This is a genomic window from Streptomyces sp. NPDC087420 (assembly GCF_044744165.1).
GTDB lineage: Bacteria > Actinomycetota > Actinomycetes > Streptomycetales > Streptomycetaceae > Streptomyces.
This window is the reverse complement of sequence record NZ_JBIUXU010000001.1, coordinates 396,030-453,700: the sequence shown is the minus strand read 5'-3', so window position 1 is coordinate 453,700 and position 57,671 is coordinate 396,030. Positions and strand designations below refer to the sequence as shown.

Below are 57,671 nucleotides of genomic sequence, written 5' to 3'. Positions count from 1 at the left end.
CGCCTACCTCGTCGCCGCCGAGAACGCCACCATCGACCTCACCGAACTGCGCCGCGAGATCTCCGGCGCCCTGCCGGACTACATGGTCCCGTCCGCCTTCATGGTCCTGGACGAGATCCCCCTCACCACCAACGGCAAGATCGACCGCCGCGCCCTGCCCGCCCCCGAGCAGCAGGGCGACACCGACGGGCGCGCGCCCCGCACCCCCGCCGAGGAAGTCCTCTGCGGTCACTTCGCGGCCGTCCTCGGACTGCCGTCCGTCACCATCGACGACCACTTCTTCCACCTGGGCGGCCACTCACTCCTCGCCACCCGCCTCATCAGCCGCATCCGGGAGACCTTCGGGGTCCAGATCACCGTCAAGGACCTCTTCCAGGGCCCGACGGTCGCCGGGCTCGCCGCGTTGGTCGAGGCGGGCGGCGACGCGGTGCGGCGCCCCGCGCTGCGGGAGTCGGTCCGGCCGCAGCGGGTCCCGCTCTCCTCCGCCCAGCAACGCCTCTGGTTCCTCCACCACTTGGAGGGCCCGTCGGCGACGTACAACATCCCGCTCGCCCTGCGCCTCAAGGGCGCGCTCGACCGGCAGGCGCTGCAACTCGCCCTGACGGACGTGGTGGTACGGCACGAGAGTCTGCGCACGCTGTTCGGGACGGCCGACGACACCGCCTACCAGTGGCAGCTGCCGGCGGCCGAGATCCGGGTGGAGCTGCCGGTCACCGCGGTGACCGAGGAGACCCTGGACGCGGCCCTCGGCGCGCAGGCCGCCAGGAGCTTCGACCTCGCGTCCGAACTGCCCTTCCGCGCCTGCCTGTTCGACCTGGGCGGCGAGGACGCGGCGCTGCTGATCGTGATGCACCACATCGCCTCGGACGGCTGGTCCACCAGCCCGCTCGTGCGTGACCTGGCCGCCGCCTACACGGCCCGTACGGAGGGGCGGGCGCCCGACTGGGAGCCGCTGCCGGTGCAGTACGCCGACTACACGCTCTGGCAGCGGGAGGTGCTCGCGGCGGACGGCGGACGCCAGGCGGAGTTCTGGCGCCACGCGCTGGACGGACTGCCGGACGAGGCCACCCTGCCGACCGACCGCCCCCGCCCGGCGGTCGCCAGCTACCGGGGCACGACCCACGGGGTCCGTGTCCCGGCGGAGCTGCACCGGGCGCTGACCCGGCTGGCCAGGGAGACCGGCAGCACCCTGTTCATGGTGGCCCAGGCCGCCGTCGCCACCGCCCTGTCCCGCTCCGGCGCGGGCGAGGACATCCCCCTCGGCGCCCCGATCGCGGGCCGTTCGGAGCAGTCCCTCGACGACCTGGTCGGCTTCTTCGTCAACACCCTGGTGCTGCGTACGGACCTGTCGGGCGATCCGAGCTTCCGGGAGCTGCTGTCCCGTGTCCGGGACACCGACCTGGCCGCCTGGGCCCATCAGGACCTCCCCTTCGACCAGTTGGTCGAAGCCCTCAACCCCGAGCGCACCACCGCCAGGCACCCGCTCTTCCAGGTGGTCCTCACCCTCCAGGAGGCGGTCACCCCGACGCCCGGGCTGCCGGGTCTCACCGCCGAGTCGGGCTTCGCGCCGCTGGATATCTCCAAGTTCGACCTGACGTTCTCCTTCCACGAGCACCGCACGGCGGACGGCCGCCCCGGCGGACTGGACATCAGGGTCGAGTACGCCACCGACCTGTACGACGCCGGAACCGTCGAGGCGGTCACCGACCGGCTGGTCCGGCTGCTCGGCGCCGCCGTGGAGAACCCCGAACTGCCCGTCGGCGAGCTGGCGTTCATGAGCCCCGGCGATCGCCACCTGCTCCTGGAGGAGTGGCACGGCACGGTCACCGGCGACGCCGGGTCGAACCTCGCCGAGCTGTTCGCCGCGCAGGCCGCCCGTACCCCGGACGCGATCGCCCTCACCGACGGCGACCAGGACCTGACGTACGCGGAGCTGGACGCGGCCACCAACCGGCTGGCCCATCACCTCATCAGCCTCGGGGTCCGCCAGGAGAGCGTCGTCGCCGTCCTGATGGAGCGCTCGGGCGACCTGCTCACCGCACTTCTCTCCGTGGTCAAGGCCGGCGGGGTCTACGCCCCGCTCAACCACGCCGACCCCGACGGGCGGCTCGACCAGATCGTCGCGGAGACCAGGGCGCCGGTCCTGATCACCGACACAGCCCTGTCCGACCACCCGATCGTGGCCAGGACCACCGCCCACGTCGTCGTGCTCGACGGGACCGCCGCGTTCGACCACCTGCCGGCGACCCCGCCGGCGTACCCGGCCCATCCCGACCAGTGGTTGTACGTCATGTACACCTCGGGCTCGACCGGGGTGCCCAAGGGCGTCGCCGTGACCCACCGCAACGTCGCCGACCTCGCCGCCCAGCGGGTGTTCGCCAACGAGAATCACCGGCGGGTGCTGTTCCACTCGCCCCACACCTTCGACGCGTCGACGTACGAGATGTGGGTGCCGTGGCTGAACGGCGGCACCATCGTGGTCGCACCCCCGGGCCACCTGGATCCGGCGACGCTCGGCGCGCTGCTCAAGGACGCCCGTCTGACCGGACTGTGGCTGACGGTGGGCCTGTTCCGGGTCGTGGCCGACGAGGCACCCGAGGCGTTCGCGGGGCTGCGGGAGGTCTGGACCGGCGGGGAGGTCGTCCCGCCGGAAGCCGTACGCCGGGTCATGGACCGCTGCCCGGGCACCACCGTCTTCAACGTGTACGGACCCACCGAGACCACCACCTTCGCCACCACCCACCCCGTCCGCCGTCCCCTCGGTCCCGGCGCGCTCCCCATCGGCGGCCCCTTCGACAACCACCGCCTCTACGTCCTCGACCCCGGGCTGCGCCTCGTCCCGCCGGGCACCCCCGGTGAGCTGTACATCGCGGGCACCGGCGTCGCGCGCGGCTATCTCGGCCGGCCCGCCCTGACGGCGGAGCGCTTCACGGCCGACCCGTACGGTCCCGCGGGCACCCGCATGTACCGCACGGGCGACCTGGTCCGCTGGAACCGGCACGGGGAAATCGAATATCTCGGCCGCGCCGACCAGCAGGTCAAACTGCGCGGCTTCCGCATCGAACTCGGCGAGATCGAGAGTGCCCTGATCAGCCATCGGACGGTCGGCCAGGCCAACGTCAGCGTTCGGGAGGACCGCCCCGGCGACAAGCGCCTCGTCGCCTACCTGGTCCCCGCCGAGAACGCCACCGTCGATCTCACCGCACTGCGCCGCGAGATCGCGGAGGCCGTGCCCGAGTACATGGTCCCGTCCGCCTTCGTGGTCCTGGACGAGATCCCCCTCACCACCAACGGCAAGGTGGACCGGCGCGCCCTGCCCGCCCCCCAGGTCTCCCACATCACCCAGGGAAGAGCGCCCCGTTCTCCGCAGGAAGAGGTGCTGTGCGGCCTGTTCGCGGCCGTCCTCGGCCTGCCGTCCGTCACCATCGACGACCACTTCTTCCGCAGCGGCGGCCACTCCCTGCTGGGCACCCGGCTCATCAGCCGCATCCGGCAGGCCTTCGGAGTCCAGCTCGGCGTCAAGGACCTCTTCCAGCACCCCACGGTGTCCGCCCTCTCGGAGCAAGTCACGGCGGGCAACGGCGAACTGCCGCGGCCGGCGCTGACCGCCGAAGAGCGCCCGGAGCTGATCCCGCTCTCCTCCGCCCAGCAGCGCCTCTGGTTCCTCGACCAGATGGACGGCCCCTCCCCCACCTACAACATCCCGCTGGCCCTGCGCCTCACGGGCCCGCTCGACCACGAGGCCCTGCGGCTCGCCCTCACCGACCTCACCACCCGCCACGAATCCCTGCGCACGGTCTTCCCCACCCATGAGGGCCGCACCCACCAGCACATCCTTCCGCCGGCTCCGGTCGCCCTGCCTCTGACCGCCACCACGGAGGAGGCGTTGCCCGCGCTCCTCGCCGAGCTGTCCGCCCTGACCTTCGACCTCGCGACCGAACCCCCCGTCCGCTCCCACCTCCTCTCCCTCGGCGAGCGGGAACACGTCCTGCTCGTCGTCATCCACCACATCGCGTCCGACGGCTGGTCCAACGGGCCGCTCTTCCAGGACCTCGCCACCTCCTACACAGCCCGCGCCGACGGCCTGGCACCGGAGTGGGAACCACTGCCGGTCCAGTACGCCGACTACAGCCTCTGGCAGCAGCGGTTGCTGGAGAGCGACGAGGAGCGCCAACTCGACCACTGGCGGCAGACGTTGGCCGACCTTCCGGAAGAGGTGACTCTTCCCACCGACCACGCCCGGCCGGCCACCGCGTCCAACCGCGGCACCACGCACACCGTGCACTGCCCGCCCGGACTGCACGACTCGCTCGTCTCCCTGGCGCAGGACACGGGAAGTACCCTGTTCATGGTGGCCCAGGCCGCCGTCGCCACCCTGCTCTCCCGGTCCGGCGCCGGACACGACATCCCCCTCGGCTCCCCCGTCGCCGGCCGCACCGACCAGAAGCTCGACAGTCTCATCGGGTTCTTCGTCAACACCCTCGTCCTGCGTACGGATCTGACGGGCGATCCGAGCTTCCGCGACCTGCTGTCCCGCGTCCGGGAGACCGACCTCGCGGCCTGGGCGCACCAGGACCTCCCCTTCGACCGGCTGGTCGAAGCCCTCAACCCCGAGCGGACCACCGCACGGCACCCCCTGTTCCAGGTCATGCTCACCGTCGGCGACACCACCACCGAGGCGCCCGCGCTCCCCGGACTGGACACGGCGTACGAGTACTCGGCGGTGCAGATCGCCAAGTTCGACCTGACGTTCGGCTTCGAGGAGCACCGTACGGACGACGGCCGGCCCGCCGGGCTGGACATCACCGTCGAGTACGCCACCGACCTCTACGACCCCCGTACCGTCGAAGCCACCGCGGACCGCCTGGTCCGGCTGCTCACCGGAGCCGTGACCTCTCCCGATCTGCCCGTCGGCGAGCTGGAGTTGCTCTCGGCGGGTGAGCGCGGGCTCCTCCTGGAGGAGTGGAACGGCCTCACCACCGGCACCCCCGACAAGAACCTCGCGGAGCTGTTCGCCGCGCAGACCCACCGCACGCCCGACGCGATCGCCGTCGTCGCTGACGACCGTGAACTGACCTACCGGGAACTCGACGCTCTCGCCAACCGGACCGCCCACCACCTCATCGCGGAGGGCGTCCGCCCCGGCAGCCGGGTCGCGCTCCTGCAAGAGCGTTCGCTGACCGCCGTGGTCACCACTCTCGCCGTCGTCAAGGCAGGCGCCACCTACATCCCGCTCGACACCCGCTACCCCGCCGACCGCATCCAGCTCATCACCGAACAGTCCGCCCTCACCCACCTCCTCACCGACCGCGACCCCGGCCACCTCACCCTCCCCCCGGGCGTCACCACCCTCACCACCGGAACCCACAGCACCGACAGCGCCCACGCCACCGATCCCGCCGTGCCGATTCACCCCGACCAGCTGGTCTACGCCATGTTCACCTCGGGCTCGACCGGGGTGCCGAAGGGCGTGGCGGCGACCCACCGCAACGTCGCGGACCTCGCCGCCCAGACCATGTACGCCAGCGGCAACCACCAACGCGTCCTCTTCCACTCCCCCATGGCCTTCGACGCGTCGACGCACGAGATGTGGGTCCCCTGGCTCAACGGAGGCACCCTCATCGTCGCCCCGCCGGGCCACCTCGACACCGCCGCCTACCAACGCCTCGTCACAGAGCACTCCCTCACCGGCCTCTGGCTCACCGTGGGGCTCTTCCGCCTCATCGCCGAAGAGGCACCGGAAATCCTGGCGGGCGTACGGGAGGTGTGGACCGGCGGGGACGTCGTCCCACCGGAAGCCGTACGCCGGGTCATGGACCGCTGCCCCGGCACCACTGTCTTCAACGTGTACGGACCCACCGAGACCACCACCTTCGCCACCACCCACCCCCTCCCCCGCCCCCTCCCCGCCGGCGCCCTCCCCATCGGCGGGCCCCTCGACAACCACCGCCTCTACGTCCTGGACGACAGCCTCCGCCTCGTCCCGCCGGGCGCGCCGGGCGAGCTGTACATCGCGGGCGCCGGGCTCGCCCAGGGCTACCTCGACCGGCCCGCGATCACCGCCGACCGCTTCGTCGCCGACCCGTACGGCCCGGCCGGCACCCGGATGTACCGCACGGGCGACCTCACCCGCTGGAACCACGACGGAGCCCTCGAATACCTCGGCCGCGCCGACCAGCAGGTCAAACTGCGCGGCTTCCGCATCGAACTCGGCGAGATCGAGACCGTGCTCACCGCCCGGCCCGGGGTCGCGCAGTCCGTCGTGGCCGTCCGGGAGGACCGGCCCGGCGACAAGCGCCTGGTCGCCTACCTCACGGCGGAGGACGGCGGGCGCGTCGACACCGAGGACGTACGGCGGCGGATGTCCGGGCTGCTGCCCGAGTACATGATCCCGTCCGCCTTCATGGTCCTGGACGAGATCCCCCTCACCACCAACGGCAAGGTGGACCGGCGCGCCCTGCCCGTACCGGAGATCGCCCCCACCACCGGGCGCGCCCCGCGCACGGTCAAGGAAGAAGTCCTGTGCGGCCTCTTCGCGGAGATCCTGGGGCTGCCGTCGGTCACCATCGACGACCACTTCTTCCACCTGGGCGGCCACTCACTCCTCGCCACCCGCCTCGTCGGCCGGATCCGCTCCGTACTCGGAGTCGGGCTCTCCGTGGCGACGCTCTTCGAAAACCCGATCGTGGCAACGCTCGTCGAGAAGCTCGACAGCGCCGAGGCCGCAAGGCCCACACTGCGGCCGATGCGCCGGATGGGAGCGACCAAGTGATTCCGTTGTCCTTCGCCCAGCAGCGGCTGTGGTTCATCGCCCAGATGGAAGGGCCCTCGACCACCTACAACATCCCCCTGACCGTGCGCCTCAACGGCGAACTCGACCGCGAGGCAATCCGGTTGGCACTCCTGGACGTGGTCGGCAGGCACGAGAGCCTGCGGACGCTCTTCCCCGACCAGGACGGCACGCCGTACCAGCACATCCTCGCCGAGGAGGAGGTGGACCTCGCGCTGCCGGTGGTCCCCGCCGACGAGCTGAGTCTGGCGGCCGTGCTCGCCGAGGAGTCCGCGCAGGTCTTCCACCTGGCGGTGGACCTGCCGATCCGGGCGCGGCTGATCGCGCTCGGTGAGCGGGAGCACGTCCTGCTCGTCGTGATGCACCACATCGTGTCGGACGGCGGCTCGACCGGGCCGCTGCTCAGGGACCTGGCCGCCGCGTACGGCGCCCGCGCCCAGGGGCGGGTGCCGGACGGGGAGCCGCTGCCGGTGCAGTACGCCGACTACACCCTGTGGCAGCAGGAGTTGCTCGGTGAGGGCGACGACCCGGCGAGCACCGGCTCCCGGCAACTGGAGTTCTGGCGCGAGACGTTGGCGGACCTGCCGGAGGAGGCCACACTGCCGGCCGACCGGCCGCGCCCGGCCGCCGCCTCGTACGTGGGCGCCACCTGCGACGCCCACCTGTCCGCCGATCTCCACACCGGACTGACGCACCTCGCGCGGGAGTCGGGGGCCACGGTGTTCATGGCGGCCCAGGCCGCCGTCGCGACGGCCCTGTCCCGCTCCGGCGCGGGTCTCGACATCCCGGTCGGCTCCCCGGTCTCCGGGCGCATCGACGAGGCCCTGGACGATCTGGTCGGCTTCTTCGTCAACACCCTGGTCCTGCGGACGGACCTGTCGGGCGACCCGAGCTTCCGTGAGCTGCTCAAGCGGGTCCGCAAGACGGACCTGGCCGCCTGGGACAACCAGGACCTTCCCTTCGACCGGCTGGTCGAGGTGCTCAACCCGGAGCGCTCCGCCTCCCGGCACCCGCTGTTCCAGGTGATGCTGACGATGGGCGAGGCCGTTTCCGACGCGGTCGGGTTCCCCGGGCTCGACGCCAGGACCGAGTACAGCGCCCTCCAGATCGCCAAGTTCGACCTGACCTTCGGCTTCGCCGAGCACCGGACGCGCGACGGCCGGCCCAACGGCCTGGACATCACCATCGAATACGCCACCGACCTGTACGACGCCCGGACCATCGACGCGCTCATGGCGCGGCTGTGCCGGCTCCTGGAGGCGGTGCTCACCTCGCCCGACACCCCGCTGTCCGTGCTGGACCTGCTGGGCGAGCACGAGCGGCGGCTGCTCCTGGAGGAGCGGATCGGCGCGGTCACCGGTACGGCCGACCTGAGCGTCGCGGAGCTGTTCGCCGCGCAGGCCGCCCGTACCCCGGACTCGATCGCGCTGGTGGACGAGGACCACGACCTGACGTACGCCGAACTCGACGCGAACACCAACCAGTTGGCCCACCACCTCATCAACCTCGGCGTCCGGCGGCACGACGTGGTCGCCGTCCTGATGGAGCGCTCCACCGACCTGCTCACCGCGCTGCTCGCCGTGGTCAAGGCGGGCGCTGTGTACGCCCCGCTGAACACCACCGACCCGGACAGCCGGCTGATCCAGATCCTCGCCGACACGCGGGCGCCCGTCCTGCTCACCGACCAGGCCCTCGCCGACCACCCGGTGGTCCTGGAGACCGGCGCGCGGGTGGTGGTCCTGGACGGCGCGACCGGCCTCGGCCACCTGCCCGCCACGGCTCCGGCGCACACCGTCCACCCCGACCAGCCGCTGTACGCGATGTTCACCTCGGGCTCGACCGGGGTGCCCAAGGGGGTGGCGGTCACCCACCGCAACGTCGCCGACCTCGCCGCCCAGACCATGTACGCCAACGGCAGTCACCGGCGGGTGCTGTTCCACTCGCCGGCCGCCTTCGACGCGTCCACGTACGAGATCTGGGTGCCGTGGCTGAACGGCGGCACGATCGTCGTCGCGCCGCCGGGCCACCTCGATCCGCCCACCTACCGGCGGCTGCTCACCGAACACCGCGTGACCGGGGTGTGGTTGACGGCCGGCCTGTTCCGGCTGATGGCCGAGGAAGCCCCCGAGGCCTTCGCGGGGGTACGGGAGGTGTGGGCCGGCGGCGACGTCGTACCGCCGGAAGCGGTACGCCGGATCCACGAACACTGCCCGGACACCACCGTCGTCAACGGCTACGGGCCGACGGAGACCACCACCTTCGCCACCACCCACCGCATCCACCGGCCCCTCGACTACGCCGGGGCCGTCCCGATCGGCGAACCCCTCGACAACCACCGCCTGTACGTCCTGGACCACGCGCTCCAGCTCGTCGCGCCGGGCGCGCCCGGGGAGTTGTACATCGCGGGCACGGGTCTCGCGCAGGGTTATCTCAACCGGCCCTCGCTGACGGCGGAACGCTTCACCGCCGACCCGTACGGTCCCGCGGGCTCCCGGATGTACCGCACGGGCGACCTCGCGCGCTGGAACCACCACGGCTCGCTGGAGTACCTCGGCCGGGCCGACCAGCAGGTCAAGCTGCGCGGCTTCCGGATCGAACCGGGCGAGATCGAGAGCGCTCTGACGGCCCTTCAGGCAGTCGGGCAGGCCACCGTCAGCGTCCGCGAGGACCGCCCCGGCGACAAGCGCCTCGTCGCCTACCTCGTCGCGGCCGACGGCGTCACGATCGACACCGAGGCGGTGCACCGGGAGATCTCCGGCTCGCTCCCGGACTACATGGTCCCGTCCGCCTTCATGGTCCTGGACGAGATCCCCCTCACCGCCAACGGCAAGATCGACCGCCGCGCCCTGCCCGCGCCCCGGCACAGCGGCGACACCGACGGCCGTACGCCCAGGACACCCGCCGAGGAAGTGCTGTGCGGACTCTTCGCGGCCACCCTCGGGCTGCCGTCCGTCACCATCGACGACCACTTCTTCCGGCGCGGCGGCCACTCCCTGCTCGCCACCCGCCTCATCAGCCGCATCCGGGCGGTGTGGGACACCGGCATCACCATCCGGGACCTGTTCCAGTACGCGACGGTCGCGCAGCTCGCCGAGCGGATCGCGGCCGAGGGCAGCGGGGAGCGCCGTCCGGCGCTGACGCCCGGGGAGCGCCCGGGGCTGATCCCGCTCTCCTCCGCCCAGCAACGCCTCTGGTTCCTGGACCAGATGGAGGGCCCCTCCGCGACGTACAACATCCCGCTGGCCCTGCGTCTCACCGGCCCGCTCGACCACGAGGCCCTGCGACTCGCCCTCACCGACCTCACCGCACGCCACGAAACCCTCCGTACCGTCTTCCCCACCCGCGAGGGCAACGCGCACCAGCACATCCTGCCCCCGGCCGCCGCCGACCTCCCACTGGTCCCTGCCACCGAGGAGTCGCTGCCCGCGCTCCTGGCCGCGGAGGCCGGCCGTACCTTCGACCTGGCCGCCGAACTGCCCTACCGGGCCTCGCTCGTGAAGCTCGGCGCCGAGGAACACGTCCTGCTGCTGGTGGTCCACCACATCGCTTCGGACGGCTGGTCCAACGGACCGCTCTTCGAGGATCTGGCCACCTCCTACGCGGCCCGTACCGAAGGCCTGGCACCGGAGTGGGAACCCCTCCCGGTCCAGTACGCCGACTACACCCTCTGGCAGCAGCGCCTCCTGGAGAACGACGAGGAGCGCCAACTCGACCACTGGCGCGAGACGTTGGCCGACCTCCCCGAGGAGGCCACCCTCCCCACCGACCACGCCCGCCCCGCGACCCCGTCCAACCAGGGCCGTACCCACGTCGTCCACTGCCCCGCCGAGCTGCACTCCGGCCTGATGTCTCTGGCGCAGGACACCAGCAGCACGCTGTTCATGGTGGCCCAGGCCGCCGTCGCCACGCTCCTCTCCCGGTCGGGCGCCGGACACGACATCCCGCTCGGCTCCCCCGTCGCCGGCCGCACCGACCAGAAGCTCGACCACCTGATCGGCTTCTTCGTCAACACCCTGGTGCTGCGGACGGATGTGGCCGGCAACCCCACCTTCCGCGACCTCCTGTCCCGCGTCCGGGACACCGACCTCGCCGCCTGGGCGCACCAGGACCTCCCCTTCGACCGGCTGGTCGAAGCCCTCAACCCCGAGCGCACCGCCGCCAGGCACCCCCTGTTCCAGGTCATGCTCACCGTCGGCGACACCAGCGGCGAGACCCCCCGACTGGCGGGCCTGGAGAGCGAGTTCGCGTTCCCGCCGGTGTCCGTCGCGAAGTTCGACCTCACGTTCGCCTTCGCCGAGCGCCGCACGGCGGACGGCGCCCCCGACGGTCTCGACATCCTGATCGAATTCGCCACCGACCTCTACGACCCCCGTACCGTCGAAGCCACCGCGGACCGCCTGGTCCGGCTGCTCACCGGAGCCGTGGCCACCCCCGATCTGCCCGTCGGAGAGCTGGAGTTGCTCTCCGGGGAGGAGCGGGCCCGGGTCCTGGAGTGGAGCGGACCGCCGTCCCCCGCCCCCGGCCTGGGCCTCGACGGACTCTTCGCGGGCCAGGTCGCCCGCACTCCGCACGCGGTGGCCCTGGTCCACGAGGACCAGCGGGTGACGTACCAGGAGCTGGACACCTGGTCCAACCGCCTGGCCCGGCACCTGACCGCGCGCGGCGTCACCCCCGGCAGCATCGTCGCCATCCACCTGGAGCGCTCGCCCCAGCTGATCGCGACGCTGCTCGCGGCCCTCAAGGCCGGGGCCGGGTACACCCTGCTGGACCCGCAGTTCCCCGCCGACCGGCTCACCACCGTGCTCGGGCAGACCCATCCCGCCGCACTGGTCACCCAGAGCCACCTGGTGGCCCTGGCGACCCCGGCCGCCCTGGTCGACCTGACCGTCGACACCCCGGCGATCAGCGCGCTGCCGGGAACGCCGGTGGAGACCGGCGGGCACCCGGAGTCGGTCGCCTGCGTGATGTTCACCTCCGGATCGACCGGCGTCCCCAAGGGCGTCGCGGCCTCGCACCGGGCGCTGGCCGCCACCTTCATCGGCCCCGACTACCTGAACTTCGGCCCCGAGCAGACGTACCTGCAAAGCTCCCCCGTGTCCTGGGACGCGTTCGCCCTGGAGGTCTTCGGACCGTTGCTGCACGGCGGGGTCTGTGTCCTCCAGCCCGGCCAGCACACCGATCCGCACCAGATCGCGGAGCTGGTGGAACGTCACCGGATCACCACCCTCCAGATGTCGGCGAGCCTGTTCAACCACATGCTCGACGAGCACCCGGCGGTGTTCTCCCGGCTCCGGGAGGCGATGACCGCCGGGGAGACCGCCTCGCCGGCCCACACCGCCAAGGCGCTGGCCGACCACCCCCACCTGCACCTGGTCAACGGCTACGGCCCCGCCGAGAGCATGGGCTTCACCACCGCCCACCTCATCGGCGGACCCGCCGCCGCCATCCCGATCGGGCGGCCGATCGCGGGCAAACACGCCTATGTCCTGGACGAGAACCTGCGGCTGCTGCCGCCGGGTGTGCCCGGTGAGCTGTACGTCGCCGGGCACGGCCTCGCCCACGGCTACATCGGGCAGCCGTGGCTGAGCGCGCAACGGTTCGTCGCCGACCCGCACGGCGCGCCGGGCGCGCGGATGTACCGGACCGGCGACCTGGCCCGCTGGAGCCAGGACGGGGCGCTGGAGTATTTCGGCCGGGCGGACCAGCAGATCAAGCTGCGGGGTTTCCGTATCGAGCCGGGTGAGATCGAGTCGGCGCTGCTGCGGCACGCCTCGGTCGCCCAGGCGGCGGTGCTGATCCGCGAGGACCGGCCGGGCGACAAACGCCTGGTGGCGTACGTGGTGGCCGCCGACGGCGCCACACCCGACCTGCCCGGGCTGCGCCGGCACGCGGGGGCGGCGCTGCCCGAGTACATGGTGCCGGCCGCGATCGTGCCGCTGGACGCGCTGCCGCTGACGGTGAACGGCAAGCTGGACCGCCGTGCGCTGCCCGCGCCGCCGGTGGCCGACACCGCCGGGGGCCGGGCGCCGCGCACCCCGGCCGAGGAAGTCCTGTGCGGGCTGTTCGCGGCCACCCTGGGGGTGCCGTCGGTCACCATCGACGACCACTTCTTCCAGCTGGGCGGCCACTCGCTGCTCGCGACCCGGCTGATCGGCCGGATCCGGGCGATCTGGGACACCCCGGTCACCATCAGGGACCTGTTCCAGTACCCGACACCGGTGCTGCTCGCCGAGCACATCGGCACCAACGCGGCCGGCAACCCGCTGGAGACGCTGCTGCCGATCCGGGCCGCGTCGGGGTCCGGATCCGGCTCGGGCTCGGGCTCGGGCTCGGGCTCGGGCTCGGAGGCGCCGCTGTTCTGCGTGCACCCGATCTCCGGGATGAGCTGGTCGTACGCCGGACTCCTCCGGCACCTCGGCGACGGGCGTCCGCTGATCGGCCTCCAGGCCCGGGAGCTGACGGAGCCGTCGGCCCGGCCGGCGGGTGTGGAGGAGATGGCCGACGGGTACGTGGCCGAGATCCGCGCGGTCCAGCCGCACGGCCCGTACCACCTGCTCGGCTGGTCGTTCGGCGGCCTGGTGGCGCACGCGATCGCGGCCCGTCTTGAGGAGCTGGGCGAGGAGGTGGCGCTGCTCGCGCTGCTGGACTCGTACCCGCTGCCCGACGGCTTCCTGCCGCCCGCGATCACCGGGCGGGAGGTGCTGACCGCGCTGCTCGGCGGGCGCGGCGCCGAACTGGACGTGCGGTGCGCCGACACCGTACCGGACGCGGCGGAGCTGGCCGCCGTGCTGCGCGCGGAGGACCCGATCCTGGGCGCGCTGGAGCCGGCCCAGGCCGCCGCGGTGGTCGGGGCGACGGCCGGGAACCTGGAGATGCGCTACCGGTACGTTCCCCGGCGGCGGTTCGGCGGCGACCTGGTGTTCTTCAACGCCGCCCGCACACCGGCCGCGGCGAGCGGCGCCCTGTCCTGGGCCCCCCATGTCCTCGGCCACGTCGAGGAGTACGACGTGGACTGCGCGCACTGGGACATGACCGCGGCCGAACCGCTGCGCGAGATAGGAAAGGTGCTGGCCGAGGAGTTGCGGGGGGCGCGTCACTGACCTCGTACGCACCCTCCTCCCCCCAGGTGCCCGGGACCGCCGACCACGGCGGTCCCGGGCACCTTCGCGTGCGCCCGTGCACCCGTGCGCCCGGCGCCCCCGCGCGTCCGACGCGCCCCGCGTCTCCGGTGCGCCCAATTGCCCGCCGCCTGCCGCTCCTTGTGCCGGGCGGCGGGTTCCGGCCTGCATAGCGTGAAGCCATCCGCAGGTCACGGCTTCACCGGCAACAGAAAGTCAAGGAAATGGTGGATCATTCCGACTGGCGTGTCGGGGTAGCTTCGGCCCCCGTCCATCATGGCGAGATCCTGCAGGGTGTGTTCACCGGTGACGGTGGACTCACCCGCGGTCTGGTCACTCTGCCCTGCACCATCCACGCGACCCGCGCGACCTTCATCCCCGCCCCCGGCGCCGAGGTCACCGTCTCGCCGGACTGGAAGGGCAAGGCGCGGCGCGCGGCGGAACTCGCCGTGCGGGCCGTCACGCCGGCGGACGCCGGGCCCGTGGGCGGTCATCTGGAACTGACCGGGGACGTGCCGCTGTGCCGGGGGTTCGGCTCGTCGACGAGCGACGTCCTCGCGGCCATCTGGGCCGTCAAGGACGCGTTCACCAGCCCGCTGCCGCCGCAGGACGTGGCCCGGATAGCGGTACGCGCGGAGACCGCGTCCGACTCCCTGATGTTCGAGGAGTCGACCGTGCTCTTCGCCCAGCGCGAGGGCACGGTGATCGAGGACTTCGGCTACCGGATGCCGCCGATGCGGGTCCTCGGCTTCGGTGCCCGCCCCGAGAACGACGGGCAGGGCGTGGACACGCTGGCCTTCGCGCCGGCCCGCTACGACCAGGAGGAGATCGGCCTCTTCACCCGGCTCCAGGCGATGCTCCGGGAGGCCATCCAGATGAAGGACGTCGCCCTGCTCGGGTCGGTGGCGACGGCCAGCACGGAGATCAACCAGCGTCATCTGCCCATCCCCAAGCTCGACCTGATCCGGAACGTCGCGCGGGCCTCCGGAGCGCTCGGGGTGCAGGCGGCGCACAGCGGAGACATCGCGGGTCTCCTCTTCGACCGGGACGACCCCGAGGTCGAGGAACGGACCGGCCTGGCACAGCGCCTCCTGCAAGAGCTCGGAATTCACGAGCAGTGGAACTACACAACGGGTGACTGACATGACGACGACCACGCTCACGACGACGACCCCCACCACGCCGACGGCGGCCACTCCCGCCCCCCTGACGAGGGCTCACTCCTCGATCGTGGAGGCCACCGAGCTGCCCCGCATCATCAAGGTGACCGACAACCTCTACGCGGCGGCCTTCACCCTGATGAAGCTGCTCCCCGCCCGCTACATCCTCGACCGCGCCGAGGCGGCGGGGCTCATCTCCCCGGGCACCCCGGTCATCGAGACGTCCTCGGGCACGTTCGCGCTGGGCCTGGCCATGGTCTGCCGGCTGCGCGGCTATCCGCTGACCATCGTCGGCGACTCGGCGATCGACCGGGACCTGCGGACCCGGCTCGAAATGCTCGGTACGACGGTGGAGATCGTCGAGCACACCGGTCAGCCCGGCGGCATCCAGGGCGCGCGGCTCGCCCGCGTGGAGGAGCTGCGCCGCCAGCACCCGGACGCCTTTGTCCCCGGTCAGTACGACAACCCCGACAACCCGGGCGCGTACAGCGTGGTCGCCGACCTGATCGGTGACACCGTCGGCTCCGTGGACTGCCTGGTGGGCCCGGTGGGTTCGGGCGGCTCCACCGGCGGACTCGCCGCCGCGCTGCGTCCCGCCGACCCCGCGCTGCACCTGGTCGGCGTGGACACCCACGGCAGCATCATCTTCGGCAACCCGGACGGCCCGCGCACCCTGCGCGGTCTCGGCAGCAGCATCCACCCGGGGAACGTCACCCACCGCGCGTACGACGAGGTGCACTGGGTGACGGCCCCCGAGGCATTCCACGCGACCCACGAGCTGTACCGCGCGCACGGCCTGTTCATGGGCCCGACCAGCGGCGCGTCCTTCCAGGTGGCGTCGTGGTGGGCGGAGCGCAACCCGCGGAGCACGGTGGTGATGGTGCTGCCGGACGAGGGCTACCGCTACCAGTCCACGGTCTATAACAACACCTGGCTGCGCGAGCAGGGCATCGTCCCGGCCCCCGCGCCCGGCGGCCCGCTCACCGTCGAGCACCCGCTGGACGCCACCACCGCCTGGTCACGGCTGCTGTGGGCCCGCCGGGGCTTCGACGACGTGGTGATGCCGGCGGTCGGCTCATGAGCGAGCGCCTGCTGCTCCTGGTGGAGAGCAACACGACCGGTACGGGACGGCTGTTCGCGCGGCGCGCGGCCGACCTCGGGGTGGTGCCCGTGCTGCTGTGCGCGGACCCGGGCCGCTACCCGTACGCCGCCGAGGACGGGGTGCGTACGGTCACCGTGGACACCTCGGACGAGGCGGCGCTGTGGGCGGCCGTCGGCGCGCTGACCGGTGGGGCCACGGTGGCCGGTGTCCTGACCAGTTCCGAGTACTACGTGCCCACCGCCGCCGCGCTGGCGCGCCGGCTCGGGCTGCCGGGACCTGACGCGGAGGCCGTACGGGCCTGCCGCGACAAGGCGGAGCAGCGCCGGGTGCTGGCCGCCGCCGGGGTGGGGATGCCGGGCTTCGCCGTGGTCTCCGGGGCCGCGGGCGCGGTCGGCGCGGCCCGGGAGATCGGGCTGCCCGTGGTGGTCAAGCCGGTGCGGGGTTCGGGGAGTCTGGGCGTACGGCTCTGCGCGGACCTCGACGAGGTCGCCGAGCACGCCGGGACGCTCCTGGCGGCCACCGTGAACGAGCGGGGGGTCGCGGTCCCGGGCCGGATCCTGGTGGAGGAGTACCTGACGGGGCCGGAGTTCTCCGTCGAGGTGTTCGGTACGGAGGCGGTCGTGACGGTCGCCAAGCACGTGGGCCCGCTGCCGGTGTTCGTGGAGGTCGGCCACGATGTGCCGGCCCCGCTGCCGGGCGATCGTGACCGCGCGTTGCGCGAGACGGCGGTGGCAGCCGTACGGGCCCTGGGCCTCGGCTGGGGGGCGGCCCATGTGGAGCTGCGGCTGACCGGGACCGACTCCCGGGCCGTCAGCGTCATCGAGGTCAACCCCCGGCTGGCCGGCGGAATGATCCCCGAACTGGTGCGCGGGGCCTGCGGGATCGATCTGGTGCTCGCCCAGGTGCAGGCCGCGCTCGGCGGCGTACCGGAGCTGGGCCGCGGCGCGTTCGCCCGTGCCTCGATCCGGTTCCTGACGTCCGGCCGGGAGGGTGTCCTCGCCCCCGCCGCCGTACTGGCGGACGCCGTGGACCGGGCCCGCGCGGTGCAGGACACGGTGGAGGCGGTGCTCTACCGCACCGAGGGTGAACGGGTGGGCCCCGCCGAGGACTTCCGGGGGCGGGTCGGCCATGTCATCGCCGTCGCCGACCACGCGGGGCGGGCCGCCCGGTCCGCCGACCGGGCCGTGGCCCTGCTGGGCGACGCGGTCTCGTACACCGATCCGCACGGCGGAGGCACGCACATGACCACCGGAACGGAAGCGGGGACGGGTACGGCGCGGGGCGTCGACACCGGCCGGCTCAAGGCCGCGCTGGACGCCGAGGCGCACCGCATCGTCTACGACCAGTACCTCCCGGACACGGCGGGCGACGGTCTCGGCGAGGAGCTGCGCTGCATCAGCGAGGTCGACCGGGCCCATCTGATCATGCTCACCGAGTGCGGGATCGTGGACGCCGGCCGGGCGGCGGCCCTGCTGCGCGCCATCGAGGAGCTGCGCGGCCAGGACTTCGCGCCGGTACGGGCGACGCCCATGCCGCGCGGTGTGTACCTGGCCTACGAGGGCCGCCTCATCGAGCAGTTGGGTGACAGCACGGGCGGCATCCTGCACACGGGCCGTTCGCGCAACGACCTCAACGCCACCACGACCCGGCTGAAGACCCGCGGGCCGTACCTGGCGCTGCTGGACGCGGTCGACCGGCTGGCCGGCGTACTCCTGACGAAGGCCGCGGAGTACCAGGACGTCATCATGCCCGCGTACACGCACGGGCAGCCGGCCGTACCGATCAGCTACGGGCACTATCTGGCGGGTGTCGCCGGGGCGGTGCTGCGCGCGTACGAGGCACTGCTCGACGCGGGCCGTCAGCTCGACGTCAACCCGCTGGGCGCGGGCGCGATCGGCGGGACCTCCGTCCCGATCGACCCCCGGCGCACGGCCGAACTCCTCGGCTTCACGTCGGCCGCGCCCAACTCGGTGGACGCGGTGGCCTCCCGGGACTTCGTCCTCGACCTGCTGTCGGCGTCCGCCGTGCTCGGTGTGACGCTGGCCAGGGCCGGGCGGGACCTGAGCACGTGGACGTCGGAGGAGTTCGGGCTGCTGCGGGTGGCCGACACCCTGGTGGGGTCCAGCTCGATGATGCCGCAGAAGCGCAATCCGTTCCTCCTCGAACACATCCAGGGCCGGTCCACCGCGAGCCTCGGCGCCTTCGTGTCCGCGGCGTCCGCGATGACCACCGGCGGCTACACCAACGCCATCGCGGTGGGCACGGAGGCCGTACGCCACCTGTGGCCGGGCCTGAGCGGCGCCACCGACGCGGTGACCCTGCTGAGTCTGGTGGTGGCGGGTACGGAACCGGAGCGCGAGCGCATGACGGACCGGGCCGTCGACGGGTTCACCTCGGCGACGTACCTGGCGGAGCGGCTCGTCCTGGACGGGATGCCGTTCCGGGCCGCGCACCACCTGGTCGGCGAGACGGTCCTCGGCGCCCTGGACTCCGGGCGGTCCCTGGTGGACGCGGCGGAGTTCACCGCCGTCGGGGACGGCGGGCTGGCGCCCGACCGGGTCGCCGAGGCGTGTGTGCACGGCGGCGGACCGGGCTCCACGGCGGAGGGAATCCGCCAGATCGACAGACAACTCGCCACCCTGCGGGCGGAGTTGACGGCACGGCGCACTCGCTGGTCGCACGCCGGGACCCTGCTCTCGCAGGCCGTGCTCAAGGCGGTGACGTCATGACCGCCCAACTGGAGGAACGCCTCCCCGGCGGGGAGCGCGGGCGCCCCCGGCGCGGCGGGCTGCTGGGCCACCGTGACTTCCGGCTGCTGTGGTTCGGCGAGACGACCAACCGTATCGGCATCAACATCACCGCGGTCGCCATGCCCCTGGTGGCGGTGGTGACACTCGACGCGAGCACGTTCGCGGTGAGTGTGCTGGCCGCCGCGCCCTGGCTGCCCTGGCTGCTGATCGGCCTGCCGGCCGGTGCCTGGGTGGACCGGATGCGGCGACGGCCGATCATGCTCCTGTGCAACCTGACCCCGCTGCTGCTCCTGGCGAGTGTCCCGGTGGCCGCGTGGCTCGGCGTCCTGACGATGGTCCACCTGCTGGTGGTGGCGCTGCTCAACGGGTTCGCGGCGGTGTTCTTCGGGATCTCGTACAAGGTGTACGTGCCGTCCATCGTCGACCGCGAGGATCTCCAGGAGGCCAACGCCAAGCTCCAGGGCAGCGAGTCGGTCGCCCAGGTCGCGGGGCTCGGCGGCGGTGGTCTGCTGGCGCAGGCGTTCGGCGCGGCCTCCGGGCTGCTCGTCAACGCGGGGACGTTCCTGGTCTCGGCGCTGTGCCTGCTCGCCATCCGCGGCAGGGAACCGGTCCCGGAGAAACCGAAGGGACGCCCGGCCCTGCGGCAGGACATCAAGGAAGGGCTCCAGTACGCGCTCAACGACCCGTACCTGCGTGTCCTCACCGCGTACGGCACCGCCACCAACCTGCTCCTGACGGCCCAGTCGGCGATCCTGCCGATCTTCATCATCCGTGAACTCGGGGTGCCCGAGGGCGCGACCGGCTGGCTCCTCGCGTCGAGCAGTGTCGGCGGGATCCTCGGGGCCACCACCGCCAAACACCTGACCGCCCGGCTCGGCACGGCCCGCGGCCTGCTGGTGGCCACCGCCGCCAGCGCCCCGTTCGCCCTGCTCATCCCGCTGGCCGGGCGGGACTGGACGCTGTCCGCGCTGGTCGCGGGGAGCGCGATCCTGGCGCTGGGCGTGGTGCTCGCCAATGTGATCCAGGGGGCGTTCCGCCAGCGGTACTGTCCGCCGCAGCTGCTCGGCCGCATCTCGGCCAGCATCTCGGTCGCCAACTTCGGCGCCATTCCCTTCGGTTCCCTGCTCGGCGGGATCCTCGGCACCGCCCTCGGCCTGCGGCCCACCCTGTGGCTGCTGGGCGCCGGGCTCGCCCTGACCCCGCTGCTGCTCCTGATCGGCCCCATGCGCGGACGGCGGGACCTGCCGGCCGCGCCGGAGCCGGCATGAGACCCGACCCGCCCGCCCCCTCCGTACGAACAGGAGAGACCCCGTGGAACACACCCTGCCGTGGGTCGTTCGTGAGCTGCCACCCCCTGGCTCGCCGGCCCTCTGGCTGCTGAGGGTCTCGGATGTCCCCACCGGCATCCTGGACGAACAGGTGCTCGACGCGACCGAGCGTCAGCGCGCCGCCAGCCTCATGCGCGCCGAGGACCGTACCCGGTTCACGGCCGCGCACGTCGCCCTCCGCCGGCTGCTCGGCTCCTACCTGAGCCTGCGCCCGGAGGACATCCACTTCGGCCGGGACACCTGCCCCTGCTGCGGTGGACCGCACGGCCGCCCGACCGTTCTCGACACGGACCACGAGCTGTTCTTCTCCCTGTCCCACCGGGGCGACCTGGCCCTCGTCGGTACGGCGGCGGCTCCCATAGGAGTCGATGTCGAACTGGTGTCGGACCAGGACAGCACCGCCGAGCTGGCCGCGATGCTGCACGTGGACGAGCAGGCCGAACTGGCCTCGCTGCCACCGGCGTTACGGCCCCGGGCGCTGGCCCGGCTGTGGACCCGCAAGGAGGCCTACCTGAAGGGCCTCGGTACGGGCCTGGGCCGCGACCCCGCCCTCGACTACGTCGGCTCGGGAGGCCCGCAGGGGCCGTACCCGCCGTCCGGCTGGACCCTGCTCGACGTCCCGGTGGACCGGGGCTACGCGGCGGCGATAGCGGTACGCGGCACGCTCGACGTCGGCGGCCCCACCGTCAACAGGCTCTCCGTCCTGGACGTCGTACGGCACACCTGGGAGGCACCGCTGGCGGTGGGAAAGCCGCCCTGACCCCCGCGCACGGTCCGTCGGGCGCACCGCTCCGGTGCCCACCCGGCGGTGGGCACGCACCACCCGGCCGCCGCCGCGCGGCCCCCGATCACCGGAACGTCCTCGCCACCACCCCTACGGACTTTGGGAACCGACGATGCCACACACCGTGCAGCAGGCCCCCGCGGCCCTCCTCCCGCCCATGCGGGTCCGTACCACCGCGCAGCCCGCCACCGCCGTCGAGCGGGTGACCGGCGCCCAGGCCCTCATCCGCTCGCTCGAAGAGGTCGGCGCGGACACCGTGTTCGGCATCCCCGGCGGTTCCATCCTGCCCGCCTACGACCCGATGATGGACTCGACCCGGCTGCGCCACGTGCTGGTCCGGCACGAGCAGGGGGCCGGCCACGCGGCCACCGGGTACGCCCAGGCGACCGGCAAGGTCGGGGTGTGCATGGCGACCTCGGGCCCGGGAGCCACCAACCTGGTCACCCCGATCGCGGACGCGCACATGGACTCGGTGCCGCTGGTCGCGATCACCGGGCAGGTCTCCTCCAAGGCGATCGGCACCGACGCCTTCCAGGAGGCGGACATCGTCGGCATCACCATGCCCATCACCAAGCACAACTTCCTGGTCAGGAACGCCGACGACATCCCCAGGACCATCGCGGAGGCCTTCCACATCGCGTCCACGGGCCGCCCGGGACCCGTCCTGGTCGACATCGCCAAGGACGCGCTCCAGGCCCGTACGACCTTCAGCTGGCCGCCCGTCAAGGAGCTGCCCGGCTACCGTCCCGTCACCCGCCCGCACCCGGGGCAGATCAGGGAGGCCGCCCGGCTCCTGAGCACGTCCCGGCGCCCGGTGCTGTACGTCGGCGGGGGTGTCCTCAAGGCACGGGCCACGGCCGAGCTGCGGATCCTCGCCGAGCTGACCGGCGCGCCGGTGGTCACCACCCTGATGGCGCTCGGCGCGTTCCCCGGCAGCCACCCGCAGCACGTGGGCATGCCCGGCATGCACGGGGACGTCGCGGCGGTCGCGGCCCTCCAGAAGGCCGACCTGATCGTCGCGCTGGGCACCCGCTTCGACGACCGGGTCACCGGAAAGCTGGACAGCTTCGCGCCGTACGCCAAGGTCGTGCACGCCGACATCGACCCGGCGGAGATCTCCAAGAACCGGCTCGCGGACGTGCCCATCGTGGGCGACGCCCGTGAGGTGCTCACCGGCCTGGCCGCGGCCGTGCGCGCCGAGCACGAGGACGGGCGGTACGGCGAGTACGCGGAGTGGTGGCGGGACCTGGACCGCTGGCGCGCCACCTACCGCCGCGGCTACGACCTGCCCGCCGACCCGGGACTGCTCCTGCCGCAGCAGGTCATCGAGCGGGTCGGCCAACTGGCCCCGGAGGGCACGCTGTTCGCCTCCGGCGTCGGCCAGCACCAGATGTGGGCGGCGCAGTTCCTCCCGCACGAGGAGCCGGGCACCTGGTTCAACTCGGGGGGCGCGGGGACCATGGGGTACGCGGTGCCCGCCGCGATGGGCGCCAAGGCCGGCCGGCCCGAGCGGACCGTCTGGGCGATCGACGGCGACGGCTGCTTCCAGATGACCAACCAGGAACTCACCACCTGCGCCCTGAACAACATCCCCATCAAGGTCGCGATCATCAACAACGGCGCGCTCGGGATGGTCCGTCAGTGGCAGAACCTGTTCTACGGCGCCCGCTTCTCCAACACCGTGCTGCACGACGGCGCCACCAACGCCACGACCGGTTCCACCCTGGGCGTGGGCTCCGCCACCAACCGGGGCACCCGCGTCCCCGACTTCGTCCAGCTCTCCGAGGCGATGGGCTGTGTGGGCCTGCGCTGCGAGAACCCGGACGAACTGGACGCGGTCATCGACAAGGCCAACTCGATCAACGACCGCCCGGTCGTCGTGGACTTCATCGTCCACGAGGACGCGATGGTGTGGCCGATGGTCGCCGCCGGCACCTCCAACGACGACATCATGGCCGCCCGCGGCGTCCGCCCCGACTTCGGCGACTCCGCGGACGACTGAGAGGACCCTCCGACATGTCCCAGCACACACTCTCCGTCCTGGTCGAGAACACACCCGGCATCCTGGCCCGGGTCGCCGGTCTCTTCTCACGGCGCGGCTTCAACATCGACTCGCTCGCGGTCGGCACCACGGAACACCCCGAGCTGTCCCGCATCACCATCGTCGTCAGGGTCGACGAGGAGCTGCCCCTGGAGCAGGTGACCAAGCAGCTCAACAAACTCGTCAACGTCCTCAAGATCGTCGAGCTGGAGGCGGACTCCGCCGTCCAGCGCGAACTGGTCCTGGTGAAGGTCGGCGCCGACAACACCACCCGTGGCCAGATCGTCCAGATCGCCGAGCTGTTCCGCGCCGGGGTCGTCGACGTCTCCCCCGAGGCCGTCACCCTGGAGGCGACCGGCTCCGGCGCCAAGCTCGACGGGATGCTCCGGATGCTCGCGCCCTTCGGCATCAAGGAACTGGTCCAGTCCGGTGCGATCGCGATCGGCCGCGGGTCCCGCGCGCTGGCCGACCGCGCGGTCCGCGAGGCGCGGCCGATGCGCCTGACGACGGCCGACACCCCGGTGACGGCCGGGGCGCGGAGCGCCTAGCGCCCCCGTACGCCCAGCCCTTCGCCGTACGCCTCACTCTTCCCCGTACCTCCGCCTTACATCCGCCACCACCATCCGCCATCCGCCGATACGTTCCCGACCGAGGAGAGTCCCTCATGCCTGCCGAGCTGTTCTACGACGACGATGCCGACCTGTCCACCATCCAGGGCCGTAAGGTCGCGGTCATCGGGTACGGCAGCCAGGGCCACGCCCACGCGCTGTCCCTGCGTGACTCCGGTGTCGACGTGCGCGTCGGCCTCCACGAGGGCTCCTCGTCCAGGGCGAAGGCCGAGGAAGCGGGCCTGCGTGTGGTGTCGGTGGCGGAGGCCGCCGCCGAGGCCGACGTCATCATGATCCTGGTCCCGGACCCGCTCCAGGCCCAGGTGTACGAGGAGTCCGTCAAGGATCAACTGACAGACGGCGACGCGCTGTTCTTCGGGCATGGTCTCAACATCCGGTTCGGCTTCATCAAGCCGCCGGCCAACGTGGACGTGGCCATGGTGGCGCCGAAGGGCCCGGGCCACCTGGTCCGCCGCCAGTACGAGGAAGGCCGCGGCGTGCCCTGCATCGCCGCCGTCGAGCAGGACTTCTCCGGCAAGGCGTTCGCCCTCGCGCTCTCCTACGCCAAGGCCATCGGGGGGACACGCGCGGGGGTCATCAAGACGACGTTCAAGGAGGAGACGGAGACCGACCTGTTCGGTGAGCAGGCCGTGCTCTGCGGTGGTACGGCCGCGCTGGTCAAGGCGGGCTTCGAGACGCTGACCGAGGCCGGCTACCAGCCCGAGATCGCGTACTTCGAGTGCCTCCACGAGCTGAAGCTGATCGTGGACCTCATGTACGAAGGGGGTCTCGACAAGATGCGCTGGTCGGTCTCCGAGACCGCCGAGTGGGGCGACTACGTCACCGGCCCCCGCATCATCACCGACCAGACCAAGGCCGAGATGAAGAAGATCCTCGCCGAGATCCAGGACGGCACGTTCGCCCGCACCTGGATGGACGAGTACCACGGCGGCCTCAAGAAGTACGACACGTACAAGGCCCAGGACTCCGAGCACCTGCTGGAGACCACGGGCAAGGAGCTGCGCAAGCTCATGAGCTGGGTCGACGCCGAAGCGTAGGGCTCACATGACACCGGCGAGCCCCCTGCCGCGCGCGGCAGGGGGCAGCCGTTCGTTCACACGAGGAAACCGTCGAGGGTGCTGTACTGACCGGACAGCTTGGTCACGACGACGGTGTGGGTGCCGGACGAGAGCTGACCGGAGGTGTAGAGGGCGACGTTCGCGTGTCGTACGCCGTCGCCCGGCAGGGTGCTGACGATCTGTTGCGGTCCGCCGTCGACGCTGATGCCGATGTTCCCCTGGTCGGTGTTCTGCTCGCCGTACACCGTGACTTTGGTGCCGGTGAAGGTGACCGACGCGGTCGACCCGTTGGCCGTCGCGTAGTGGACGTCGTTCCGGTAGTCGCCGTAGGAGCGGCCGCCCGCGTACGCGAACCCGTTGTAGGTGATTCCGCCGTCGTCGTCGTTGAGCCGGATGGTTCCGGGGACCTGCGGAGTGACGGAGATCTGCCCGGCCGAGGTGCCGGCCGGAACCGGCACGATCATGAATCCACTGGACAGGCGGGTCACGTTGCTGACCTGGGTGGTGCCGATGTACACCGGCGTCGCCGGGCCGAAGCCCTCACCCGCGACAAGGACCTGCGTCGCGTTGGCCGTGGGCGACACGTAGAAGATCCTCGCGGGGACGGAGGGGGCCGGCGCGAAGGAGCCGGAGCCCGCGCCCGCGGCCCGCAGCAGGCCGTTGGGGATGTCGGCCGGTCTCGGGGTCGCCGGGATGGTCGTGTTCCCGCTCGCGTGGGTGTCGACGGGCTGGGCGCACGGGTACGACTGGATGCGGGCGGAGAAGTAGTTGCCGGTGATCCAGAGGTGACCCGTCGGGCTACAGCCGCCCTGCGCGCTGTCGCCCGCGCCGAAGGCCACGTTGCCCTGCCAGTTGACCCATTCCGCGCCGGCGTCGTCGTAGTAGGTGAAGTTGGTCGTCGGGCCGTTGTAGGCGATGTTGCCGGTGACCTGGAGGCCCTTGGCCAAGGTCTGCACGGGGTCGATCGTCGTCCCGTCCGCCTGGTACACGTACTGCGCCTGGTGTCCCTCGACGTAGACGGCGCCGCCGTCGCTGCGGACGGACAGGTAGTCGTGCAGGATGTTGTTGCTGATGGTGTTCGAGCTGTTGATGTTCGTGGTGTTCTGCGGGGTGCTCGCCTGGTTGACATGGCCCTGGATCACTCCGGCTGTGATGCCGGTGTAGGGCAGGTCGTACAGGTTGTTCCGGGTGATGGTCGTGCGCTGCGAGAACAGCAGGGTGATGCCACTGGCCGAGGAGTAGTCCGTACCGATGTGATGGATGACGTTGTCCGCCACGGTGGTGCCGGTCAGGATCTCGTTGGTGGCGATCGTGGCGGTTTCGTTCGCTCCGTTGGGCGTGCAGTTCTGCTTGATCCCCGCGGCCTCGGACGGGTCGGTCGGCAGCGGGTCGTAGGTGCAGCCGAGGAGGATCGCGGTCGAGGCGATGTCGGTGAACTCGTTGCCCTGGATGAGGGTGTTGGCCGATCCGTACGCCACGTTCAGTCCCGCGCCGCCGAGTTGGGCGAACCGGTTGCCGGTGAGCGTGACGTTCTTGGCAGCGGTGACCGAGACGTTCGCCAGGGGCTGGGTCAGTGCTCCCCAGGGGCAGCTTCCGGCGGGGGTGGAGAAGTTGCACATGCCCTGGTTGTTCGCACCGGTCATCCGCAGATTGCTCTGCACGTCGGAGAACCCGGCGCTGGTGGAGGGCGCGTTCCAGGTCGCGTACGAGAACTGAAGTCCGCCGAAGGTGAGGTCGTGCACGGGCGCGGCGAGCGTACCGGCGACCTGGACCAGGGTTTCGAGGCGCGGCAGTTCCACGTCGAGGTCGGACATCTGCTGGCCGGCGGACGGCTTGTAGTAGAGCGTGCCGCCGGGGCCGTCCAGGAACCACTGGCCGGAACCGAGCAGGGTCTGCGCGTTCTCGACGCGCGCGGGCATGGTGTTGACCGACATGGACGGGAGACCACCGCTGGCTTGCGCGTAGGACGCCCGGGCGGTCACGTTGGTCCAGCACGGCTGGCTCATCCTCAGCGTTCCGGCCGCCGCGGAGAAGCTCGCCACCCGGCATCTCGACTCGGTCCAGGGCCCATTGCCACCCGGGTAGTCGAACTCGACTCCCGCCACCTGGCTCGCGGTCAGCGCGCCGAACCACGCCATCGCCGCCGGGTCGCCGGAGATCGTGTAGCCCGTGGACGATCCGGTCCACGCGCCCCGGAATCCCAGGCTCGCGGGGGTCGCCCGCGCGGTCGGGACCGCACGCCCGTCGACGTACAGCTGACGGCTGTTGCTGCTGGTGGGTACGGGAGCGCCCCACACCCCGCTCGTGCCGCGCTGCGTCCATCCGGTGACCCGCGAGGCCCCCGAGATCACCGGACGCGCCCCGGGCGCGGCCTTCCACACCACGGGGTGGCCCGGCGTGCCCGAGTCCGCCACGCCGAAGGACCAGGTGTTCGCCAGGCGGTACACGCCGTCGGCCAGCAGGACGGTGACGTCCGCGGAACCGTTCGCGGCGAGTTGGGCGCGTACCGCCTGCTGGGCACCGGACAGAGAACACGGGGCCGAGGAGGAACAGGCCGAACCGGCCCCGGACGGCGAGGCGTAGAGCGTCACGGAGGCCGCGGCGGTGGCGGACTGCACTTCGGGCGCCGTCAGCATCAGCCCGAGGGCTGCCACGACCGGACCGACGCGGCGCAGCAGCTTCCGCGTGACCGAGCGTTGTGATGACACGGGACCTTGAGGTGACACGGGCGGGTCCTTCCCATGTACGGATGCCTGACCTGACGGCGCACTTACATCCGATGTTTGGGGAATGGTCGACCCGCCCATCTTTCCTGTCAAGGGTCTGCGCACAGAGTCCGGCGCCCATGTACCCGATCCAGCAAGGGCGTTGACCATGCGCTCACCACCGCGTGTGCCCAACACTACCCGCCACCTGCACACGGACGCAGATTCATCGGGTGTCTAACAGACCGCGCCGAGCGCACTCAGCGGCTTGAAGCCGCACACGCGGTATTGGTGGTCACCGCGTACTTCACCGCGCTGGAGCAGGCGGAGTTGCCCTTCGACTGGGCCGAGGTGCGGTTGACGCCGCGTGAGCAGATCAGCCTCGCGGGCGGCGGTGAGGACAGCCTCGGGCGAGGCTTTGTGCAGGCGCTTGTCGCCACAGCCGCGCCGAGGCCGGCACCCCATCTGCCGTACGAGGACGCGCTGAGCGCGCTGTTGGAGTGGTACAGGCGGCTGTCGGACCGGCTGCTGGACTCCGTGCGAGGCCTCGCGGTGTGGGACGTGCTGAGCGGCGCCTCCCAAGACCGGGCCGACCTGACACTTCAGACGTGCGCCCAGGTGGCCGTCGACCAGTACCAGGAGCTGTATGCCCGACTGGCCACGGAGGTACCCGAGTTCGGCTTCTGGACCGGACAGGTCGAGCACCAGGCCCCCCGATCGGCGTGTGCCTGCCCACGCTGGAGGAGGGCTATCTGGACCCGCGTTTCCGGGTGTGTCCGGTCTCGGGCGGACAGAGCGGCCCTGCCGAGGAGGACTGGTGGGCGGAGGTCCCCGTACGCGACGACCTCACCGAATATCTGGCGGGAGCGCTCACCACTCCTGAGGCCACGGAAGCGCCCCTGGTTGTCCTGGGCCAGCCGGGGGGCGGCAAGTCGATGTTGACGAAGGTCCTCGCGGCGCGGCTGCCCGCCGCCGGTTTCCTTCCTGTCCGTGTGGTCCTGCGTGAGGTCCCTGCCGAGGCCGAGGTGCAGGATCTGATCGAGTACGCGATCCGGGCCGCCACCGGTGAGCGCGCGACGTGGCCCGATCTGGTCCGGACGCGAGGCGGACCAGAGGCGACCGGTGCTGGCGCTGGTCACGACCAGGACGGCGGTCGCCGACCGGGCGCGTTACCCGTCAGGCGCCGTCGCCCTGCGGCTTGAGCCCTTCGCCCGGCCGCAGATCGAGGCCCGGCTCGCGATGTGGAACCTCATCAACCAGTCGTACTTCGCGGCCCAGGGCATCCGGCCACTGTCCGCCGCGACCGCCGAGCGGCACATCGATCTTGCCTCGCAGCCACTGCTTCTGCTGATGCTCGCCCTCTACGACGCCTCGGGGAATCTGCTCCAGCGCGGTGACACCCCGCTGGACGAGGCCGAACTCTACGAGGATCTGCTCGCCGTCTTCGCCGCCCGCGAGATCGGCAAGTCCGCCCCCGCTCTGCCGGATCAGGACCTGGTCCCACGGGTCGAGCAGGAGCTTCAGCGTTTGTCCCTGGTCGCCTTCGGCATGCTCAACCGCCGTCGGCGATGGGTCACCGCCGCCGAACTGCGGGAAGACCTGGCTGCCCTCCTCGGGCGTCGCCCTGCCCCTTCGGCCGGGTTCCGGGCCCCCCTCGCGACCAGGCCGAGATCGCGCTCGGCCGCTTCTTCTTCGTCCAGCGGGCCCAGGCCGTACGCGAGGAACAACGGCTGGCGACTACGAGTTCCTGCACGCCACGTTCGGTGAATACCTCGCCGATTTGTCCGCGCCCGCCTCCGGCGCGTCCCGCCCGGCGACCGCACCCGGCTGTCCGCCCTGCTCGTCCACGTCCTGGCCGCGCACACCTTCCGCACCGAACACCACCACGCCGACTACCGCCCCGACCAGCGGGCCACGTCCTCCCGCCACGGTGTCTACAGCGCCAACCTCGTCCTCCTGATGCTCGCCGTCACCGGCGGCTACTGTGGTTCGCCGGCAGGCTGGGAGCGACGGACGAGGAACTGGCCTCCCTCTACCGACGATTTGACAGGCTTCTAGGAGGAGGGAGTCACCTCGACCGGCCGTTCTCCGACCCCGCGATCGAGGATCGGGTGTCCCTGCTGGTGCTGGGACTGCTGTCGGTCGACGTATCCCGGCTCCCGACGGACCTCGTGATCCGGCACTTGAGAAACGCGACGTTCTTCGCCCGCGCGACCGGGACCAGGCATGAACTCGTGCTGTCGGCCCGCCTGGCACTCCTCACGGCGGACAGCGAGGTCGGCTACCCGCGTCTGACAGCGGGGCTGAGCAGGTGGCTCTCCTGAAAGGACCAGCTGCCGGGGCGGGTCCGTCAGCCGTCGAGACACCAGTCGACCAGGGGGGCGATGCTCGGGTGCACCTGTCGGTCCCCCACGGTCACCGACGCGGTGAAGAAGTATCTGACCTCCCGGAACTCCGTCTCCATCGAGCGGGTCAGATTGCCGAGCCCCAGCCCCTCCGCCAGCCAGTGCCGCGCTCCGGCACTGTCACCGCTCGCCGGCCCCGCCGGCACCAGACCGTGCGCGTCCAGCAGGTCCGTCTTGCTGATGGCGACGGCCAGGCGTGATCGGTTCAGCGGGGCACCCGTCTGCCTCATCGCGTGGAACGACTGCCCGAAGACGAGATCCGGCGGGACGGGTGAGGCGAGCGTGCGGTCCACGAGGGGGCCCGGCGGCGGACTGACGCCCGTCCAGAAGGCGTCCACCGCGAGTGGGTCCAGTACGAAGACGAAGGTACGGGCGGCGCGGGCGTAGCGTAGTTCGTCGGTGCCCTCCCGGTTCACGAACCGCTCGCCGGCCGTGTCGAAGAGATGCACCAGGCGTTCGGCGCGCCCGCCGCCGAGTACGAAGGTGTGGGCCCGTGGCAGCGCGGGCCGGGTGCCCCGGGTGTGCCCCCGGATCTCCAGCACCTCACGCAGCACCTGGTAGCCGGCGAGCGATTCGTCGTCGGCGAGCCGCATCGCGGGCCCGCCGCGCGCGGCGGCGTTCTCCAGGTGCAGCAGCATGGCGCCCATCAGCTGGGTCTTGCCCGCCGCCCGGCCGCCGACCAGCGGGAGCACCGTCTCGCGCGCGTGCCCGGCGTCCGCGTTCATCGCCTCTCCGCAGTTCTGGTGGGTGCAGTACGCCTGGAGCCTGCCGTTCGCGCGCGTCAGGACCAGCAGGGTGGGCATCCGCTCGCCGCACGCGCAGCGGCGCCGGAAGAGCCCGTACGTGCCGGGGCGCAGGTCGGTGTGCCTGCGGCGGCAGCTCTGGCGGGGGCAGTCGTACGCGGGGTGCGGCACGCGCGCGTAGCAATGCGGGCAGAGCATGCCGTCCGGAAGCCGCTTCATCCACAGTGCGGTCCGGTCGAGCGCGCGCAGCGCTCCCGCCGTCAGCAGGGCGGCCCCGCTCAGCGCCGCCACTCCGAGGGTGTGCAGCAGCAGGAGGGCGGCCAGCAGGAGCGCGCCGAGGACCGCGCCGAGGGTGAGTCCGGCGCACAGGGCCAGTCCGGTGGCCACCGACGTCACGGTGCGGTCGCTGTGTCCCGACAGGCGCTCCCGGGCGACGGTGCGGAAGCGGTCGCCGACGCTTCTGCGGTACATCCGCCGGGCCAGAGTGAAAAGTTGGCGCAGATCGCGCAGGGCCGGTCCGAAGAAGTAGCTGCGGTGGGCGGGAACGGGCTCGTCCTGCGGCCTGTGGGGCGGCATCGTCTGGAACTCGGGGGTGCGGCGGCGCAGCACGCCGTGCGTCAGCCTTGCGTAGCGCCCGGCCAGGCGGGCGACCAGCGCGACGGCCTCGCCGACGGCGAGGAGTGCGAGGACGGACAGGGCGAGGGCGACAGCGAGTGCGAGGAGACTCCCGATCAGGTCCATCATGTCCCCATCACCGCTTCACCGCTTCTTCCTGTCCGGTCCGGTCGCGGGGCCGCGCTCCCCCGGCCCGCGGTCGGGGGTTCCACGATCCGGGGTCCCGCGATCCGGGGTCCCGCGCCGTCCGAACCGGCGCAGGAGTTTCTGCGAGGCGCTCAGCCGCCGGTGGGCGGCGGTCAGCAGCGCGTCCGCGAGTTCGGGGTTGTGGGGTCCCAGCGCCGCGGCGAGCCGTTCGGTGTCGCCGACCCGCCACACCCGCTCGGCGTGGCCGCGGACGGCCGTGACGATGCCGCGGTGGGTCTCGGCCAGTTCCGTACGGCGGTCGACGAGGAACAGCCCGGCCACATGGCTGAGCAGCACCTCGCCGACCTCGCCGTCGCGTGCCACCGCCTCCGCGTGGACGGCGCGCAGATAGGCGTCGGCCGTGCCGAATCCCAGGTGCGCGAGCATCGTGGGCAGTTGGCCGGGGTCGGCGGGCAGCCGCAGCAGGGCGTCGACCAGGCGGAAGCGTTTCAACGCCCGCAGCGGGGCCACCACTTCGGTGTCCCGGCCGGTGAAGTGGCCGGCGAGCACGGTGGCTTCCCGCGCGCTGTGCAGCAGGGAGCCGAGTTCACGGACGGCGGCGACGGACTCCTTCGTCCGCGACGGCAGCCAGTCGCTCCGGGGCGGGCGGGAGAGGAGGTCGCACAGGTCGAGACAGGCGTCCAGTCCGGCCCGGTCGTCGATCTCCTGGCACACCGCGCGGTCGAACCACTCGCCGAGCGCTCCGGCCTCGCCCGAGCGCCCGCCGTGGGACGCCTCACCCGGCCGTTTCCCGGTCACCCGCCCGGTCACCCACCCGGCCGCCTGCCCGGACAAGCGCTCGGACAGCCGCTCGGACAGCCGCCCGGCGATGTCGATGGCCTCCTCGTGGCTCCACGGCGGCCGTCGCCACAGCCCGGAGAGGAGGTCGGCGTCGGGGAAGCGCTGCCCCCGCACCTCCAGGATCCTGATCATCAGCTCGACGGTCCGTTCGGGATTCCGTTCGCTCAGCGCCGTCCAGTAGTGCTCAAGGAGCTCCGGTCTCCCCTCCAGGTCCCGCTCGTCCAGGAGGCGCGCGGGGAACTGGGAGAAGAGCTGGGGGTGGCCGTCGCGCGTGTCGATCAGCTCCGCCACCCCGGCGACCAGCTGCGCCGCGAACCGCGGCACACACCGCAGCAGTTGTTCGGTCTCGCGGCGGAACGCGGGCCCGGCCGCGTGCCGGGTCGTCCCCTCCAGGAGGTCGCGTGCGAGGTCCGCGCTCACCCGGCGGACCGTGGGTTCGGGCAGGTCCAGCTCCGCTCCGTGGGCCCACAGGAGGAGCCGTACCCGCTGCCGTACCCCCGCCGTCTCCGCCAGCAGTTCGCGCCAGAGCGCCGTGGCGCTCGCCCGCACCGCCGGGTCGGCGATCGCGACGGGCGCCTCCCTGATCTCGTCGCCGGCCGCGTAGGCGCGCATCCGCGACTCGTACAGCTTTCCCTCCAGATCCTGGTGGAGCGCGGGGTCGCCGCCCGCCAGCGCCGCCGCGCTGAGCGCCGCCAACTGCCCTTCGTCCAGCTCGCGGTGCGGCAGGCAGAGGTCCCGGGCCACGACGGCGCGGCGCCGGCCGAGGTGTGCCGCGCCGGGGAGCCAGTCGCTGACCGCCGCGACATCGGCGGCGGTCAGCGTGAGACCACCCGCCGCCGCTGCCGCCGCCACCGGGGCGTGCCAGTCGCCGAGATGGCGCTCGGCGCCGTCGGTGTACTCCGCCGTCCAGGACCAGAGCGGCCCGATGGAGCCGATCCCGATGCGCACCAGCAGCCGTACCAGAGGGTGGACGGGCACGATCTCGGGGAAGCGCCGGGCCGCGAAGTCGAAGACGAGATACGACTCCTGGTCGTCGGGCCCGATGCCGGGCCTGGCCTCCGGTACGGCGCCGATGAGGTGCAGCCTGCTCCGGGTCGGCCGGAACAGATAGGTGGCGAAGGAGAGTTGGCGGGCGAGCGGGGGCGGCAGCAGATAGCTGACGGCCGCGAACCAGTGGGCGATCCGGTCGGTCGTCGTGTCGATCACCACCACGGACCGCTCCTCCGCGAGCGCGGTGAACGCGGCGGCCAGCAGGTGCTCCAGCTGGTCCGCGTCCGGGTGCGCGCGTACGAACTCCCCCACCGCGCGGGGTGTCAGGGGTCCCCGGGCGGGGGGATCGGTGAGCACCGGGATCTCGGTGCCGGGCGCGACCTCGGCCGTCCAGCCGGGTGATCCCCACAGCTCGATGCCGAGCATTCCGCCGCCCGCCGCCGCGAAGTCGTCGCTGTACAGGGCGTGGGCGAAGTAGTTGCCGAACCTGCGGGCGGAGTCCCGTCCCACGTACCGCACGCAGAGGCAGGTCGCGGCGTTCTCCGAGGGGACAAAGCAGAGGTTGACCGGGCAGCGGGCCAGCTCGCCCGGGGTGTCCGACTCGGCCAGCGGGCGGGGCGGGTCGTAGCCCGCCAGCGCCTCGACGGTACGCATCGTCTCGGCGCTCACGCCGGGGCTGACCGCGTTGAACTGGAAGCCGGAGAACCCACTGAGGCCGTGCTCGCAGGAGGTGTAGAGCAGCTGCTGGAAGCGTGCGCCGGGGCCGGTCATCCGCGCCCGCGTCCAGGGCCCGCCGGCAGGGCGCCGGATTCTTTGAGCAGCCACAGCAGCGGGTCGGCGACCCGGTAAGGCTGGATACCGGTCGCGGCGACACGGGCGTCGCCGGTGGGACTCCGGCCGAGCGCGGAGACGCCGAAGTAGCGGTGGCGGGCGTAGGAGTTCTCCAGGATCTGGTCGATGGGTACGCCGTCCCAGTCCTTGAGGAGCTGCCGTACCTCCTCGTGCACGCTGAGGCTGTCCTCCTCGTCGAACCGCTCTCCCGGCGGCCGGTGCCGGCGCAGCGGGCTGCCGGTGTCCAGCAGGTGCCAGAAGGCGTCGAGTTTGGAGAAGACCACGGCGACCGGGGTGTTCACCTTTCCCGCCGAGCGGTCCCTCCCGGGTGCGAGCAGCGTGTTCGTGACCCTGCCCAGCACGTTGACGGGCGCGTCCACACCCTCGGACCCCGGCAGGGCGGTGCCGGGCAGGGCGAGTTGGCGGGCGCCCGGCATCTGGAGGGGGTCGAGCAGCAGGATGACGCCGTCGGCGTTCGCCAGATAGCGGGTGTTGAGTTCCACGCTCTCCCGGGAGTTGAAGTCCTCGCCCGCGGTGTCGAAGAACGAGAGCACGGTGTGCCGCAGCCGTGGTCCGAAGAGTCCCGGGCGGCGCAGCCCCAGCCGGAAGACGAGGGGTTCGACCCGGTGGTCGTTGGCGACGGCGGTCCGGGTGCCGGGGAACATCTGCCCGTCGCGGTAGAGATTGTCCTGGTAGTCACTGCCGTAGCGGAGCATCGTGGCGTCGTCCGCGCCCATCAGCGAGGCGCCGTACGCGGCGCCCGCCCGGTTCATCATCTCGTGCAGCAGGACCGTCATGTACACGGTCTTGCCGGACGCCTTGGCGCCCACCATGGCGATCATGCGGTTCTCCACCATGCCGAACTCCACCGGCAGCGTGGAGCGGCAGACGGGGCAGATCCGGTACGCGGTCTCGTCGTCGCACTCCGGGCAGAGCGCCGTGGGTCTGCGGCCGTCCGCGCGGAAGGCGGGGCCGACCTCGGCACGCTGGCCCGTCCGGTCGGCGAGCACCTGGTCCCGGCTTCGGGCACAGCGCTTCTGGGTACGGCTGAGCCTGCTGGTGCAGCGGAACTGGATGTCCCTGGGGCCGAACGTCTCGTAGCAGTACGGGCAGGTGAGTCTTCTGGCCATTCAGGTCACTCGCAGACGGTGCAGCGCCGTGGGGCGGATGTCGACTTCGGACTCGTCGTTCGTACCGGCCGGGAAGCACACCAGCCAGGAAGCCTCCCGGCCGGCGGGCAGGGGGAACTCGACGCGCAGCGGCAGGCGGGCGGTGAGCCGCTGGGCCGGTGTCTCGTACAGGACGGTGCCTTCGGTGATGCTCATGGGGCGGTAGCGGCCGGTGCCGTGGACGATGAGCAGCGCGGGCAGGTCGCAGGAGGTCTCGGAGCGGAACGTCACGGTGGCCAGGCGTCCCTTGAGGCGGCGGCGCACGGACGGTTCGTACTCCACGACCGGCGGCTCGGCGGCGATACGGAGCGAGGACGCGCCCTCGCAGTCGACCGCGGGATCGTGGACCAGCGCCTCGACGGTGAGCGTCACCGCGCCGTGGCCCACCGGGAGGTCGAGGCCGCCGTCGTGTTCGTAACTGCGGCGCTTGCAGAGGAGGTCACCGGTGTACGGGGCGGAGGGCCGGGCGGTCCCGGCCGCCGCGGGAGCGGAGGGGGCGCCTTCGAGGCGCCAGCGGACGCGGGCGGTGAGCGCGCCGGGCGGCCAGGCCCACAGGACGAGGAGGTGGGCGCCGCGCCGGACGGCTTGCAGCTGCTCGACGGGGACGGCGACGGGAGTGCCGGCCGGGGCGGGACCGGAGGCGGGGTCCGGCGCCGGGGGTGGTGGCGAAGGCGGGGGCGGTGTGGCTGGCGGCGGGGTGGACAGGGGCTCGGTGGACAGGGGCTCCTGAGGCGGTTCGGCGGCCTCTTCGGGTGCGGGTTCCGGCTCGGGCCAGGGCCTCGGGTCGGGCCAGGGACCGGGCTCGGGCACGGGCTCGGGCTCGGGTGTCGGCCCGGGCTCGGGTGGGCGCGGTTCCGGGTCTTCGTGCCGGCCCCACGGCGCCGGTTCGGGGTCCTCCGGCGGGCGCGGCCCGGCCGCCGCTCGCGGCGGAGGAGCGGTGCCGGGCCCCTGCCTGACCCGCAGCAGGCCGAAGTCCTCCAGCGCCAGCAGGCCGTGGATCACGGCGAGTTCCGGGGTGACGCACCGTACGTTCAGGCCCAGCGCCGCCTCCAGTTCGTCCGCCGCTCCGGGAGCCGCGAACAGCCCGCCGGCCAGCAGCACGGCGTCGGGCGTCCGCGCGGCTCCGCCCAGCGCCCGGCCGATCGCGGCGTGCGTCCGTTCGCGCAGCGAGCCCGTGAGCCGGCCGAGCGTCGCCCGGTCCAGGGTCAGTTCGTGCTCCCGCCCCTCCCGGACGACGGTCAGGGCGGCACTCTCCTGTCCGGCGAGGGCCAGGCGCAGGCGCTCGGCCTCCGGCCGCAGATCTCCCCCGTCCGGCAGCTGCCGCAGCAGGTCCAGGGCGACGGCCCGGTCCCAGTCGTCGCCGCCCAGCCGTTGGGTGCCGGTCCCGATCACCCGTACCGTACGGTCCGGGGTGATCGTGAGGACCGTCAGGTCCAGCCTGGTCGCCCCCTGGTCGCAGACCAGGACGGTGCGGTCCACGCCCTCGACGACCGCGCCGTAGTGCAGCGCGGCGGCCACCGGCTCCGGCACCGGGTGCCGGACGGACAGCCCGGCCTGCTCGGCGGCGCGCAGCAGAGCCCTCTCCCGGCCGGGCGCCGGAGGCAGGCCGAGCGCCACCTCCTGGCCCGCCGGGGACACGGCCGGCGGGGCGACGGCGAGCAGCGTGGCGAGCGCCGCCGAGGGCTCCGGGTCCGCGGCGCCGCCGGGGGCGGCGAGGACGGCGGAGACGACGGTGGGGCGGCCGTCCGCGCCCGTGCCGCCGATCCGGCCGTAGCGGTGCCCGATGTCGATGCCGATCACGCGCCGCCCCCGGCCGTGATCGTGACGTCCCCGTCCGCGTCCACGCCGACCCCGAGCCGGCTGCCCGGCAGCGGCCGGTGCCCGATGAAGTGGGTGACGACGGCCGCGCGGAGCCGTTCCAGTTCGTTGCGGATCTGCCGTCCGCCGTACGCCTGATGGGCCGGATCGGACATCCGGTCGGTGATCCAGGGGTGCAACGCGGCCGTGTCGTAGTCGAGTTCGACGTGGTGCCGTTCGCGTACGGACTCGGCGAACTGGCCCAGCAGCCGGTCCGCGATCCTGACGACGTGCTCGCGGCGCAGCATGTCGAAGACGACCACACCGGGCTTGAGCCTGCCGTAGATCTCCGGCCGGCCGATGTCGCGGAACTTCTCCTCGACGGCCCGGGTGAAGTGGGCTTCCAGGGCGGCGTAGGGAAGCTCGTCCGCGCGCTGCGCCAGCAGGTCCCGCACGCCCTCGGCGCCGGTGTTGGAGGTGAAGATGATCAGGCACTGGGAGAAGTGCGCCGTCTGCCCGCGTCCGTCGGTCAGCCGTCCGTCCTCCAGGATCTGGAGGAATTTGTCGAGCACCTTGGGGTGGGCCTTCTCGATCTCGTCGAACAGCAGGACGCTGAAGGGCCGTTCCTGGACCCTGCGGGTCAGCTCGCCCCCTTGTTCGTAGCCGATGTAGCCCGGCGGCGCGCCCGCGAGCCGTTCGGCCGCGTGCTCCTGCTGGTACTCGCTCATGTCGAAGCGCGCGTAGGCGCTCTCGTCGCCGAACATCAACTCGGCCACGGCTTTGGCCAGTTCGGTCTTCCCGACGCCGGTCGGGCCGACGAAGAAGAAGGCTCCGCGCGGCCGGGCCGTGCCGGAGTTCCCGAAGTCCACTCCCACGAAGGCGGCCTGGAGCGCCGCCGCCACGGCGTCGACGGCCTTGTGCTGGCCGACGACCCTCGTGCCCAGTTCGCGGGCGGCGCGGCCGACCGTCTCGCGGTCGAGCTGGGTCCACGGGTCGACGCTGACGTTCAGCCGGTGGAGTTCGAGGAGTTTGTCGGGCTTCTGGACGGACGCGTTGCGCAGCCAGGACGTCCGGGCGAGCGCGTCGATCTCCCAGCCCGCCATGCCGTCCGTGGCGCCGACCAGCGCCTCCAGGTCGGCGCGCGACGCCTCGGACGCGCCCCGGAAGTCGTCGCGCAGCCAGGACACCCACAGCCGCCGTTCACTCGGATCGGGCGGGCCGACGTGCAGGGTGGCGACGCGCGGGTCCTCCAGGTGGAACCAGCCGGGCAGCCGGCCGATGTCACCGACCGCGCACAGCACGGCGTTGCGCGCGCGGGGCGCCGCTCCGGAGGAGGGGCCGGGGCGCGGTGTCACGGCGTCGGTCATCGCGGCGCGCAGCCGCAGATAGGCAAGGTACGACTCGGGCTGGCCGGGCGGGAAGCGGTGGTCGATGTCCTCGAACACGAAGGCCGTGGCACTGTCGGGGGAGGCGACGATACGGCGCACGGTGGCCGCGACGTCGTCGAAGGACGAGGGGCGGCGGGGCGCCACGGCGGCGAACAGGCCCTCGGTGCCGCGGCGGCGCTCCTCGCCCCGCCGGGTCGTCTCCTCCCGCCCGGTGCCGCCCGGCCGCGCACCGCCCGGCTCGGTACCGCCCGGCTCGGTACCGCCCGGCCGCGCATCACCCGGTTCCGTACCGCCCGGCCGGCTTCCGTGCCCGGCGCGGGGGTCCGCCGCGTCGCCGTCCCCGGATCGGGAGGCCTCGCGCGGGCGGCCCCGGGCCGCGAGCGCGTCGAACCGCTCCCCGTGTCCGGGCAGCGGGAAGTCCAGCCCGTCGACCGGGTCCCACCAGCCGACGACCTCGGCGCCCCGGGCCGCGAGCACCCCGGCGACCAGTCCGCGGAAGGAGGCCGGCCGGTCGGCGAACCACCAACGGTCCCTGATCCGGCCGTCCAGGATGACCTGACGGCCCCGCCGCAGCTCCCAGTTGAGGGAGACCGCCCACAGCGGCATCATCCCGTCGGCGGCGTCGGGGCCCTCACGCCGCGGCTCGTCCGGGTCGAGCGGGACATCGCTGGTGACGTCGCTGGTGACGTCGCTGGTGCCCCGAGTGTCGTACGGCCCCGGCCCCGGCCCCGCCGCGTCGCGCGCGCCGTGCTTCTCCCAGTCGACGGTGCTCACCGGGGCCTCCGCGCTTCGTCGCCCGGCAGCAGGCGGGCCGCCCCCCGGGGCGGCCTCCCCTCCCAGGTGAGCCGGCCCGGCCGGAAACCCTCCTCGCCCATGGCCCCGTGCACCCGGTCGAGCAGTTCCTCGGGCGTGCAGACGGCGCCCTCGGCGGCGGGCCGCAGGGCCATGTCGGCCTCGTTGTCCACGTGGTAGGTCAGCACCGGGTCCCCCTCGCCGTCGGTACCGACCGTCGCCTCGTACGTCGCCCCGCTGGGCCGCTCGAAGGACAGCACGAGCCGGGTGCCCCGGTCCTCGCCGCCCGTGAAGGCGAGGCCCGCGCCGGTCATGGCGTCCTTGAGCGCCCGGGCGAGGTCCCCGCGCCGGGAGTGGGCGAGCTGCAGGTCGTCCAGGCGCTCCTCCGCTGACGGCAGCAGCCGTTCCAGCGCGGCCAGCGCGGTCAGGGCCGCTTCGGCCCGCCGCGCGGTGAGCGGCGCCGTGACGGCGCGCAGCGCGGTCTCCAGCTCCCGCGCCAGCTCGGGGGCGCCCAGCTCCACCGCGTCACGGACGGCTTCCCGCGCCCCCGGCTCGACGACGCCGAACCGGTCCACGGCCTCCGCGAGCAGTTCCCGCAGCGCCTCGGCCCGCTCCCGCCGTGCCTCCTCGGCACGCTGTTCCGCCTGCCGTACGGCCCCGGCCGCGCGGACCGCTTCGGACGTGTGCCTGGCCACTTCGGACTCGTGCCGGGCCAGTGCGTGCTCCACGCCGCCGAGCACGGCTTCAAAACGCACCACGTGCTGGGGGCCCGCCGCGGCCCGCAGCCGGCCCAGCAGTTCGGCGCAGTTCCGGCGGCCCTCCTCGTCGTACGCGGCTCCGCCCGTGCCGTCGCCGCCCGTCCCCGGCGCGCCGGACGTGTCCGCCAGCCGTCGTTCCAGGGCCGCCAGCACCTCGTACTGGTCCGTACGCCCGGCCGGGGCGGCGCCGGCGGGGCGCAGGACGACAACCTGGGCGCGCAACTCCTCGATCGCCGCCTCCAGCGGCGTCTCGCCGCCGACCAGGCCCCGCAGTTCGGCCAGCCGCCGTCCGGCGCCGGTGAGGGGGCCGCCGTGTCCCGTGTCCGCCGCCATGCGGGCGATCAGCCGCTCGACCTCGTCCAGCCGGCGCGACTCGGCGCGACCGCGCTCCCGCCTGGTGCCGGCCGCGTGCGCGTCGCGCTCGGCGTCGCGCCGCGCATCGAACTCCGCCTCCTGGCGCGCGAGTTCGGCCAGGCGCAGCGCGGTCCGCCGGGCCCGCTCGGCCGCCAGGGCGGCCCGCTGTTCGGCGCGCTCCCGTTCGCGGGCCCGGCGCGCGGCGGCCAGTCCGGCGCTCACCGCCAACCCGAGCGCCAGGGTCACCGGGTCGACGGCGACGAAGCTGTACATCGTGGAACCGCTCATGGCTGTCTCCGGCCTCTCGTGTGCAGTACGAAGCCCCGCGCCGCGAGTTCCTCCTCCAGGCCCGTCCGGAATCCGGGGGTGGGCGGCACCCCGGCCCAGGAGAAGGAGCCGTCGGTCTCCAGCGCGCATTCGATCCCGGCGCTCGTGTCGGGCTCCGACAGCACCCGCGTGTACCGGTCCGAGAGGGCGAGCAGGCGCTGGTTGGCCGAGCCGCGCCAGCGCAGAGCGCCGTGCCGCGCGGCGACGTACGGTCCGTCCACCAGCAGGTCGAGCCGGTCCAGGAGGGCCTGTTGCCCGGCGCTGCCCCGGCGCAGTACCTCGTGGCGGAAGCCGGAGTAGGCCATCGCGGAGAAGTCGGGCCTGGTCGCGCGGACGGCGTCGAGGAGAGCGGCGAGCGCCGGTGCCTGGCTGAACGGTTCGCCGCCGGAGAGGGTGACTCCCTCGATGTCGGCCGACCCGGCGAGCCAGTCGGCCAGTTCGGCGACCGGCCGGCTGGTGCCGCCCTCGAAGGGCAGTGTCTCCGCCGCCACACAGCCGTGACAGCGCAGCGGGCAGCCCTGCACCCAGATCACGGCCCGCACCCCCGGTCCGAGGACGGCGCAGCGGTCCACCGTCCTGGCCACGGATATCTGACTGTCCGTCATAAAGGCTGCCCCCGTGTGTGGTCGGGCTCACCGGCGGGGACCGCCGGATAGCTGTCGGCGCCGCGCTCCTTCTGGTCGCACCAGGGGCACCACGGCCGTTCCACGGTGTGGACGTGCCGGGGCAGGACCCGGCAGACCGCCAGCCGTCCCGGTGCCCGTTCCGCAGCCAACCGCTCGGCCCACAGGGCGGCTTCGGGCCGCTTCCCGCCGAACGCGGCGCGGAACAGCTCCGTGATCCGGCGTGGCAGCAGGTCCGCCGGGGGCGCGGAGCGGGGCAGGAGCACCGAGGTCCGGTCGAGCACCGCGCACCGGCCGCGCAGCACGTTGTCGTCGAGCGACACGTAGTCCCCGCCGTCGCCCGGATGGCCCGCGAAGGGGTGCAGCCCCGACATCAGCAACTGGTGTACGAGCACGGCGAGTACGAAGTCGTCGGACGCGGCGTCCGGCGGCGCGGTGCCTCCGATCCGCTCGGGGGCCGTGTAGCCGGGGGTGCGCATCCGGCCGGGGAACACCTCCCGGCCGTCGGTGAACTGCCAGGAGTCCACGTCCGCCACGCCGACCCGGCCCCGGCCGTCGGCCCACAGGTTGTCGGGTTTGAGGTCCCCGACCACATAGCCCTCGGCGTGCAGCTCGGCCAGGAGCACGGCGAGCGCCTCGGCCGCCGCGAGCGCGGTCGCCCACGTCGCCCCGGGCAGCACGCGGACGCGGGCGGCCGGGGACAGCAGGTGGACAAAAGGTGTGAAGTCCTGGCGCATGTCCCGCATCACATAGCCGGAGGCCTGGTCCCGGTGGCCGGGGTCGCCCGCGGTCCGCACCGGCACCATCGGCCAGGCCACCCGGACCGGGCTGCCCGCGAGCAGCCGTACCGTCCTCGGCTCGCGCCGCTGTCCGACCAGCCGCTCGACACGGCGCCGGTACGCGGCCCGGTCCGGCGGCCGCACGACGAGCTTGGCAACAAGCGGCCGGGGATCCTCCACCGCGTACACCATTCCCTCGGCGCCGCTGCCGATCCGCTCGGTGAGCCGCCACCGGTGTCCGCTGCCGGAGATGACCGTGAGGCCCATGCTCACTCCCCTTCCGTGAGCGCGCACAGCACGGTGACGTCGTCACCGGTGCGCCCGGTGGCCGCCGCCGACAGCAGGTCCCGCAGCGGCCCGGCGTCGCCGCCGTCTTCGCGCAGGCGCGCGGAGACCGCGTGGAAGAACCGTGCCGAGGGCAGCGGTCCCGCCGCGAGCGGCAGCCCGCGCGCCGACGGGTGGTCTAGGGCCGGCGGGGCGCATCCGTCGGTGGCGAGGACAACGCCGCTGAGTTCCGGGTCCCACAGGGCGAAGGTGCGCACGCGCAGCCGGGCTCCGGGCGAGGAGAGGAAGCCGGGCGGCGGCAGGTCCGGATCGGGGGGCGGCAGGACCAGATGGCAGCGCTCGGGCCGCCCGGCCCCGTACCGCCGCCCGCCCCGCCGCTCGTGCTCCCGTGTCAGTACGACCGCGAAGCAGTCGCCCACGGAGAGGAAGACCGCCCAGGGCGGCCGGACAACGGCGGCGGCGAGGGCTGCGCCCAGCGCGCCGGGGTCGCCGTCGGGTCCCTGCACGGCGTGGGCGGCCCGCAGCCAGGCGTCGACCACCCGCACGCCGCGGGAGGCGATCCACCGCGTCCACCGCGCCGCCCCCGCGGAGGTGTCCGGCGGATCCTCCGCGAGCACCTGGCAGGCCGCGTCCACCGCGAGGTGCGCGCCGAGGGCGCTGCGCGCCCGGGTCCCGACGCCGTCCGCGACGGCCAGCACGGCCCGGCCGCCCAGGTCCACGGCCCGGAACGCGTCCTGACCGCCCTGTCCCGCGGCGAGACGGGCGGCGCCGGGGACACCGGCGCCGGCGACGATCACAGGCTGTCCTCCAGCCGGTTCATCCGTTCACGTACCGCCGCCATGTCCGCCACCTGCCGGTGGACCTCGTCCGCGTCGGACACCGCGCCCGCCTGGTCGGAGCTGAGAAAGAGCAGATCCAGGATCTGCCCGAAGTCCAGGCTGTCGAGCATCAGCGCCGCTCGGGGCGCCAGCACCTTGAGCAGCGGGAGATCCGCGCCGCGTACGCCGATCGCCTGGAAGACGCCCTCGCCCCGCTCCTCGCAACGGCGCAGCCGCCGTGCCGTCGGCGCCAGCGCCGCGGCGTCCTGGGGCCGGCCCTCGGTGTCGCTGGGAGCGCCGTCGGTGAGGAGCCACAGGAAGGGGCGGCGCACGGGCACCTTGCGGGTCTGAAGGGCCCGGTACCGCTCGCGTGACAGGTCGAGCGCCGTGTCGATCGCCGCTGTCATACGGGTGAGGCCGGAGGCGCCGAGCAGGGGCGGGCGCAGTTGGTCCACGGGCACGAACACGCGGCTGGTGTCCGCCTCTTCGGCCGGAATCAGGGACGCCTTCGCCGCGTCGTACACACGGACGTGCGAGTCGAAGGTGATCAGGCAGACCTCGACCCGCGAACGCAGCCGGGCCTCGGAGCGCACGCTGTCGAACCACCGGGCGAGCGCGGCGTTCAGCTCGGCGATCCGGGGGCTGTCGGCGGGGCGGCCCATGGACGCGGAGGTGTCGAGGAGGAGGACGACGGGCTGCCGCTCGTCGTAACCGTCGGCGAATCCGGTGCCGTACTCGCTCATACGGGCTCCGCCCCGGTCGCGGAAGCCGCGGGCTCCGCCCCGGTCCCTGAGGCCGCGGGCCCGGCCCCGGTCGCGGAAGCGGTCAGGCGGCCCAGGTCCGGGTCGTGGCGCAGCGCGGCCTCGCTTCCGCGCACGAGACCCGGTGCCGACGGCACCGCCCGCAGCAGCACTCCGTCGACCAGTACGTACACGTCGGGGTCCGGCCAGGTCATCACACGGCCCGTCGCCCCGTCCGCCCACTCGTCCATCCCCGTCACGCCGTGCTCCTCCCCCGTCGACCGCGTGGAACCGCAGGTGAATCGGTGCCGATGCCCCTGGTGTCCAGTCAACCGGACCCACCGGTCGCGGACCGGTCGGCGACGGGGCGGATTCTGGCGGGCAGCCGGTCCAGCAGCGCCGCGGCCACCGGGCTGCGCACGACGAAGTGCACGTCCCACCGGGCGCCGCGCGCCAACTCCGCCTCCACGGCGGCCCAGACGGACGCGACACTGATCGCGTACGGCAGACCGCCCCGCCCCGAGCCGAGCAGCGGGAAGCACACCGAACGCAGCGGCGGCCCGAAGAGGGTCCGCTCGTCGGCCAGGAGGGCGAACGCGCGGGCGGTGGCGCGGGTGACGTCGGCGGGCAGGACGTCGTAGTCGTTGGTCCCGGCGCGGGGCACCGCGACCGCCGCGTGGTAGATCCGGCGGATGCCCCGGTCGGCGAGGCCGCCGGAGCCGGTGGGCACGACGGTGCCCGGCAGCACGGGGCGGCCCGAGGTGCCACTGCGCGCGGCCCACACGCCCAGTTCGTCCCGGACCGGGTCGGCCAGCACGTCGCCGGTCACCCCGCGTACGGCACCGGCGCGGCGCAGGGACGCCGCGATGGACGACTTGTACAACTCCGGCAGTGCCAGGTGTGTGTTGACGGGTGACACGATCACATCGACGTCGCGCAGCAGGTCGACCGGGTGCACGTGCACGGTGACCTTCAGCTCCCGGCCGCCCACGGCGACGTCCAGCGTCCGGTGGGTGCCGCTGTTCCAGGCTCCGTCCGCGGTCGCGTCACCTCCCCTCGCGACGCTGCCGGTTCCGCCCGCACCTCCCGCTTCTCCGGCGCCGGCCGCCAGCCGGCCGACGGCCTCGGCGATCTGGCCCAGGACCATCAGCTCCTGGTCCTTGCGGAATCGCTCGACGCTGACCCCGTACACCTCCGCCGCCCGTTTGCGCCGGTCGGCGGGGGGCCAGTCCCGGGTCCCCGGTGCCAGGCCCAGGGTGTATTCGGCGGCCGTACGCAGGGTGCCCGCGTCCAGCCGCGAGACGGCGAGGCGCAGCAGCGCCTCGACGGTGCGGTCCGGGGTGCGCGCCGCGGCCACGTCCTTCAGCACGGACAGGTCCAGGACGCGCAGCCGCACCAGACCGGCCCGCCGCACTTCTTTCAACTCACCCAAAAGGGAGGCGTGTTCCACAGGCAGCGGCATATCTTCCACCATCGCACCCTGCGTGACGGGGCGACAAGTGACGGACCGGGCGGCACGGTCGTACCGGCATCCGCTCCGGGGCTCACACCTGCTGCCCCGGTACGGGCAAGGGCGGCAGGACGGCGGCGCGCAGCGGGGCGAGCAGGCGGTTGACCTCGGCGACACCCTCGGGCGAGCCCATGTCCGCGATGCCGGGTCCGGGAACGGGGACGAGGGGGTCGATTCCGCACCGGTCCGCGAAGAGCACGGACGCGAGCCGGGGCCGGTGACGCCGGGACTGCCACACCAGGCCCATCGCCTTCGGGGCCTGCGCCCGGATCTCGCTCGCCCAGCGCCGGGTCTTTGCATAGCGGTCGCCCTCCGACTCCAGCAGCCAGGAGTCCTGGCAGACCGCCGCCAGGTCCTCTTCGGTGATCAGCGAGACGACGTCCAGATCGGCCCGGGCCCGCAGCACGCTCAGCGATTTGCCCCTGACCGCCGCGTACGGGACGAGCCGCATGCCCGCCTCGGCGTCGAACTCCAGGGAACGCAGGAGGGTTTCGGCCAGGGCGGTGGCCGGGTCGGCGGCCTGGTACTGGTAGGAGTACGGATCGTAGGAGGTGCCGTCGAACCGGTTGCCGCCGAAGTGCGGGTCCACGGAGATCGGGTTGAACTGCTCGGCGGGCCGGCCCGCGCGGTGCACGCGCCACAGGTGGGTGCCGGCGGGGATGGTGTGGGGCCGGGGCCGCATCGTGTACGCGGAGGGCGGGACGGTGCCGGTCATCGGTCCCCCTCCACCAGGGCGCGGGCGGCGTCGGCGAGCGCCCGGTCCGGCAGTTCGCCGAGCAGGGACGCGGGTGGGCCGCCCAGCCATGTGTTGCCGCTGAGCCACCAGTGGGCGGCGCCCCAGGGGTCGACGTCCGCGAGCAGCAGCCGGTTGACGCGGCGGACGACGGGCAGGGGATCGGCGGTGCCGCCGGCGAACTGGAAGGCCGGGTAGCGGGCGCCGCGCAACGGGTCGTCCAGCCGGATCAGTTCCGACGGCGCGGCCTCGGCGGCCGTGCCGGTCCGCACCTCCCTCGCGGAGAGGGACGGGGCGGCGAGCAGCCGGCGCCGTACCCCGGCGATGATCTCCGCCGTGGACGGTACGGGCTCCGGCCCTGGCGCGGGCTCAGCCAGGCGCGCCAGCAGCTCGCGTGCCTGCACCACGGTGCGCGGCAGGTCCGTCGTGGCCAACAGCCGGTTGCTGTCCAGGGCGAGCCGCACCGGATGGTCGAACGGTAGGTCCAGCAGGACGAGCCGGACACCCTGGAGGTCCCTGCGCTGCTCCTTGGCGCTGCCGGCCCCGTCGGTGAGTGCCCGCACCCGGGTCAGCAGCAGGTTGTACCGCTCGGGCCCGAGGCTCGCGCGCACGCTCTCCAGGTGCTCGCCCACCAGGGCGAGCAGCCCGTCCGCCGAATTCATCGGGCCTCCTTCGCGGGGCCGGGGTGCCCCTGGTGGATGAACGCGGCCCAGACGGACAGCCGGTCGAGCCCGGGGCGGCGCATCTCCCGCAGCAGCGCGGGGCTCAGCGTCCCCGGATCCTGGCGGCCGGGGTCGAGCATCCACATCTGGGCCTCCCTGAGCGCGTCCGCCGGGCTGCGCCCCTCGACCGCCACGTGGTGGTGGAACACGGCCATCATCAGGGCCGACGCCCCGTCCTCGGTGGTCCAGCGCGAGCCCACCACATCGCGCGCCCCGCCCGCGACGAAGGCGGTGGTCAGGGTGAGCGCCTCGTCGTGGTCCCCGGTGCTCAGATCGGTCTCGCAGGCGCTGAGGACCACCAACGGGCCTCCGTCGTCCGCCTTTTCGCGCTCCTCGCGGTCGCGGTCGAGGAGCCGGTTCACGGTCAGCATGCCCAGATCCGGCGTGGCCCCGCTGCCGCCCTCGGCGACCGGCAACTCCTCGGTGCCGTCGGGGAAGGCGAGGTGCAGGGAGGAGACGGTGGGCCGGAGGCCCGCCGAGCCGTGCGACGCGACATGCAGCAGCGACAGCGGCTCCCCGAGGACTCCGAGCAGCTCTTCGGGGGTGCCTGCCGCCTCCCGCCGCGCGGGCTCGTCGTAGAACTCCCCGTACAGCCGGGCCTTCGGGTAGTACGACTCGTGCAGCGCCAGGACTTCCTGCTCGGCGCGGGTGAGGTCCTGGCGGGGGTCCGCGACCAGCACGGGCGTGTCGCCCGGTGGCCGCCGGGCCCGCCGGGACGCCGCGAGGAACTGGCCGCCGGACGCGGCGTAGCTGATGATCATCATCTGGCAGGCGTACGCGCGCCGCGCGCCCTCCGGCAGCCGGGCCGCGTGCCACGGGACAACTCCGAGCCTGCCGCACGGCACCAGGACGATACGGGGCGGGCCCGGCCTGTCACGGCGCCTGTGCTCGTTGGCCGCGAGCTTCTGCGCCACGCCGGTGATGACGTGTCCCACGACGGCGGGGTACGCCCAGTCGCACAGGTCGGAGAGCGCCGCTTCCCACGCCCGGTCGGCCGCCGGGTCACGGGGGTGGAGCGACCGTTCCGCCGCGGCCTCCAGATACCGGTCCAGCGGGCCGCTCCCCGCCCGGGAGAGCAGGGGCAGTTGAAGCACTCCGGTGCCGGTGTCCGGTCCCACGATCACGGCGGTGCCCGGTCCGTCGTCCGCGCCGGGGACCAGGTAGACCAGCGCGTCCGCGTCGCTGTCCGCGAGACCGGCCTGGAGGTCACTGACGGTCGGCGTGGCGAACAGCGCCCGGCGCCGGTAGTCGAGAGCCTCCAGCGCCTGCCTGCGCAGAGTGCTGGGAAGCTCGCCGGGGAGCGCGTCGAGCTGGACGGGGCGTCGTGCGGTGGAGGTCCGCCAGGAGTCGGCGAGCGTCCGGTGGCCGAGCCCTTCGAGGAGTTCGGGGACGGCGGCGGTCGCGGACGCCGCCTGCAGGACGAGCGCCCTGCCCAGTTCGAGGGCGGCCACCGCCTCCGGCACCTGGGCCCGGGAAGCGGCCCAGGCCGCGGCCACCAGGCCGCGTCCGGCGCCGGTGCGGGCGGCCAGCAGGCCGTGCTCGGAACCGAGTTGCAGAATCACGTCGGCGGCGAGGGTGCGCAGGCCCGCCATGGCGGCACCAATGGCGGCGGCCTGGTCCTCGGCGCTCCTGCGGGCCCGGCGGACGCTGTACAGGTCGGCGAGCTTCCAGAGCGCGTCGGCGGCGAAGTAGGACTTGTCACCGGCCTCGATCAGGGCCCGGATCTCTTCCAGCTCCTCGATGGCCCGGTCGAGGTCCGCCGGGTCCTTGCCGACGTCGTACCGCGTGACCAGTGACAGAGCGGTGCCCCAGCGGGCGTGGGCCGAGGCGTCGGGGGCCGAGACGAGGTCGCCCTGGAGCGGGCCGGGATCCGAGGTGAGGGCCGCCCGCAGGGACCGGTTCGCCGTCTCCAGCATGTCGAACATCTCGGAGAGGATCGGCACGGCGTGCTCCCGTGCCGCCGCGGCCCGTTCGTTGTACTCCAGGGCCTTGAGCTGCATCGCCCGCCGGTCCGTGAACCGGCCGCGCGCCATGTACGCCTGCGCGAGGACCATGGGAATCATGAAGTGGGCCTCCGGCTCCCGGGAGGGCTCGCCGTCCAGGGCGGTCAGCTCCGCGATGACCGCGTCCACTTCGCCCGGATCACCCGACTCCTCGGCCCTGCTCACCCGGGACATGAGGAGGAAGGCCCGGCCCGAGATCGAGACCCCGTCACCGCCGGAGCCCCGGGGACCGGGAAACGGATAGAACTCGCCGGAGCGGTCCGACACCAGCCGGGTGAATTCCGCCCCGAGCCGCTGGTCCTCGATGTTGCCGCCGGCGTACCTCCCCATGTGGAGCAGACCGCCGAGGGCGCCCTTGACGACGCCCGTCAGCTCGTGCCCGGGCGGCATCCGGTCGAGCGCGTCGCTCAGCCGGCCGAGGGTCTCGTTGAGCGCGTCCGGGTCGCTGCCGCGCAGGGCTCTCAGCGAGCCGAACAGAGCGGGGAGGAAGACCTGCCCGGCGAGGTCGTAGCCGGTGTCCCGGTCGCCCTTGCCCCGACTCTCGTCGTCCGCCGGGCTCCCGTCCCGGGCCTTGCCGTCCTGGGCCTTGCCCTCCCGGTCCTTCCCGTCTTGGGCCTCCCCGTCCTGGGCCTTGCCGGCCCGCGCCTTGCCGTCCTGGGCCGTCGCGTCCGGAAGCCCCGCCTCAGCGCCCTGCCCGGGCAGGTCCGCGACGCCCGGGGTCGGCGGCTCGTCCGGCAGCAGTCTGCCGAGCGTCCGCAATTCGTCCAGGTACGGGAATCCCTCGGGCAGAGCGCCGGCCAGACGCTCGACGCCCGCGGGCCCGTCGATCCCGTCGATCACCTCGAACGCCCTGCTCAACTGCGTGATCTTCTCCAGAAGATCCGGTGGCAGCGGCAGCGGCAGGTCCTTCATCTCCGGGAGGAGCGTCCCCATCTCGCGCGCCATGTCCTGCGCCCCCGCGGTTCCGTGGGCCGCCTGCCAGTTGAGCAGGGCCTCGAAGCTCGGCTGCTGTCCGAACCCGGCCCCCATCTCCGGCAGCGGCAGCAGCAGCGTCGCCAGGAAGGCGCCCGCCATGCTCCTGTCCCGCGGGTCGGTCGCCGCTCCGGTCTCCGGATCACGGGACTCCCGCAGCAGCCGCTGGGCCCGTTCCCGGTCGCCGGGCACGGCGCCGCCCTCGGCCAGATACCGCAGCGTCAGCATGACGCCGAGGCGGACGGTCACCTTGCCGCGCAACCGATCGTCGTGCGCCAACAGAGCCTGCAGCTGGTCGAGTTCGGCCACGGAGCTGTCGTACTCCCGGGCGTGCGGCCGGGGCTCGCCGTCTCGGGGCAGCAGGCGGGCCGACCGCTCGGTGGCCTCCGTCACCCACGTACGCAGGCCCTCCAGGCCACCGTTCCCGTCGTCGTTCACCTGTCCCCCGCTTCCTTCACCGATGGCCATGATGACCCCCTCCGGGGCCCCTTCGCCGTGAAAGCCCGTCAGTGCCCGGAATCCGACCGGGAATCGCCCAGCTCCGCCCTCATGCGCGCCCTCAACTCACGCAGCCGCGTCCAGAGTTCGTCTATCGCCGCCTGCGCGCTGTCGAGCGAGTCGCCCGGTCTCGGCACACCGCCGTCGAGGCGTCTGACCATCCCGTACAGGCCGTTGAGCGCGTGGCTGACCTCGCCCGCCGCTTCGAGGAGAGCGTCGGGCACCAGCAGCTGGACCTCGGCGTGGACCTCGCGGTGCAGATCCCGCGCCTCGACGAGCCGCCGGTGCGCCTCTTCGGTGTCGGCGGCCCGGCGCAGTGCGTGCAGATGGTCGGTGAGCGCCGCGAGGTACTGCCGTGCGGCGGTGTTGAGCGTGACATAGACGGCGCGCCGCGCGTTGTCGTGGCTGCGCCGCTCCCGCAGCCGGGCGTCGCGGTCGGCCTCCCGCTGCCGGCCTCGGTCCGCGGCGCGCTGGGTCAGCAGCGCGGACAGCAGTGTCCCCACGACCCCGACGGCGGCGGCCACCAGCGTGGTCGCGCCGCTCGCGTCCACCGTTCCCCCTCTCCGGCACGGCGCGACCACAGGGGCGGGGCCCCCCGCACCCCACCCCCTCCACCCACCCAAACAGCGCGGCCCGGGGACGGGGAAGACCACGCCCTGATGTCGACCGGCGCACGACCAGGGGACAGCCTGGACCGGCGGACACCCACCGGGCGACAACCGCATCCGTCACAGACGCGTTCAATCACCCCGCCGCCCCGCCACACACCTCCGCCACCCACCTCCCCCGCACGTCCTCAGCCGCGGTACGTCTCCAGCAGGCGCAGCCAGATCTCGCTGATCGTGGGGTAGGCCGGGACCGCGTGCCACAGCCGCTCGATCGGTACCTCGCCGACCACCGCGATCGTGGCGGAGTGCAGCATCTCGCCGACTCCCGGGCCCGCGAAGGTGACGCCGCGCAGGATTTCCCGGTCCAGGTCGACGATCATGCGGGCGCGGCCCGTGTAGCCGTCGCCGTACAGGCTCGCTCCGGCCACGGAGCCGATCTCGTAGTCGACCGCGCGGACCCGGTGGCCCGCCGCCTCCGCCTCCGCGAGGGTCAGGCCGACCGAGGCGACCTCCGGGTCGGTGAAGACGACCTGGGGGACCGCCGCGTGATCGGCGGTGGCGGCGTGGGCGCCCCAGCGGTCGGTCTCCAGGAGGGGGACCCCGGCGGCCCTGGCGGCGATCGCGGCGCCCGCGATCCGTGCCTGGTACTTGCCCTGGTGGGTGAGGAGCGCCCGGTGGTTGACGTCACCGACCGCGTACAGCCAGTCGCTGCCCTCGACCAGGCAGCTGTCGTCCACCGTGAGCCAGGAGCCCGGCCGCAGGCCGACCGACTCCAGCCCGATGTCCTCGCTGCGCGGGGCGCGTCCGGTGGCGAAGAGGATCTCGTCCGCCTCGACGCGCTCGCCGCCGTCCAGCACCACCGTCACCGGGCCCGTGCCGCCGTCGCGCTCGACCGAGGCGACGGAGACGCCGTAACGGATCGTGGCGCCCGCCTCCGTCAGCGCGTCGGCGACCAGTTCCCCGGCGAAGGACTCCATCTTCGGCAGCAGCCCGCCGCCCCTGATCAGCAGCGTGACCCGGGAGCCCAGCGCCTGCCACGCGGTGGCCATCTCGACGCCCACCACCCCGCCGCCGACCACCACGAGCCGCCCGGGGACGTGCTGCGAGCTGGTCGCCTCACGGCTGGTCCAGGGCTTGGCGCCGGCCACCCCCGGCAGTTCGGGGACCACGGCGCGGGTGCCGGTGCACACGGCGACGGCGTGGCGCGCGGTGAGCACCTGCTCCGAACCGTCCGGGCCCTTGACGACCACCCTCTTGGGGCCGTCCAGCCGGCCGTGGCCCCGGTAGATGTCGGCGCCGATGCCCTCGATCCAGCCGACCTGGCCGTCGTCCTTCCAGTGCGAGGTGAAATCGTCCCGGCGCGCCAGCACCGCGGCGGCGTCCAAGGGGCCCCGTACCGATGCGCTCAACCCGGGCAGCTTCCGCGCCTCCGCCTGGGCGATCGCCGGTCGCAGCAGCGCCTTGCTGGGCATGCAGGCCCAGTACGAACACTCGCCGCCGACCAGTTCGCTCTCCACCACCGCCGTGCGCAGCCCCGCGGCTCTGGCGCGGTCGGCCACGTTCTCCCCGACCGGCCCAGCGCCGAGCACCACGACGTCGTACTGCATAGCTTCACTCATGGGGTCAGTCTGGTCCCGGACCCCTGACATGGCCACACGATCGTGGGGAACGGTCGAGGAATACGGCGGTGCCACACACCGTTCCATCTGGCGGCTTCCCCCGGAGAGCAGGAAGAGGTATCAGGTCATGGCCACTGTGGAACTCACCAAGGAGAACTTCGACCGGACGGTGTCGGAGAACGACTTCATCCTCATCGACTTCTGGGCCTCCTGGTGCGCCCCGTGCCGCCAGTTCGGGCCGGTGTACGAGAAGGCGTCGGAGCGGCACGGGGATCTGGTCTTCGCCAAGGTCGACACGGAGGCGCAGCAGGAGCTGGCCGCCGCGTTCGACATCCGTTCAATTCCGACGTTGATGATCGTCCGCGAGAACGTCGCGGTGTTCGCGCAGCCGGGCGCGTTGCCCGAGACGGCCCTGGAGGACGTGATCGGCCAGGCCCGCGCGCTGGACATGGACGAGGTGCGCAAGTCGGTGGCCGAGGCGGACACGAAGGGCGCCGAAGGCGCCTGACGGCTTACGGCTGGGATCGGGCTCGGGTGGTGATCCGGGTGGAAGGGGACGGGCAGAGCTCGTCCCCTTTCGCATGTCCCGGACCGGACATGCCCTAGACCGCGTCCACGACCAGGGCCGACAGGCCGTAGTCCAGCTCCTCGCCGTCCACGAGCAGGGCCTCCACCGTCCGCGTCTCCGCGTCGATGTCGGCCTCCATGCCCTCGCCCGCGTATCGCGGATACCCCGAGGCGCCCAGGTCCCCCGTCGCCTCCACCACCGCCGACCGCAGGGCGCTCTCCGGCTCCTGTGGGCCCTCGTGGCCCTCGGCGTACTCGGGGACCAGCAGGATCTCGAAGCGCTGCGGCACGATCGTCATGGACGTGACGCTAGCTCGATTCGCGCGGAACGGCCCGCGCCCCCATCAGATCGTGACGTTCCGGTTCGCCGCCGGGGTCGCGGACCACGCGGTCCACCAACTCCGCCAGCCGCTGCCCGGTCACCAGATCCACCCGAACGGTCGAAAGGCGGGGCCGCAACAGCCGGCCGAGCAGCAGATCGTCCGCCCCGATCACCGAGGTGTCCCCCGGGACGTCGATCCCCTCGTCCTGGAGCGCCCGCATCAGCAGCATCGCGTACTCGTCGTTGTACGCGTACACCGCGTCCAGGCCGAGCGAACGCCACCGCCCGGCCAGCGCCGCCGCCGACTGTTCCGTGTACGCGAGCGGTACGGGCTCGACGTGCGCGCCGGACGCCGCCGCCGAGGCCCGGGCGCCCGCCAGGCGTGGCTGGGAGAAGAGCCCGAGGCCCGGCTCCTCGGGCATCACGACGCCGATGCGGCGCCGGCCGCGCTCGATCAGGTGGGACACGGCCCCGCAGCCGATCTCCCTCTGGTCCATGACCAGCGCGTGCGCGCCGGCGACCCGCTGCGGACCGAGGGTGATCACCGCCTTCGCGCCGGAGCGCTTCAGGACGTTCACGCCGTGCGGCGTCAGGGAGATCTCGCCGAGCGAGACGACCGCGACGGGCCGCAGCTCCGCCCAGGCGCGGGCGGCCCCGTCACCGTCGAGCCCGAGGCTGCCGTACTGCACCACGGTGTAGTCCAGGCGGCGCAGCGCCCACTGGAGTTCGTTGAAGAAGGTGCTGTAGAGCGGGCCGACGGGGGTGTGGGCCGAGGGCAGGAGCACCATCCGGGTGTGTCCGGAGCGCAGGCTGCGGGCGCCCGCGTGCGGTACGTAGCCCAGTTCGTCCGCGGCCTCCCGGACCTTGCGGCGGGTGGGTTCACTGATCCGGACGGCCGCGGCGTTGTTCAGGACGTACGAGACGGTGGCCCGGGACACTCCGGCCCGTCGCGCGACGTCGGTACTGGTCGGAACGGCGCGCTCGGGGGGCTGACTCATCGCTCTCGGCACCTTTCCAGGCGGGTTCGCGGTGTGATCCGGCGAAGGGCTCCTGGGTAGTACGCAATTCAAGAGAAGATGACTCAACGTCCGCTCGGTTCAATTCGCGGCGCGCCGGTCGGCGGCGCGTCCCGGCGCGGCGCACCGGTCAGGCCGGGTCCTCGGCCCGTACGCGACCGGTCCGCACCGCCTCCACCAGGGCCCGGTGGTCGCTCTCGTTCTGGTCCGCGTAGCTCTCGGCGAACCCGGTCAGGGCGCGGTCGAACGTGTCGCCCCCGCCGAGGTACGCCGCGACGGCGATCCGGTCCCCGGACCTGGCGTGCGCGCGGGCCAGGGTCGCGCCGCAGAGTTCGCCGAAGGCGCGCATGCCGTCCGGCACCATGATCTGCGGCACCACGATGCCCTTCCAGTCGTGCAACTGGCGTACGTAGAAGTCGCGTCGCTCGCCGTCCAGGCCCACGACCCGGTCCCAGCCGAGGAAGATGTCGCTGACGGCCTGCATGAGCCGCTGGCCCGCGACGACCCGTTGTCCTTGGTTGTCGTACACGCTCGCGCCGACGTGCTCGGCGAGCACCGACTCGTCGGCCTGTTTGGCCTGGAGGATCAGCGGGTCCTCGCCGTCCCTGCCGAGGAGCAGGATGATCCAGCAGCGGGTCCCCACGCTGCCCACCCCGACGACCTTCCTGGCCATGTCCACCACGCGGTACTGCCGGAGCAGATGCGCCCGGTCCGTGGACAGCGACTCGGCGTACCGGCCGACCAGCTCGCGCAACTGCCGCTCCACCTCGTCCCGTTCGGCGCCGGGAAGCATGTTCTCGATCGGGACGACGAGGGGCGGGTCGTGCACGAACCGGCGCTCCCCCTGGACCACCTGGGTGAGCTTCCCGAACGCCTGGAGGTTGTCCTTGGTCCGTGCCTTGGACAGGGCCTTGCTGAGCCGCCCCCGTCCCCGCTTGTCGAGTCTGCGGTCCGCCAGCACCTTGATCTGGTCCGCGTCCGCCCGGGCGTACCACACGTCGAGGTTGCCCTGGCCCGCGTAGAGCCGGGTCCTTTCGCGGTACGAGCGGACCGTGGCGCGCACGATGTCCTCCCGCACCCGTGGTGCGTAGCCGTTCTCCCGGCCGGCGATCACCAGGCTGGTGACGAGCCGTTTGACGTCCCATTCCCAGGGGCCCGGCAGGGTCTCGTCGAAGTCGTTGATGTCGAAGACCAGTTGCCGCTCGGGGGAGGCGAGCAGCCGGAAGTTCAGCAGGTGCGCGTCCCCGCACAGCTGCGCGGTGAACCCGGAGCGGGGGGTGCCCGCCAGGTCCCCGGCCATGACGGCGGCCGCGCCCCGGTAGAAGCGGAACGGCGACTCCGTCATCCGGCCGTACCGGATCGGTACGAGCTCGGACACCCGGGACGCCGACTGCTCCTCGATCACACGCACGGGGTCCCGGCGCGCCGGGGGCGCCTCGTAGACGGCGTGGCTCGAACGGGGGATCCGCTTGCGGGCCGCCCGGCCCAGGTCCGCGCGCTCGCGCGGCGACAGGTGGGCGGTGCCGTTCGGGGTCCCGCTGCCCTCGGTCATGGAACGCTCCCGTTCATGTCCGGTCCATCCGGTCCGTCCCGGCTGTGACCTCCCATTCTCCGGACGCGGGTGCGGACCGCATCTCGGCCGGAACTCACTCCTGACAGCGCGCGACCACATGCCCGGGCCTCCCCGCCGGTTCCAGGTCGCGGTCCCGCAGCAGGACCGACAGCCGCTTCCCCCACTGCCGGCAGGCGCGTACGAAGTCCTCCTTCCGGTACTCGACCACGAACACCACGTCGTCGTACGCCCGTGCGTACGCGTCGCATTCGCCGTAGCGCGCGCACTCCTCCGCGACGGCGAAATCGAAACCGATGCTGTCGCGCAGCCCGGTCATCTCGGCCGCGTTCTTCTGTCCGAGGGCCAGGCCCGCGCGGTGGGCCCGGGTGGCGAGCTGCCGGGCGAAGGCGACCGCCTGGCCCCGTCCTATGAGCCCGTCGGAGCGCAGGTACGCGTCCAGGTTGTCCGCCTCGACGGCGTCGAACCCCCGGTCGGCGCAGCCGTCGATCCACCCGCCGACGATCCCGGCCAGTCGCCGGCGCCGGTCGGCGGTCCTGATGTCCAGCAGTGGCTCGTCCCACTCCTCGTCGACGACCAGCGCGTGGTCCGCGTCGCGCAGCAGCAGGTCCGGATGGTGCTTCCGCCACCACCCCACGGCGTCGGGCTGCGCCTGGAAGGCGTTGACGTAGCAGATGGAGTACGCGCCGGGGGCGGGCGCGGCCGTACGGTCCCGCACGACCGTGCCGACCCCGGCGGGCAGGTCGTAGGGACCGCCGAGCTGGTAGTCGAACGGATCACCCGCACCGGGCGGGCGCACCACGGGACCGGTGCGGGAGCCGTCGCCGGAACCAGCACCGGAGCCGGCACCGGAGCCTGAGCCGCCGCATCCGGTGAGGAGCAGCGCGAGGCAGAGGAAGGCTGCCCAGAGGGAGGTGAGGAGGGCCGTGGAGCCCAACCGCCCTTCTCCGGGCCGTCCCCGGAAGTCGTACACGTCAGACCAGCCTCCTGATCTCGCCGCGCACCCGGTAGAAGCCGGACGTGGACGGGTGCAGCGCGTCGACCACGTAACGCGTGCCCGCCTGGCGCATCCCGCGCGGGAACTGCACGTTCCACGACGGCTCGAAGCCGTCCGAGACGACGTGGACCCGCAGCCGGGTCCCGTCCTGGACGCACTCCACGACCACCCCGCCGGCCGGCGGCGAGGTGACGGTGGCGACCGCTGCCGCCGGGGTGTACGTGGGCAGCGCCGCCGCCGACTTGATGTCCGCCGCGACCGGGACCGTACCCTGCTGGGCGGCCTCGACGGCGGCGGGGCTCGCGTCGACGCACACCAGGGACCCGTCCGTGGTGACCATGTACAGCTTGTCGTCGAAGAACTGCATGGACAGCGCCGAGCCGCCGCCCGTCCCGAGCTTCCACAGCCGGGTGCCGTCCGCGTCGAAGCAGTACACCGACGACGAGCTGTCACCCGCGAACACGAACCGGCCGCCGGGCGCGGTCGCGCACGCGTACACGGCGGTGTCGCAGCGGAAGGTCGCCTCCACCACACCCGTGGCCTTGGAGAGCCGCTGCACGACGTTCTTCGCGGTGCCCGCGTACACCGACGCGTCCTCCTGCCAGCCGAACAGCACCTGACCCGGCGTCGGGGTGTGCCACAACTCGCCCGAGCCGTCCGGCGCGTAG

Annotated in this window: 37 protein-coding genes and 1 pseudogene (2 of these 38 cut by a window edge); 15 read left to right on the top strand and 23 right to left on the bottom strand. The window is 72.9% G+C overall.

Annotation, left to right across the window (positions count from 1 at the left end; all coding sequences use genetic code 11):
- The 10 genes from ACIO1C_RS01990 to ilvC all read left to right on the top strand — a co-directional run.
- Positions 1 to 6,772: the 3' portion of an amino acid adenylation domain-containing protein gene (locus ACIO1C_RS01990; RefSeq protein ID WP_401857262.1), read on the top strand. The gene continues 4,595 nt to the left of window position 1, outside the view; the window shows 6,772 of its 11,367 coding nt (coding positions 4,596-11,367); the start codon falls outside the window, past its left edge; its stop codon occupies positions 6,770 to 6,772.
- A complete protein-coding gene (locus tag ACIO1C_RS01985; protein WP_401857260.1) occupies positions 6,769 to 13,890 on the top strand; it encodes an amino acid adenylation domain-containing protein in 7,122 nt (2,373 codons plus the stop codon). Before ACIO1C_RS01990 ends, ACIO1C_RS01985 begins: the two co-directional genes overlap by 4 nt.
- A gap of 314 nt (positions 13,891 to 14,204) precedes the next feature.
- A complete protein-coding gene (locus ACIO1C_RS01980) occupies positions 14,205 to 15,050 on the top strand; it encodes a kinase (RefSeq protein ID WP_401857259.1) in 846 nt (281 codons plus the stop codon).
- A gap of 1 nt (position 15,051) precedes the next feature.
- The gene (locus ACIO1C_RS01975; protein WP_401857257.1) at positions 15,052 to 16,149 is read left to right on the top strand and encodes a PLP-dependent cysteine synthase family protein; all 1,098 of its coding nucleotides are present in this window, start codon (positions 15,052 to 15,054) and stop codon (positions 16,147 to 16,149) included.
- Positions 16,146 to 18,899 carry an argininosuccinate lyase gene (gene argH, locus ACIO1C_RS01970; RefSeq protein WP_401857255.1) on the top strand — a complete coding sequence of 918 codons (2,754 nt, stop codon included), beginning with the start codon at positions 16,146 to 16,148 and terminating at the stop codon, positions 18,897 to 18,899. Before ACIO1C_RS01975 ends, argH begins: the two co-directional genes overlap by 4 nt.
- Positions 18,896 to 20,188 carry an MFS transporter gene (locus tag ACIO1C_RS01965; RefSeq protein WP_401857253.1) on the top strand — a complete coding sequence of 431 codons (1,293 nt, stop codon included), beginning with the start codon at positions 18,896 to 18,898 and terminating at the stop codon, positions 20,186 to 20,188. Before argH ends, ACIO1C_RS01965 begins: the two co-directional genes overlap by 4 nt.
- Positions 20,189 to 20,231: 43 nt before the next feature.
- On the top strand, positions 20,232 to 21,008 hold the full coding sequence (locus ACIO1C_RS01960; RefSeq protein WP_401857251.1) for a 4'-phosphopantetheinyl transferase family protein: 777 nt from the start codon (positions 20,232 to 20,234) through the stop codon (positions 21,006 to 21,008).
- 181 nt (positions 21,009 to 21,189) lie between these two features.
- Positions 21,190 to 23,034, top strand: a complete 1,845-nt coding sequence (locus tag ACIO1C_RS01955) for an acetolactate synthase large subunit (protein WP_401858015.1) — start codon at positions 21,190 to 21,192, stop codon at positions 23,032 to 23,034.
- A gap of 14 nt (positions 23,035 to 23,048) precedes the next feature.
- On the top strand, positions 23,049 to 23,621 hold the full coding sequence (ilvN, locus tag ACIO1C_RS01950; RefSeq protein WP_401857249.1) for an acetolactate synthase small subunit: 573 nt from the start codon (positions 23,049 to 23,051) through the stop codon (positions 23,619 to 23,621).
- Between the two features lie 116 nt (positions 23,622 to 23,737).
- Positions 23,738 to 24,739, top strand: a complete 1,002-nt coding sequence (gene ilvC / locus ACIO1C_RS01945) for a ketol-acid reductoisomerase (protein ID WP_401857247.1) — start codon at positions 23,738 to 23,740, stop codon at positions 24,737 to 24,739.
- 56 nt (positions 24,740 to 24,795) lie between these two features.
- Here ilvC and ACIO1C_RS01940 read toward each other — a convergent pair whose 3' ends face one another.
- On the bottom strand, positions 24,796 to 27,468 hold the full coding sequence (locus ACIO1C_RS01940) for a hypothetical protein (protein ID WP_401857246.1): 2,673 nt from the start codon (positions 27,466 to 27,468) through the stop codon (positions 24,796 to 24,798).
- Between the two features lie 288 nt (positions 27,469 to 27,756).
- Between ACIO1C_RS01940 and ACIO1C_RS01935 the strand changes: the two are divergent.
- The 4 genes and pseudogenes from ACIO1C_RS01935 to ACIO1C_RS01920 all read left to right on the top strand — a co-directional run.
- Positions 27,757 to 28,107 (top strand): annotated as a pseudogene (locus ACIO1C_RS01935) (hypothetical protein); the annotation flags it as partial.
- Between the two features lie 80 nt (positions 28,108 to 28,187).
- On the top strand, positions 28,188 to 28,667 hold the full coding sequence (locus ACIO1C_RS01930; RefSeq protein WP_401858058.1) for a hypothetical protein: 480 nt from the start codon (positions 28,188 to 28,190) through the stop codon (positions 28,665 to 28,667).
- The gene (locus tag ACIO1C_RS01925) at positions 28,588 to 29,232 is read left to right on the top strand and encodes a hypothetical protein (protein WP_401858055.1); all 645 of its coding nucleotides are present in this window, start codon (positions 28,588 to 28,590) and stop codon (positions 29,230 to 29,232) included. The genes ACIO1C_RS01930 and ACIO1C_RS01925 overlap by 80 nt, the downstream gene beginning before the upstream one ends.
- A gap of 344 nt (positions 29,233 to 29,576) precedes the next feature.
- Positions 29,577 to 29,789 (top strand): hypothetical protein, encoded by a 213-nt coding sequence (locus ACIO1C_RS01920; RefSeq protein ID WP_401857244.1) that lies wholly within the window; start codon positions 29,577 to 29,579, stop codon positions 29,787 to 29,789.
- A 26-nt stretch (positions 29,790 to 29,815) separates the two neighbouring features.
- On the opposite strand, the gene ACIO1C_RS01915 is transcribed toward ACIO1C_RS01920, so the two are convergent.
- The 17 genes from ACIO1C_RS01915 to ACIO1C_RS01835 form a co-directional block, all read right to left on the bottom strand.
- Complete coding sequence (locus ACIO1C_RS01915; RefSeq protein WP_401857242.1) at positions 29,816 to 31,357, bottom strand: hypothetical protein; 1,542 nt, start codon at positions 31,355 to 31,357, stop codon at positions 29,816 to 29,818.
- A 15-nt stretch (positions 31,358 to 31,372) separates the two neighbouring features.
- Complete coding sequence (locus ACIO1C_RS01910) at positions 31,373 to 33,976, bottom strand: GTPase-associated protein 1-related protein (RefSeq protein ID WP_401857240.1); 2,604 nt, start codon at positions 33,974 to 33,976, stop codon at positions 31,373 to 31,375.
- On the bottom strand, positions 33,973 to 35,166 hold the full coding sequence (locus ACIO1C_RS01905) for a hypothetical protein (RefSeq protein ID WP_401857238.1): 1,194 nt from the start codon (positions 35,164 to 35,166) through the stop codon (positions 33,973 to 33,975). Before ACIO1C_RS01905 ends, ACIO1C_RS01910 begins: the two co-directional genes overlap by 4 nt.
- On the bottom strand, positions 35,167 to 37,005 hold the full coding sequence (locus tag ACIO1C_RS01900; RefSeq protein ID WP_401857236.1) for an Hsp70 family protein: 1,839 nt from the start codon (positions 37,003 to 37,005) through the stop codon (positions 35,167 to 35,169). It abuts the gene before it with no gap.
- Positions 37,002 to 39,164, bottom strand: coding sequence for an AAA family ATPase (locus tag ACIO1C_RS01895; RefSeq protein ID WP_401857235.1), 2,163 nt, complete (start codon positions 39,162 to 39,164; stop codon positions 37,002 to 37,004). The genes ACIO1C_RS01900 and ACIO1C_RS01895 overlap by 4 nt, the downstream gene beginning before the upstream one ends.
- Positions 39,161 to 40,582: a hypothetical protein gene (locus ACIO1C_RS01890; RefSeq protein ID WP_401857233.1), complete on the bottom strand. Its 1,422-nt coding sequence runs from the start codon at positions 40,580 to 40,582 to the stop codon at positions 39,161 to 39,163. Before ACIO1C_RS01890 ends, ACIO1C_RS01895 begins: the two co-directional genes overlap by 4 nt.
- Positions 40,579 to 41,226, bottom strand: coding sequence for a 4Fe-4S single cluster domain-containing protein (locus ACIO1C_RS01885; protein ID WP_401857232.1), 648 nt, complete (start codon positions 41,224 to 41,226; stop codon positions 40,579 to 40,581). The genes ACIO1C_RS01890 and ACIO1C_RS01885 overlap by 4 nt, the downstream gene beginning before the upstream one ends.
- Complete coding sequence (locus tag ACIO1C_RS01880; protein WP_401857230.1) at positions 41,223 to 42,290, bottom strand: hypothetical protein; 1,068 nt, start codon at positions 42,288 to 42,290, stop codon at positions 41,223 to 41,225. The genes ACIO1C_RS01885 and ACIO1C_RS01880 overlap by 4 nt, the downstream gene beginning before the upstream one ends.
- Before the next feature lie 2 nt (positions 42,291 to 42,292).
- Complete coding sequence (locus ACIO1C_RS01875) at positions 42,293 to 43,105, bottom strand: protein phosphatase 2C domain-containing protein (protein ID WP_401857229.1); 813 nt, start codon at positions 43,103 to 43,105, stop codon at positions 42,293 to 42,295.
- Positions 43,102 to 43,869: a hypothetical protein gene (locus ACIO1C_RS01870; RefSeq protein WP_401857227.1), complete on the bottom strand. Its 768-nt coding sequence runs from the start codon at positions 43,867 to 43,869 to the stop codon at positions 43,102 to 43,104. Before ACIO1C_RS01870 ends, ACIO1C_RS01875 begins: the two co-directional genes overlap by 4 nt.
- On the bottom strand, positions 43,866 to 44,117 hold the full coding sequence (locus tag ACIO1C_RS01865) for a hypothetical protein (protein WP_401858013.1): 252 nt from the start codon (positions 44,115 to 44,117) through the stop codon (positions 43,866 to 43,868). Before ACIO1C_RS01865 ends, ACIO1C_RS01870 begins: the two co-directional genes overlap by 4 nt.
- Positions 44,118 to 44,194: 77 nt before the next feature.
- Entirely contained in the window at positions 44,195 to 45,328 is a 1,134-nt protein-coding gene (locus ACIO1C_RS01860; protein ID WP_401857225.1) for a macro domain-containing protein, read from the bottom strand.
- Between the two features lie 82 nt (positions 45,329 to 45,410).
- On the bottom strand, positions 45,411 to 46,091 hold the full coding sequence (locus tag ACIO1C_RS01855; RefSeq protein WP_401857223.1) for an RES family NAD+ phosphorylase: 681 nt from the start codon (positions 46,089 to 46,091) through the stop codon (positions 45,411 to 45,413).
- Positions 46,088 to 46,771, bottom strand: coding sequence for a hypothetical protein (locus ACIO1C_RS01850; RefSeq protein WP_401857221.1), 684 nt, complete (start codon positions 46,769 to 46,771; stop codon positions 46,088 to 46,090). The genes ACIO1C_RS01855 and ACIO1C_RS01850 overlap by 4 nt, the downstream gene beginning before the upstream one ends.
- Positions 46,768 to 50,274, bottom strand: a complete 3,507-nt coding sequence (locus ACIO1C_RS01845) for a CHAT domain-containing protein (RefSeq protein WP_401857220.1) — start codon at positions 50,272 to 50,274, stop codon at positions 46,768 to 46,770. The genes ACIO1C_RS01850 and ACIO1C_RS01845 overlap by 4 nt, the downstream gene beginning before the upstream one ends.
- 38 nt (positions 50,275 to 50,312) lie before the next feature.
- Positions 50,313 to 50,855 (bottom strand): hypothetical protein, encoded by a 543-nt coding sequence (locus ACIO1C_RS01840; protein ID WP_401857218.1) that lies wholly within the window; start codon positions 50,853 to 50,855, stop codon positions 50,313 to 50,315.
- A gap of 245 nt (positions 50,856 to 51,100) precedes the next feature.
- The gene (locus ACIO1C_RS01835) at positions 51,101 to 52,531 is read right to left on the bottom strand and encodes a dihydrolipoyl dehydrogenase family protein (protein WP_401857216.1); all 1,431 of its coding nucleotides are present in this window, start codon (positions 52,529 to 52,531) and stop codon (positions 51,101 to 51,103) included.
- Positions 52,532 to 52,658: 127 nt separating this feature from the next.
- On the opposite strand from ACIO1C_RS01835, the gene trxA reads away from it, so the two are divergent.
- On the top strand, positions 52,659 to 53,039 hold the full coding sequence (gene trxA, locus ACIO1C_RS01830) for a thioredoxin (RefSeq protein ID WP_401857214.1): 381 nt from the start codon (positions 52,659 to 52,661) through the stop codon (positions 53,037 to 53,039).
- A gap of 94 nt (positions 53,040 to 53,133) precedes the next feature.
- Here the strand turns inward: trxA and ACIO1C_RS01825 are convergent, their stop codons facing one another.
- The 5 genes from ACIO1C_RS01825 to ACIO1C_RS01805 all read right to left on the bottom strand — a co-directional run.
- Positions 53,134 to 53,397 (bottom strand): hypothetical protein, encoded by a 264-nt coding sequence (locus tag ACIO1C_RS01825; protein WP_167023222.1) that lies wholly within the window; start codon positions 53,395 to 53,397, stop codon positions 53,134 to 53,136.
- Between the two features lie 10 nt (positions 53,398 to 53,407).
- Positions 53,408 to 54,418 (bottom strand): LacI family DNA-binding transcriptional regulator, encoded by a 1,011-nt coding sequence (locus ACIO1C_RS01820; RefSeq protein ID WP_401857212.1) that lies wholly within the window; start codon positions 54,416 to 54,418, stop codon positions 53,408 to 53,410.
- A 148-nt stretch (positions 54,419 to 54,566) separates the two neighbouring features.
- On the bottom strand, positions 54,567 to 55,988 hold the full coding sequence (locus tag ACIO1C_RS01815; protein WP_401857210.1) for a DUF2252 domain-containing protein: 1,422 nt from the start codon (positions 55,986 to 55,988) through the stop codon (positions 54,567 to 54,569).
- 94 nt (positions 55,989 to 56,082) lie between these two features.
- Complete coding sequence (locus ACIO1C_RS01810) at positions 56,083 to 56,979, bottom strand: endo alpha-1,4 polygalactosaminidase (protein WP_401857209.1); 897 nt, start codon at positions 56,977 to 56,979, stop codon at positions 56,083 to 56,085.
- Position 56,980: 1 nt separating this feature from the next.
- On the bottom strand, positions 56,981 to 57,671 hold the final stretch of the coding sequence (locus ACIO1C_RS01805) for a WGR domain-containing protein (protein WP_401857207.1). It continues 740 nt past the right edge of the window; the window shows 691 of its 1,431 coding nt (coding positions 741-1,431); the start codon falls outside the window, past its right edge — the gene reads right to left on this strand; it ends in the stop codon at positions 56,981 to 56,983.

What these genes read in the sequence shown, in the direction of transcription:
- ACIO1C_RS01975 (WP_401857257.1), top strand. Translation starts at nt 15,052, where the DNA reads ATGACGACGACCACGCTCACGACGACGACCCCCACCACGCCGACGGCG.
- argH (WP_401857255.1), top strand. Translation starts at nt 16,146, where the DNA reads ATGAGCGAGCGCCTGCTGCTCCTGGTGGAGAGCAACACGACCGGTACG.
- ACIO1C_RS01965 (WP_401857253.1), top strand. Translation starts at nt 18,896, where the DNA reads ATGACCGCCCAACTGGAGGAACGCCTCCCCGGCGGGGAGCGCGGGCGC.
- ACIO1C_RS01955 (WP_401858015.1), top strand. Translation starts at nt 21,190, where the DNA reads ATGCGGGTCCGTACCACCGCGCAGCCCGCCACCGCCGTCGAGCGGGTG.
- ilvN (WP_401857249.1), top strand. Translation starts at nt 23,049, where the DNA reads ATGTCCCAGCACACACTCTCCGTCCTGGTCGAGAACACACCCGGCATC.
- ilvC (WP_401857247.1), top strand. Translation starts at nt 23,738, where the DNA reads ATGCCTGCCGAGCTGTTCTACGACGACGATGCCGACCTGTCCACCATC.
- ACIO1C_RS01915 (WP_401857242.1), bottom strand. Translation starts at nt 31,357, where the DNA reads ATGATGGACCTGATCGGGAGTCTCCTCGCACTCGCTGTCGCCCTCGCC.
- ACIO1C_RS01910 (WP_401857240.1), bottom strand. Translation starts at nt 33,976, where the DNA reads ATGACCGGCCCCGGCGCACGCTTCCAGCAGCTGCTCTACACCTCCTGC.
- ACIO1C_RS01905 (WP_401857238.1), bottom strand. Translation starts at nt 35,166, where the DNA reads ATGGCCAGAAGACTCACCTGCCCGTACTGCTACGAGACGTTCGGCCCC.
- ACIO1C_RS01890 (WP_401857233.1), bottom strand. Translation starts at nt 40,582, where the DNA reads ATGAGCGGTTCCACGATGTACAGCTTCGTCGCCGTCGACCCGGTGACC.
- ACIO1C_RS01885 (WP_401857232.1), bottom strand. Translation starts at nt 41,226, where the DNA reads ATGACGGACAGTCAGATATCCGTGGCCAGGACGGTGGACCGCTGCGCC.
- ACIO1C_RS01880 (WP_401857230.1), bottom strand. Translation starts at nt 42,290, where the DNA reads ATGGGCCTCACGGTCATCTCCGGCAGCGGACACCGGTGGCGGCTCACC.
- ACIO1C_RS01870 (WP_401857227.1), bottom strand. Translation starts at nt 43,869, where the DNA reads ATGAGCGAGTACGGCACCGGATTCGCCGACGGTTACGACGAGCGGCAG.
- ACIO1C_RS01865 (WP_401858013.1), bottom strand. Translation starts at nt 44,117, where the DNA reads ATGGACGAGTGGGCGGACGGGGCGACGGGCCGTGTGATGACCTGGCCG.
- ACIO1C_RS01860 (WP_401857225.1), bottom strand. Translation starts at nt 45,328, where the DNA reads ATGCCGCTGCCTGTGGAACACGCCTCCCTTTTGGGTGAGTTGAAAGAA.
- ACIO1C_RS01855 (WP_401857223.1), bottom strand. Translation starts at nt 46,091, where the DNA reads ATGACCGGCACCGTCCCGCCCTCCGCGTACACGATGCGGCCCCGGCCC.
- ACIO1C_RS01850 (WP_401857221.1), bottom strand. Translation starts at nt 46,771, where the DNA reads ATGAATTCGGCGGACGGGCTGCTCGCCCTGGTGGGCGAGCACCTGGAG.
- ACIO1C_RS01845 (WP_401857220.1), bottom strand. Translation starts at nt 50,274, where the DNA reads ATGGCCATCGGTGAAGGAAGCGGGGGACAGGTGAACGACGACGGGAAC.
- ACIO1C_RS01835 (WP_401857216.1), bottom strand. Translation starts at nt 52,531, where the DNA reads ATGAGTGAAGCTATGCAGTACGACGTCGTGGTGCTCGGCGCTGGGCCG.
- trxA (WP_401857214.1), top strand. Translation starts at nt 52,659, where the DNA reads ATGGCCACTGTGGAACTCACCAAGGAGAACTTCGACCGGACGGTGTCG.
- ACIO1C_RS01825 (WP_167023222.1), bottom strand. Translation starts at nt 53,397, where the DNA reads ATGACGATCGTGCCGCAGCGCTTCGAGATCCTGCTGGTCCCCGAGTAC.
- ACIO1C_RS01820 (WP_401857212.1), bottom strand. Translation starts at nt 54,418, where the DNA reads ATGAGTCAGCCCCCCGAGCGCGCCGTTCCGACCAGTACCGACGTCGCG.
- ACIO1C_RS01815 (WP_401857210.1), bottom strand. Translation starts at nt 55,988, where the DNA reads ATGACCGAGGGCAGCGGGACCCCGAACGGCACCGCCCACCTGTCGCCG.